The 57,671-nt window shown below is 58.6% G+C and carries 50 protein-coding genes and 2 tRNA genes (1 of these 52 running past the window's edge); 19 read left to right on the forward strand and 33 right to left on the reverse strand.

Features of this window, described 5'->3' with window-relative positions; genetic code table 11:
• Nucleotides 1–499: 499 nt before the first annotated feature.
• The 9 genes from msrQ to mrcB form a co-directional block, all read right to left on the reverse strand.
• Nucleotides 500–1,120 carry a protein-methionine-sulfoxide reductase heme-binding subunit MsrQ gene (gene msrQ, locus KZX66_RS08185; RefSeq protein ID WP_248078208.1) on the reverse strand — a complete coding sequence of 207 codons (621 nt, stop codon included), beginning with the start codon at nt 1,118–1,120 and terminating at the stop codon, nt 500–502.
• Complete coding sequence (gene msrP, locus KZX66_RS08190) at nt 1,120–2,133, reverse strand: protein-methionine-sulfoxide reductase catalytic subunit MsrP (RefSeq protein WP_248078210.1); 1,014 nt, start codon at nt 2,131–2,133, stop codon at nt 1,120–1,122. The genes msrQ and msrP overlap by 1 nt, the downstream gene beginning before the upstream one ends.
• Before the next feature lie 63 nt (nt 2,134–2,196).
• The gene (pssA, locus tag KZX66_RS08195) at nt 2,197–3,054 is read right to left on the reverse strand and encodes a CDP-diacylglycerol--serine O-phosphatidyltransferase (RefSeq protein ID WP_003176097.1); all 858 of its coding nucleotides are present in this window, start codon (nt 3,052–3,054) and stop codon (nt 2,197–2,199) included.
• A gap of 144 nt (nt 3,055–3,198) precedes the next feature.
• A complete protein-coding gene (gene ilvC / locus KZX66_RS08200) occupies nt 3,199–4,215 on the reverse strand; it encodes a ketol-acid reductoisomerase (RefSeq protein ID WP_007948647.1) in 1,017 nt (338 codons plus the stop codon).
• 47 nt (nt 4,216–4,262) lie between these two features.
• Entirely contained in the window at nt 4,263–4,754 is a 492-nt protein-coding gene (ilvN, locus tag KZX66_RS08205) for an acetolactate synthase small subunit (RefSeq protein ID WP_003176102.1), read from the reverse strand.
• Between the two features lie 2 nt (nt 4,755–4,756).
• Nucleotides 4,757–6,481, reverse strand: coding sequence for an acetolactate synthase 3 large subunit (locus KZX66_RS08210; RefSeq protein WP_248078212.1), 1,725 nt, complete (start codon nt 6,479–6,481; stop codon nt 4,757–4,759).
• Nucleotides 6,482–6,912: 431 nt separating this feature from the next.
• Nucleotides 6,913–7,242, reverse strand: a complete 330-nt coding sequence (locus tag KZX66_RS08215) for a YqcC family protein (RefSeq protein ID WP_248078213.1) — start codon at nt 7,240–7,242, stop codon at nt 6,913–6,915.
• A complete protein-coding gene (locus KZX66_RS08220) occupies nt 7,242–7,976 on the reverse strand; it encodes a tetratricopeptide repeat protein (protein ID WP_248078214.1) in 735 nt (244 codons plus the stop codon). The genes KZX66_RS08215 and KZX66_RS08220 overlap by 1 nt, the downstream gene beginning before the upstream one ends.
• 16 nt (nt 7,977–7,992) lie before the next feature.
• On the reverse strand, nt 7,993–10,317 hold the full coding sequence (gene mrcB, locus KZX66_RS08225; RefSeq protein ID WP_248078215.1) for a penicillin-binding protein 1B: 2,325 nt from the start codon (nt 10,315–10,317) through the stop codon (nt 7,993–7,995).
• 118 nt (nt 10,318–10,435) lie between these two features.
• On the opposite strand from mrcB, the gene KZX66_RS08230 reads away from it, so the two are divergent.
• The 3 genes from KZX66_RS08230 (at nt 10,436) to KZX66_RS08240 (ending at nt 12,902) form a co-directional block, all read left to right on the forward strand.
• The gene (locus KZX66_RS08230) at nt 10,436–11,992 is read left to right on the forward strand and encodes a bifunctional aminoglycoside phosphotransferase/ATP-binding protein (protein WP_248078216.1); all 1,557 of its coding nucleotides are present in this window, start codon (nt 10,436–10,438) and stop codon (nt 11,990–11,992) included.
• A gap of 92 nt (nt 11,993–12,084) precedes the next feature.
• Nucleotides 12,085–12,429, forward strand: coding sequence for a pentapeptide repeat-containing protein (locus tag KZX66_RS08235; protein WP_248078217.1), 345 nt, complete (start codon nt 12,085–12,087; stop codon nt 12,427–12,429).
• A gap of 200 nt (nt 12,430–12,629) precedes the next feature.
• Nucleotides 12,630–12,902 carry a TfoX/Sxy family protein gene (locus tag KZX66_RS08240; protein ID WP_248078218.1) on the forward strand — a complete coding sequence of 91 codons (273 nt, stop codon included), beginning with the start codon at nt 12,630–12,632 and terminating at the stop codon, nt 12,900–12,902.
• A gap of 244 nt (nt 12,903–13,146) precedes the next feature.
• Here KZX66_RS08240 and KZX66_RS08245 read toward each other — a convergent pair whose 3' ends face one another.
• From KZX66_RS08245 to KZX66_RS08255, 3 genes are read right to left on the reverse strand one after another with little or no spacing between them, the layout of a single operon-like run.
• Nucleotides 13,147–13,914 (reverse strand): heme ABC transporter ATP-binding protein, encoded by a 768-nt coding sequence (locus tag KZX66_RS08245; protein WP_248078220.1) that lies wholly within the window; start codon nt 13,912–13,914, stop codon nt 13,147–13,149.
• On the reverse strand, nt 13,914–14,951 hold the full coding sequence (locus KZX66_RS08250) for an iron ABC transporter permease (protein ID WP_248078224.1): 1,038 nt from the start codon (nt 14,949–14,951) through the stop codon (nt 13,914–13,916). The genes KZX66_RS08245 and KZX66_RS08250 overlap by 1 nt, the downstream gene beginning before the upstream one ends.
• Complete coding sequence (locus KZX66_RS08255) at nt 14,948–15,826, reverse strand: ABC transporter substrate-binding protein (RefSeq protein ID WP_248078226.1); 879 nt, start codon at nt 15,824–15,826, stop codon at nt 14,948–14,950. The genes KZX66_RS08250 and KZX66_RS08255 overlap by 4 nt, the downstream gene beginning before the upstream one ends.
• Nucleotides 15,827–15,981: 155 nt before the next feature.
• Between KZX66_RS08255 and KZX66_RS08260 the strand changes: the two genes are divergently transcribed.
• The gene (locus tag KZX66_RS08260) at nt 15,982–16,299 is read left to right on the forward strand and encodes a Rieske 2Fe-2S domain-containing protein (RefSeq protein WP_248078228.1); all 318 of its coding nucleotides are present in this window, start codon (nt 15,982–15,984) and stop codon (nt 16,297–16,299) included.
• Here KZX66_RS08260 and sfsA read toward each other — a convergent pair.
• The gene (gene sfsA / locus KZX66_RS08265) at nt 16,296–17,006 is read right to left on the reverse strand and encodes a DNA/RNA nuclease SfsA (protein WP_248078230.1); all 711 of its coding nucleotides are present in this window, start codon (nt 17,004–17,006) and stop codon (nt 16,296–16,298) included. The genes KZX66_RS08260 and sfsA overlap by 4 nt on opposite strands.
• Nucleotides 17,006–18,178, reverse strand: a complete 1,173-nt coding sequence (locus tag KZX66_RS08270) for a pyridoxal phosphate-dependent aminotransferase (RefSeq protein ID WP_248078233.1) — start codon at nt 18,176–18,178, stop codon at nt 17,006–17,008. Before KZX66_RS08270 ends, sfsA begins: the two co-directional genes overlap by 1 nt.
• Before the next feature lie 318 nt (nt 18,179–18,496).
• Between KZX66_RS08270 and dksA the strand changes: the two genes are divergently transcribed.
• From dksA to KZX66_RS08340, 14 genes are all read left to right on the forward strand, one after another.
• Nucleotides 18,497–18,940: an RNA polymerase-binding protein DksA gene (gene dksA, locus KZX66_RS08275; RefSeq protein WP_076965038.1), complete on the forward strand. Its 444-nt coding sequence runs from the start codon at nt 18,497–18,499 to the stop codon at nt 18,938–18,940.
• Nucleotides 18,941–19,023: 83 nt separating this feature from the next.
• Nucleotides 19,024–19,911 carry a tRNA glutamyl-Q(34) synthetase GluQRS gene (gluQRS, locus tag KZX66_RS08280; protein ID WP_248078235.1) on the forward strand — a complete coding sequence of 296 codons (888 nt, stop codon included), beginning with the start codon at nt 19,024–19,026 and terminating at the stop codon, nt 19,909–19,911.
• Between the two features lie 62 nt (nt 19,912–19,973).
• Complete coding sequence (locus KZX66_RS08285; protein WP_003176118.1) at nt 19,974–20,150, forward strand: hypothetical protein; 177 nt, start codon at nt 19,974–19,976, stop codon at nt 20,148–20,150.
• Entirely contained in the window at nt 20,134–23,088 is a 2,955-nt protein-coding gene (locus KZX66_RS08290) for a sensor histidine kinase (protein ID WP_248078237.1), read from the forward strand. The genes KZX66_RS08285 and KZX66_RS08290 overlap by 17 nt, the downstream gene beginning before the upstream one ends.
• A gap of 22 nt (nt 23,089–23,110) precedes the next feature.
• Nucleotides 23,111–24,550: a sigma-54 dependent transcriptional regulator gene (locus KZX66_RS08295; protein WP_248078239.1), complete on the forward strand. Its 1,440-nt coding sequence runs from the start codon at nt 23,111–23,113 to the stop codon at nt 24,548–24,550.
• Between the two features lie 695 nt (nt 24,551–25,245).
• Nucleotides 25,246–26,652 (forward strand): polynucleotide adenylyltransferase PcnB, encoded by a 1,407-nt coding sequence (locus KZX66_RS08300; protein WP_248078241.1) that lies wholly within the window; start codon nt 25,246–25,248, stop codon nt 26,650–26,652.
• Nucleotides 26,653–26,654: 2 nt separating this feature from the next.
• On the forward strand, nt 26,655–27,152 hold the full coding sequence (gene folK, locus KZX66_RS08305; protein WP_248078243.1) for a 2-amino-4-hydroxy-6-hydroxymethyldihydropteridine diphosphokinase: 498 nt from the start codon (nt 26,655–26,657) through the stop codon (nt 27,150–27,152).
• Between the two features lie 214 nt (nt 27,153–27,366).
• Nucleotides 27,367–28,167, forward strand: coding sequence for a 3-methyl-2-oxobutanoate hydroxymethyltransferase (gene panB / locus KZX66_RS08310; protein WP_248078245.1), 801 nt, complete (start codon nt 27,367–27,369; stop codon nt 28,165–28,167).
• Nucleotides 28,164–29,015: a pantoate--beta-alanine ligase gene (gene panC, locus KZX66_RS08315; protein ID WP_248078247.1), complete on the forward strand. Its 852-nt coding sequence runs from the start codon at nt 28,164–28,166 to the stop codon at nt 29,013–29,015. The genes panB and panC overlap by 4 nt, the downstream gene beginning before the upstream one ends.
• Nucleotides 29,016–29,240: 225 nt before the next feature.
• On the forward strand, nt 29,241–30,905 hold the full coding sequence (gene pgi, locus KZX66_RS08320; RefSeq protein ID WP_248078249.1) for a glucose-6-phosphate isomerase: 1,665 nt from the start codon (nt 29,241–29,243) through the stop codon (nt 30,903–30,905).
• 106 nt (nt 30,906–31,011) lie between these two features.
• Complete coding sequence (acs, locus tag KZX66_RS08325; protein ID WP_248078250.1) at nt 31,012–32,949, forward strand: acetate--CoA ligase; 1,938 nt, start codon at nt 31,012–31,014, stop codon at nt 32,947–32,949.
• A 15-nt stretch (nt 32,950–32,964) separates the two neighbouring features.
• Nucleotides 32,965–33,834, forward strand: coding sequence for an oxygenase MpaB family protein (locus tag KZX66_RS08330; protein WP_248078251.1), 870 nt, complete (start codon nt 32,965–32,967; stop codon nt 33,832–33,834).
• 55 nt (nt 33,835–33,889) lie between these two features.
• Nucleotides 33,890–34,906, forward strand: coding sequence for a class I SAM-dependent methyltransferase (locus KZX66_RS08335; RefSeq protein WP_248078252.1), 1,017 nt, complete (start codon nt 33,890–33,892; stop codon nt 34,904–34,906).
• An 87-nt stretch (nt 34,907–34,993) separates the two neighbouring features.
• The gene (locus KZX66_RS08340; protein ID WP_248078253.1) at nt 34,994–37,927 is read left to right on the forward strand and encodes a DUF748 domain-containing protein; all 2,934 of its coding nucleotides are present in this window, start codon (nt 34,994–34,996) and stop codon (nt 37,925–37,927) included.
• A gap of 148 nt (nt 37,928–38,075) precedes the next feature.
• Here KZX66_RS08340 and KZX66_RS08345 read toward each other — a convergent pair whose 3' ends face one another.
• From KZX66_RS08345 to rlmE, 16 genes are all read right to left on the reverse strand, one after another.
• Nucleotides 38,076–38,699 (reverse strand): BON domain-containing protein, encoded by a 624-nt coding sequence (locus KZX66_RS08345; RefSeq protein ID WP_248078254.1) that lies wholly within the window; start codon nt 38,697–38,699, stop codon nt 38,076–38,078.
• A gap of 295 nt (nt 38,700–38,994) precedes the next feature.
• The gene (gene pnp, locus KZX66_RS08350) at nt 38,995–41,100 is read right to left on the reverse strand and encodes a polyribonucleotide nucleotidyltransferase (protein WP_034117854.1); all 2,106 of its coding nucleotides are present in this window, start codon (nt 41,098–41,100) and stop codon (nt 38,995–38,997) included.
• Nucleotides 41,101–41,294: 194 nt separating this feature from the next.
• Nucleotides 41,295–41,564, reverse strand: coding sequence for a 30S ribosomal protein S15 (rpsO, locus tag KZX66_RS08355; RefSeq protein ID WP_003176135.1), 270 nt, complete (start codon nt 41,562–41,564; stop codon nt 41,295–41,297).
• A 115-nt stretch (nt 41,565–41,679) separates the two neighbouring features.
• On the reverse strand, nt 41,680–42,597 hold the full coding sequence (truB, locus tag KZX66_RS08360) for a tRNA pseudouridine(55) synthase TruB (RefSeq protein WP_003176136.1): 918 nt from the start codon (nt 42,595–42,597) through the stop codon (nt 41,680–41,682).
• A gap of 3 nt (nt 42,598–42,600) precedes the next feature.
• Nucleotides 42,601–42,996, reverse strand: a complete 396-nt coding sequence (rbfA, locus tag KZX66_RS08365; protein ID WP_016973761.1) for a 30S ribosome-binding factor RbfA — start codon at nt 42,994–42,996, stop codon at nt 42,601–42,603.
• A gap of 159 nt (nt 42,997–43,155) precedes the next feature.
• Entirely contained in the window at nt 43,156–45,675 is a 2,520-nt protein-coding gene (gene infB, locus KZX66_RS08370) for a translation initiation factor IF-2 (protein ID WP_248078255.1), read from the reverse strand.
• Nucleotides 45,676–45,702: 27 nt separating this feature from the next.
• Nucleotides 45,703–47,184 carry a transcription termination factor NusA gene (nusA, locus tag KZX66_RS08375; RefSeq protein ID WP_025857112.1) on the reverse strand — a complete coding sequence of 494 codons (1,482 nt, stop codon included), beginning with the start codon at nt 47,182–47,184 and terminating at the stop codon, nt 45,703–45,705.
• Between the two features lie 47 nt (nt 47,185–47,231).
• Nucleotides 47,232–47,690, reverse strand: a complete 459-nt coding sequence (gene rimP / locus KZX66_RS08380) for a ribosome maturation factor RimP (RefSeq protein WP_003235029.1) — start codon at nt 47,688–47,690, stop codon at nt 47,232–47,234.
• A 140-nt stretch (nt 47,691–47,830) separates the two neighbouring features.
• Nucleotides 47,831–47,907 (reverse strand) — tRNA-Met (locus KZX66_RS08385).
• 96 nt (nt 47,908–48,003) lie between these two features.
• Nucleotides 48,004–48,089, reverse strand: a tRNA-Leu gene (locus KZX66_RS08390).
• A 22-nt stretch (nt 48,090–48,111) separates the two neighbouring features.
• Nucleotides 48,112–48,495, reverse strand: a complete 384-nt coding sequence (secG, locus tag KZX66_RS08395; protein ID WP_248078257.1) for a preprotein translocase subunit SecG — start codon at nt 48,493–48,495, stop codon at nt 48,112–48,114.
• A 4-nt stretch (nt 48,496–48,499) separates the two neighbouring features.
• The gene (tpiA, locus tag KZX66_RS08400) at nt 48,500–49,255 is read right to left on the reverse strand and encodes a triose-phosphate isomerase (RefSeq protein WP_248078259.1); all 756 of its coding nucleotides are present in this window, start codon (nt 49,253–49,255) and stop codon (nt 48,500–48,502) included.
• 66 nt (nt 49,256–49,321) lie between these two features.
• Nucleotides 49,322–50,659 (reverse strand): phosphoglucosamine mutase, encoded by a 1,338-nt coding sequence (gene glmM, locus KZX66_RS08405; protein WP_248078262.1) that lies wholly within the window; start codon nt 50,657–50,659, stop codon nt 49,322–49,324.
• 16 nt (nt 50,660–50,675) lie between these two features.
• Nucleotides 50,676–51,527, reverse strand: coding sequence for a dihydropteroate synthase (folP, locus tag KZX66_RS08410; protein WP_248078266.1), 852 nt, complete (start codon nt 51,525–51,527; stop codon nt 50,676–50,678).
• Between the two features lie 8 nt (nt 51,528–51,535).
• Complete coding sequence (ftsH, locus tag KZX66_RS08415) at nt 51,536–53,446, reverse strand: ATP-dependent zinc metalloprotease FtsH (RefSeq protein ID WP_248078269.1); 1,911 nt, start codon at nt 53,444–53,446, stop codon at nt 51,536–51,538.
• Between the two features lie 199 nt (nt 53,447–53,645).
• Complete coding sequence (gene rlmE / locus KZX66_RS08420) at nt 53,646–54,296, reverse strand: 23S rRNA (uridine(2552)-2'-O)-methyltransferase RlmE (RefSeq protein ID WP_003235041.1); 651 nt, start codon at nt 54,294–54,296, stop codon at nt 53,646–53,648.
• Between the two features lie 105 nt (nt 54,297–54,401).
• On the opposite strand from rlmE, the gene KZX66_RS08425 reads away from it, so the two are divergent.
• The gene (locus KZX66_RS08425; RefSeq protein WP_017139256.1) at nt 54,402–54,710 is read left to right on the forward strand and encodes a YhbY family RNA-binding protein; all 309 of its coding nucleotides are present in this window, start codon (nt 54,402–54,404) and stop codon (nt 54,708–54,710) included.
• A gap of 8 nt (nt 54,711–54,718) precedes the next feature.
• Here KZX66_RS08425 and KZX66_RS08430 read toward each other — a convergent pair whose 3' ends face one another.
• The 3 genes in view from KZX66_RS08430 to carB are tightly spaced (at most 28 nt apart) and all read right to left on the reverse strand, a layout consistent with a single transcriptional unit that may run on beyond the window.
• Nucleotides 54,719–55,123, reverse strand: coding sequence for an MFS transporter (locus tag KZX66_RS08430; protein ID WP_248078274.1), 405 nt, complete (start codon nt 55,121–55,123; stop codon nt 54,719–54,721).
• A gap of 28 nt (nt 55,124–55,151) precedes the next feature.
• On the reverse strand, nt 55,152–55,628 hold the full coding sequence (gene greA, locus KZX66_RS08435) for a transcription elongation factor GreA (protein ID WP_122719987.1): 477 nt from the start codon (nt 55,626–55,628) through the stop codon (nt 55,152–55,154).
• Nucleotides 55,625–57,671, reverse strand: the 3' portion of a protein-coding gene (carB, locus tag KZX66_RS08440) for a carbamoyl-phosphate synthase large subunit (protein ID WP_248078276.1). 1,175 nt of this gene lie beyond the right edge of the window; the window shows 2,047 of its 3,222 coding nt (coding positions 1,176–3,222); the start codon falls outside the window, past its right edge; it ends in the stop codon at nt 55,625–55,627. The genes greA and carB overlap by 4 nt, the downstream gene beginning before the upstream one ends.

The raw sequence follows: 57,671 nt of genomic DNA on the forward strand, positions 1-57,671 counted from the left end.
CTCTTCAGTTCAAACATCTTTGGGTTTTTAAGAAACCCTAAACTTGGCTCAGCAATCGTTGGTTACATCTTTGATTTCTCGCGGAGTAACTTGTGATGCTGATAATCTTGTTGACTATCAGTCTGACTCCACAAGCACCCACACGAATTGCTTGATTCAGTTGTTAAAGAGCGGTTGGTTAAGAGCTTTCGTCTCAACCGAGGCGCGCATTCTACAGCAGCCTCATTTGCTGTCAAGTGATTATTTTCAGAAGCTTTCGAAGATTTCTTCAACAACTTCAACCACTTGCGCTTCAGATCTCTCTTCAGCGGGAGGCGAATTCTACAGCGTTACACGCTGCTGTCAACACCTCTTTTTCAACTTCCTTTTGGCTTCGATGAACTGAAGCACCCTACTGCCGAAAACCGCTTAACTCATTGTTTACCAAAGAGTTTTCCGTTTCGACTGCGCCGGAAGTGGGGCGAATTATAGGCTTCCAGAATCTGGCGTCAACCGCTAATTACACTTTTGTTGCAGAAGATGCTTTTCTCGCAACAATACGAGGGATTCGACGCATCACAGGCGGTATGCGCGTCACCAACAGCAGTGCACCTATAAACGCATAGATGGACCACTCCTTCAGATCAGCCCGCACGATCCACAACATATGCAGCAGACCAAGCCCAAGAATCACATACACCAAGCGATGCAATTTCTTCCAGCGAGCTCCCAACCGACGCTGGCTATAGCGATTGGACGTCACCGCCAACACCAGTAACTGCACAAACCCCAACGCCCCCACGATAATGTAAGGCCGCTTGCGCAACTCAACGCCCAACTGCGACCAATCCAGCCCCAGGACAAACACGCAGTACGCCGCCAGATGCAGCACCACATAAGCGAAGCACCATAGCCCGAGCTGCCGGCGCACAGCGATCCAGCCGGCCCACCCGCTCAGCTTTTGCAACGGCGTCATTCCCAGCGTTATCAGCAAGAGAATCAGCGTCCCCAAGCCGAGCCGATCAACCAGCACCTTGCCCGGATCCGGCCCCAGGGCAAAACTCCACGCCTCATATAGCCATAACAACGGCCACACCGCCGCGGCGATAAATACGCCAATGCGCCAGATGGGATAACGCATCAGTAGTTCTTCCGCAGATCAAGCCCGGCATATAAAGAAGCAACCTCATCCGAGTAGCCATTGAACATCTGTGTCTCACGGACATTGGGACTGAACAGACCACTGGGCAGACGCCGCTCACGTGCTTGAGTCCAACGGGGGTGATCGACCGTGGGATTCACATTTGCATAGAACCCATACTCATCGGCCGCAATGCTCTGCCAGGTGGTTTTCGGCTGTTCACTCACAAGACTGATGCGCACGATCGACTTCACGCTCTTGAAACCATACTTCCACGGCACAACCAGACGTAATGGCGCCCCGTTCTGATTCGGCAGCTCCCGCCCATACATACCCACCGCAAGAATCGCCAACGGGTTCATCGCTTCATCCAGGCGCAACCCTTCTACATACGGCCAGTCAATCAAGCCAAAACTCGAGCGCTGCCCTGGCATGCTCTTGGGATCCTGAAGGGTTTCAAACCGGATGTATTTGGCCTTGGAGGTTGGCTCAACCTGCTTGAGCAAGGCAGAGATCGGAAAGCCTATCCATGGGATAACCATCGACCACGCTTCTACACAGCGCAAACGGTAGATCCGCTCTTCCAATTGGTAGGGTTTCATGAAGTCTTCCAAGGCATAACGCCCCGGCTTTGCAACCTCACCATCAATCACCACACTCCAGGGCTCGGTCTGGAGTGATCCTGCATTTTTCGCGGGATCGCCCTTATCCGTACCGAACTCGTAGAAGTTGTTGTAGTGGGTTGCATCCTTGAACGGAGTGATCGCTTCGTCCTTGACCGTCACCGCCTGCCATTTCGTTGCCGGCAGTTTCTCGGCAAACCAATTGGGTGCCTTGCCTGGCTCGACATCAGCATAACGTGACGCCTCGTCAGCACTGGCCCAACGCGGCAGGCTACCGGCTGCAAAACCGGCAAGCGCACCGCCGAGCAAGCTGCGGCGAGAAAGGTAAAAAGATTCAGGGGTGACATCCGATTCATGGCAATCGGACGCCTTAGGAGATTTGATTAACATGGCAACTCCGCAGCATTGGAGGACTGATGCACCAATAGACTGCGGAGTATGGGGGAAATTACATTAAGGCAACGTTTTGTCCCGGCGCAGATGCAAGAGGTATTGAATCGGCCCCGATGCGGCATAGACCAGGAACGCCAAAAGCAGAATACGCGGCGGATCGCTGAAGACCACCGCGAATACCAACACCACCACAAGGATGGCAACAAAAGGTACGCGCCCCTTGAGGTCCAGCTCCTTGAAGCTGTTGTACTTAATATTACTGACCATCAACATCCCGGCTGCAGCAACCATCAAGGCGACCAGGAACGACATCTTCGACCCCTGGATCCCGTAATCACTGAACGCCCAGACGATACCCGCGACTACACCGGCAGCCGCCGGACTGGCCAGCCCGATAAAATAACGTTTATCAGCAGTACCTACCTGGGTATTAAAGCGTGCCAGGCGCAACGCGGCACCGGCAACATAGATGAAGGCAACCATCCACCCCACCTTGCCCATGTCCCCCAGCGCCCAGGCAAATGCCAGCAATGCCGGGGCGACACCGAAGGCAACCATGTCCGACAAAGAGTCGTACTCAGCACCGAACGCACTTTGGGTGTTGGTCATGCGTGCCACGCGACCATCCAGGCCGTCCAGCACCATAGCCACAAAAATGGCGATAGCCGCAAAACCGAAATACTTGCTGGCACTCGCCGCATCACCAGCCGCCAGCGCGCTCTGGGCACTCATGGAATTGATGATGGAGTAGAAGCCGGCAAACAGGTTCGCGGTGGTGAACAGGTTGGGCAGAAGATAGATACCACGATGCCGGACCTTGCGGCCTTCAGCATCATGCCCTTCTTCGACATGCTCATCGATCGGTAGCAGGCTTTCGGCGTCAGAAGCCTGGTTTGGCTCTTCGGGACGTTCGCTCATGGACTTTACCTTGCAACGGTGTGAAAAAATTCGACAAATACGTGCGGCGAGTGTTCGCCCGCAAACGATGCAGCTTTATACCAGAACCCGCTTCCCAAACGAAAAAACGCGGCCTAAGCCGCGTTTTCTCTCGATACGTACGACTTAGTTTTTGGCTTTGTCGACGATCTTGTTGGCACCGATCCACGGCATCATCGAGCGCAGTTGCTCGCCGATAATTTCGATACCGTGAGCGGCGTTGTTACGACGTTTGGCGGTCATCGAAGGGTAGCCGGTGGCACCTTCGCTGATGAACATTTTGGCGTATTCGCCGTCCTGAATACGTTTCAGGGCGTTGCGCATGGCCTGACGGGACTCGGCGTTGATCACTTCCGGGCCAGTCACGTACTCGCCGTATTCGGCGTTGTTGGAGATCGAGTAGTTCATGTTGGCGATACCGCCTTCGTACATGAGGTCAACGATCAGCTTCAGTTCGTGCAGGCATTCGAAGTAGGCCATTTCCGGCGCGTAGCCAGCTTCAACCAAGGTTTCGAAACCGGCTTTTACCAGCTCAACGGTACCGCCACACAGAACAGCCTGCTCGCCGAACAGGTCGGTTTCAGTCTCGTCCTTGAAGGTGGTTTCGATGATGCCGGTACGACCGCCGCCCACGCCGGCAGCGTAGGACAGTGCAACGTTTTTGGCGTTGCCGGATGCGTCCTGGTAGATCGCGATCAGGTCAGGGATACCGCCGCCTTTGACGAATTCGGAACGTACGGTGTGACCCGGCGCTTTTGGCGCGATCATGATCACGTCCAGGTCAGCGCGCGGCACAACCTGGTTGTAGTGAATCGCGAAGCCGTGGGAGAAGGCCAGGGTGGCACCCTTCTTGATGTTCGGCTCGATTTCGTTCTTGTACAGCGCGGACTGGAACTCGTCCGGGGTCAGGATCATGACCAGGTCGGCAGCAGCCACAGCGGAAGCAACGTCAGTCACTTTCAGGCCGTGGGCCTCAGCCTTGGCAACAGTGGCCGAGCCTTTACGCAGGCCGACAGTCACGTCAACGCCGGAATCTTTCAGGTTGCAGGCTTGCGCGTGACCTTGGGAACCGTAACCGATAATGGCGACTTTCTTGCCCTGGATGATCGACAGGTCACAGTCTTTTTCGTAATAAACTTTCATGAGGTTCCTCTATATATCCAGGCCGTAAGGCCATTCACTAATTTGGGTTAGATGCTGAGTACTTTGTCGCCACGGGCAATCCCGGTGACACCACTGCGGACGGTTTCCAGAATCGAGGCCGTCCCGATCGATTGGATGAAGCTGTCCAGCTTGTCGCTTGTACCGGTCAATTGCACGGTATAAACGCTGGCGCTCACATCGACGATCTGCCCGCGATAGATGTCGGTAGTCCGCTTGATCTCGGCACGTTGGGCACCCGTGGCCTTGACTTTAACCAGCATCAGCTCACGCTCAATGTGGGCACTTTCCGACAGATCGACCAGCTTGACCACTTCGATCAGCTTGTTGAGGTTCTTGGTGATCTGCTCGATCACCTCATCGTGACCAACGGTGGTCAACGTCAGGCGCGACAGGGTCGGGTCCTCGGTCGGAGCCACGGTCAGGCTTTCGATGTTGTAGTTGCGTTGCGAAAACAGGCCGACAACACGAGACAGAGCGCCGGGTTCGTTCTCCAGAAGCAGGGAGATAATATGCCGCATGATTAAGTACGCTCCGTCTTGTTCAACCACATGTCACGCATAGAGCCGTCTTTGATCTGCATCGGGTAAACGTGCTCGCTGGTATCCACCTGAATATCGATGAACACCAGGCGGTCCTTCATGGCAAACGCTTCTTCCATCTTCGGCTTGAGATCTTTCAGATCGGTGATGCGCATGCCAACGTGGCCATAGGCTTCAACCAACTTGATGAAATCCGGCAATGACTCCATGTAAGAGTGGGAGTGACGGCTACCGTAGCTCATGTCCTGCCACTGGCGGACCATGCCCAGCACGCCGTTGTTCAAGCAGACGATCTTTACTGGCAGACCGTACTGCAGGCACGTCGACAGTTCCTGGATGTTCATCTGGATACTGCCCTCACCGGTGACGCACGCAACGTCGTTATCCGGGAAGCTCAGCTTCACCCCCATTGCCGCAGGAAAACCAAAGCCCATCGTGCCCAGGCCACCGGAGTTGATCCAGCGGTTAGGCTTGTCGAACTTGTAGTACTGCGCGGCGAACATCTGGTGCTGCCCCACATCGGATGTGACAAAGGCATCGCCCTTGGTCACTTCGCACAGGGTCTCGATCACGGTTTGTGGCTTGATAATGCTGCCGTCGCCCTTGTCGTACGGGAACAGGCCGCGGTCACCGCGCCATTCGTCGATCTGCTTCCACCAACTGGCAACCGCTTCTTTGTTTGGCGTCTCGCCGATGTCCTTGAGCGCAGCGACCATTTCGGTCAATACGCTCTCGACAGGCCCGACAATCGGCACGTCGGCCTTGATGGTCTTGGAGATGGAGGCCGGGTCGATGTCGATGTGGATGATCTTGGCATTCGGGCAAAATTTGCTCGCACCGTTGATCACACGGTCGTCGAACCGCGCGCCTACGGCCAGGATCACGTCAGCGTGGTGCATGGTCAGGTTGGCGGTGTAGCTGCCGTGCATTCCGAGCATGCCGACGAACTGACGGTCCGAACCCGGGAACGCGCCCAGCCCCATCAAGGTATTGGTAACCGGCAGGTTAAGCATCTTGGCCAGTTCGGTCAGCGGTGCGGAGCCGCCGCCCAAAATCACGCCGCCGCCGGAGTACAGCACTGGACGCTTGGCCGCCAGAAGCATTTCTGCCGCCTTGCGGATTTGCCCCGAGTGACCGCGAACAGCCGGGCTGTAGGAACGCAGCTTGGCTTTCTTGGGGAAGACGTATTCGAATTTCTCTGCCGGGTTGGTCATGTCTTTCGGGATATCGACCACGACAGGGCCCGGACGACCGGACTGAGCGAGGTAGAACGCCTTTTTCATGACTTCCGGGATTTCCGACGCGTGCTTGATCATGAAGCTGTGTTTCACGATCGGCCGGGAAATACCGATCATATCGGTTTCCTGAAACGCATCGGTACCGACCATGGTGCTGGGCACCTGGCCAGAAATGATCACCATCGGGATGGAGTCCATATAGGCAGTCGCGATGCCGGTAATGGCATTGGTTGCGCCCGGGCCGGACGTCACCAGTACCACACCGGCTTTACCGGTGGCACGGGCGTAACCGTCAGCCATATGGGTTGCGGCCTGTTCGTGGCGAACCAGGATGTGGGTAACAGCCGGTTCCTTGAACAGTGCGTCGTAAACATGCAGCAGAGCACCACCTGGGTACCCGTAGATATAGTCGACGCCTTCGTCACGCAAAAAGCGGACGAGCATCTCACCACCAGATAAAAGCTCCACGTTGTTCACCTCTAAAACGCCAGAATACCGTCCGTTGAAAACCGACGGGTCTTAATAGGTTTACTTCCCAACAGAGCATGAGCGACGGTGGTCGCCGACTACGTCAGCACTGACTGAGCAAGTATTGGGATCGTCCCAAGTGTTGCGGGCTTTTCCCACCCAGCGCGAGGTAACGCGTTGCGGGTGTAACAGGTCGGCGCGGATGTGCGCCTCATGATCTGCTGAGCGGGCCTGCTTCTGGCAGTCCCGATACAGCGGACTTTGGATTCTTCTGTTTCACGCCGTTCAAGTCAAGCAATAATTGCGCTTTTTTCCAACTAAGCGCATGAGAACGTAGAAGAAAGGGCTTTGAGGAGGGATAAAACTCGCCTGAATGTCGTCAAGCGGTAGAAATATGCGCAAGACTGCCGGAAAACCCGACAGTCAGGCAATTAACGAGCGTCGACGATCAATTGGTCGAACTTTTTCAGCGCATTGCGCAAGCCGAGGCTCTCACGCGGCCGGTCGGCGTAGACCATCTCGGCCATCTCCAGAATCCCCGACGCATTGGGCAACGGCAGATCCTGTTCGAGGATCTGCTTCATTCGCGCCAGGAAGATCCACTGCAGCCACTGATGAAAATCCAGGGTATCCACCGAAAACGGTTCAACACTGCTGAGCGCTTCAATACTGGGAGGCACCTCGTCCCACCAGCCCTGCACGCGTAATTCACGCTCAATCAGCAACAACTGTTCGGCAATCGCCGGAAAGCGTGCATCCATCAGAGGTTGACCTTGGCTTTCTGACGAGCCTGGGCAGCGCCGGCGGCATCACCTTGTGCCGCACGCGCGTCACCGATCAATGCCCACAGGCTGGCCTGCAAGTCCGGACGACCGCCAGCCAGCGAGAGACCACGACGGGCGAACTGCTCGGCTTGCGGCGCATCGCCCTGGGCCATGCGGACCTGCGCCAGACGGTAGAGCACTTGCGGCTCGCGAGGCGCAACGCGTTGTGCGCGCTCGAGACTGGAAGACGCGCCATTCAAGTCGCCACCCGCCTGTTGCTGCTGGGCAGTGGTCAACAACGCCAGCACCGGGCCATCCAACTGCTCATCAGCCGACAGGCCACCGGTATTGGCGGACGAAGGGATGCCGCTCGGCGTGGACGGCATGTTGTAGGTGCTCTGGGTGACCGGCGCGGTCTGAATCGGTGCAGCGTCGATCGGACCCGAGGTGCTCGGCCCTGGCGTCCAAGGCTCGGCACTGATCGGCGCGGACGTGGCAGCACCGCCGCCCGGCACCATCACCACCACACCCGAATCCTGTGGCATGGCCTGAGGTTTGGCCTGCGCCGGACGGTTGGTCACGGTTTGACGGAAACCGCCATTCGCCGAGATCCGGTCATTATTGGAAACGGCAGTGCTCGAATCCACAACCGGAATCGAGCCGCGTTGCACACTGGAGCAACCGCTGAGCAAAGCCAGAACGGTAATCGCTGGAATACACCACTTGTTCACTTGAAACCCTCTTTGCTTAATTCATCCAGCCCTTGACCCAGTCCATCACCGATTCCGCGTCAGTAGGGGCACCGCCACTGCACGCCGCACCGGGTGGTGGTTCGCTGCCGCGAATATACGGCATCTGTACCGCCCCCGGACAGTTGGCATCGGAGCCCTGCCCGGTGTGAGGATCAATCCAGGCCTGCACGATGTTATCCGGCTGCGGCATGTTCAGCGGCAGCGGGTCGGCCTTGCGCATGAAACTGGTCCAGACCTGCAACGCACCGGTGGCGCCGGTAAAGGGCGTCTTGCCATTGTCGTCACGGCCCAGCCAGACCACCGCCAACACATCCTGACCGAAACCCGCGAACCAACTGTCACGCGAGTCATTACTCGTACCGGTCTTACCCGCCAACGTCAGGTTGGAAGGCAGCACTTTATAGACAGAGCTACCGGTGCCCTCACGCATCACGCGCTGCATGGCGTTCTGGATGAGGTAGATGGAACCTGCATCGAAACGTTGCTGGATCTGGAACGGGTAACGCTTGAGCGGTTCACCTTCGGCGGTCAGTACGCTGCGAATCCCGCGCATAGGTGTATTGAAGCCACCGTTGGCGAGTGTCTGGTACATGGTCGCCACTTCCATCGGCGTCATCGCGCCGGCGCCCAGCAGGATCGACGGAAACGCCGGGAACTCGCGAGTAATGCCCAGTCGCGCCAGCGTCTTGAGCACATTCGGCACGCCCACTTCGAGGCCGAGCCGCGAGGTGGAGATGTTGTAGGAGTGCGCCAGCCCTTGGTACAGGAACACCGTGCCGTGGGAGCGTCGATCGAAGTTCTGCGGTGTCCACACCTGGCCGTCGCCGCCCTTGACCGATAGCGGGTCATCCGACAGCCAACTGGTCAGGGTGTATTTACTCGGTTTTTCCAATGCCGTCAGGTACACCGCTGGCTTAACCAGCGAGCCAATCGGCCGCACGGCATCCAATGCGCGGTTGAAGCCGGCAAAACTGGCCTGGCGACTGCCGATCATGGCCTGGACTTCACCGGTTTCCGGGTTGGTCACCACCATTGCAGCTTCTACTTCGTCCGAGCCCTTACGGCCGGCCAGACGCTTGAAGGTGTCATTGACAGACGCTTCTGCTTTCATCTGCAGAATCGGGTCAAAACTGGTGAAGATCCGCAGGCCTTCCTCGGTCAAGTCTTCGTCGCGATAGTCTTCACGCAACTGGCGTTTTACTAGGTCGATAAAGCCTGGGAAGGAACTGTCCGCCAGCTTGCCGCGCGTGGTCACACCCAGTGGCATCTTCTTCGCAGCTTCGACTTGCTCGGCCGTGGCCACGCCCTGCTGCTCAAGCACGTCGAGTACCAGGTTACGGCGCTCGAGCGCACGCTCAGGATTACGACGCGGGTTGTAATAGGACGGTCCCTTGACCATGCCCACCAACAAGGCCACCTGGTGCAACTTCAATTCGGACAGCGGCTGACCGAAGAAGAACTGGCTGGCCAGACCGAAACCGTGCACCGCGCGCTGGCCATCCTGGCCGACGAATACCTCGTTGAGATACGCCTCGAGGATTTCCTGCTTGCTGTAATGCAGCTCAAGCAGCATCGCCATCATCGCTTCGGTGAGCTTACGGGTCAGGCTGCGCTCGTTGGTCAGGTAGAAGTTCTTGACCAACTGCTGGGTCAGCGTACTGCCGCCCTGGGTCATCTTGCCGCCGGAAGTATTCACCCATACCGCGCGGGCGATCGACTTCGGCGAGACGCCCCAGTGATGGTAAAAATCGCGGTCTTCAACGGCAACCAGCGTTTCCAGCAGGTATGGCGGCACCTGATCGAGCTTGATCAGAATGCGATCTTCCAGGTTTTTCGGGTAAATCCCGCCGATCATCAGAGGCTCAAGACGCACCACCGGCAGCTTCGAACCGTTGAGCGAGGACAACTCGGCCACATAGTCGCCAGAGAAGCGCACGCGCACAGGCTGTGCCTTTTCCAGGCCTTCGTAGAACTGGAAGCCGCGTGTGTTCAAGTCGACGGTATTACCGCTGACCGCGGCCGCCCCCGGCCCGTTGCTCACGGGTTCGCGGCGGTAGCCCAGGGCATCGAGCTCGGTGAGGAAGTCATCCTTGCTCAGCTTCTGGCCGGTGAACAGCTCCAGCGGGCGTGCATACACCTTCGCTGGAATGGTCCAGCGCTTGCCGGAGAATTTCTCCTGGACCACAGCGTCGAGGTACACCGCGAAGCCGGCGAGCACCACAAGGCCCACAAGGCCGAGTTTGAGCGCCCAGCCAAGCCATGGGCGCAGGCCGCGGGAAGGAGGTTTTTTACGGGAACGGGGAGATCGGGTTCGAGTCATGGCGGCGGATTATACGCACTTTATTGCTGATCAACATGAGCCGGACAGCGGTTTGCACGACCGCCCTTAGCGGCCATAATGCCCGCCATGATTTTCCCCAGACTCTGAAGGATCGCCCGTGAGCCAGTCACTGATCGCAGCCCTGCAAAACCCGGCCTTGTACCCGCATCCAGTCGAGGCGTTCCAGGTCATTGAGACCCATATTTCATGGGTCGTCCTGACCGGTCCCTATGCCTATAAACTGAAAAAACCGATGAACTTCGGCTTTTTGGACTTCACCGACCTGGAAAAGCGTGGCCATTTCTGCAACGAAGAACTGCGCCTGAACCAGCGTCTGACCAGCGACTTGTATCTGGAAGTGTTGCCGATCACCGGCACCGCTGAAGCACCGCAACTGGGCGGCGAAGGCCCGGTGATCGAATACGCATTGAAGATGCGGCAGTTCCCGCAAAGCCAACTGCTCAGCACCTTGCAAGCCAACGGCGAACTGACCAGTGCGCACATCGACGAGATGGCCAAGCAGATTGCACACTTCCACCTTGCCGCCCCCAAGGTCCCGCAAGACCACCCGGCCGGTACCCCCGACGAGGTGATGGCGCCGGTACGGCAGAACTTCGATCAGATCCGCCCATTCCTCAGCGATAAAGCCGACCTGGCCCAGCTCGAAGCCCTGCAAGCCTGGGCCGAAAGCAGCTTCGAACGTCTCAAACCGTTGCTAGCGCAGCGTAAGGTCGACGGCTTCACCCGCGAATGCCACGGTGACATCCACTTGGGTAACGCCACCCTGATCGATGGCCATGTGGTGATCTTTGACTGCATAGAATTCAACGAACCGTTTCGCTTCACCGATGTGTACGCAGACACCGCTTTCCTCGCCATGGACCTGGAAGACCGCGGCCTCAAGTCCTTGGCCCGCCGCTTTATCAGCCAGTACCTGGAACTGACGGGTGACTATCAAGGCCTTGAAGTACTGAACTTCTATAAAGCCTATCGCGCACTGGTACGCGCAAAGGTGTCGCTGTTCAGCATGCCAAGCGAAGCAAGCCCGGTGCAACGCGCCACGACCCTGCGCCAGTACCGCAACTACGCCAACCTGGCAGAGAGCTACAGCACCATTCCGTCGCGCTTCCTGGCGATTACCCACGGTGTGTCAGCCGTGGGCAAAAGCCACGTCGCAATGCGTTTGGTCGAGGCGCTGGGCGCCGTACGCCTGCGTTCGGACGTGGAACGCAAGCGCCTGTTCGGCGAGCAACAGGTGGAAAATACCCCGCAAGCCGGTATTTACGCTGCAGATGCGAGCGCCACTACCTACGCCCGCCTGAATGAAATCGCCGATACCGTATTACGCGCCGGTTTTCCGGTGGTGCTGGATGCTACCTTCCTTAAACGTGAGCAGCGCGACGCTGCCGCCAGGATTGCCGAGGCCACCGGTGCACCGTTCCTGATTCTGGATTGCAATGCGCCACAAGCGGTCATCAGCAGTTGGCTGGCGCAACGTCAGGCGGATAAAAACGATCCGTCCGACGCGACGCTGACGGTTATCGAAGAACAGCAGGCCAATCGTGACCCACTGACGGCTGAAGAGTTGTTGCTGAGCAAGCGTGTCGAGACCAATCAAAGCGGCACACTTGATGCCTTGGTCGCACAAATTCGCCAACGCCTGCCCGGCCTGTAAGAAATATTTCTTGGTCGTGTAGTCTACTTGGGCACACGACCCAGAAATAGTGGCACTATAATGGCGCCATAAATCCAACAGGAGTTGCCTTCATGAGTCAGCCCAAGCTTCTTGATACACCGCTCTACGCGCTCCTGCACAACGATGATATTCGAGGCTTCAATCAGGAACGCCCGAAAGACGGCGTCATCGACATGCGCGGTGGCGACTTCCGTGGGTTGGACTTGCGCGACCTTAACGCAACCGGCGTGGATTTCACCGATGCATACTTCCGTTCCGCCGATTTGCGCGGCCTGGATTTGCGTGGCTGTTCGCTGGAGGGTGCCAGCCTGGCACATGCACAGATCTCGGGCACCTACTTCTCACCTGAATTGACCGCCGATGAGATTCTCATGTCGGTTAATTTCGGCACCCGCCTGCGCTACCGCACCAAGTAAAACTTCTACCCAGGCCCCCTACGCGCAACGCGTAGCGGGCGCTTCACGCCTGCCAGCCGGCAAACGCCCGCGCCACTCTTAGAAGCTTTTGGCCGTTTCAGACCAAAGAATCACGCTTTTCCTACTGAGCGCTACACTCTTGTTCAGGCTTACCTGGTCACGATACCCACCGCACCATTTGGCCATCGCAAGGAGGCTTGATGAACGATGAGCTGCAAAACCTTAAGAACCTCGGGAAGACGTCGGCGCAATGGCTGCATGCGGTGGGCATCCACAGTGCGTCGGACTTGCGTCGCCTGGGAGCGGTCGACGCCTATCGAGCCGTAAGGACTCGCGGCTTCCGGGCCTCGAAAGTTTTGCTGTATGCCATCGAAGGCGCGCTGATGGATGTGCATTGGAACGACATCCCTGCCGAACGCAAGGAGGCTTTGAACCGGCAACTGGACGCGATTGGCGCGCGTCAAAAGAATTAGTGCGGCCACGAGACCCAGCGTTTACAGAAGTTTCGAACGCTCGTTTGAGAAAAAAAGAAAAGCAGGCCAAAACAGATGTTGACTCTCAAATGAGAATCGTTATGATTATCACAACTGGTCGCGAGATCAGCCGATAACTGAAAGACCATTGGTTCGGACTCTCAGATTATCTCCTCATCAGGCTAATCACGGTTATTTGACCCGGCTTTTGCCGGGTCTTTTTTTGCCTGTAAAAAAGCTCGGCTCAGCGCGCGATGATCAACGGATGACCACGCTCCGGATGCGGCTGCACTAACACATCCAGACCAAACACCGCCTTGAGCGGCTCGGGTCGCAGCACCTGTGCCGGTGTGTCCAGGGCATGCGGGCGTCCGCCGTCCAGCAACAGGATACGATCACAGTAACGCGCGGCCAGGTTCAGGTCATGCAGGATTACCAGCACCGCAGCGCCACGATCGGCAAAACTGCGGATTGCCTGCAGGGTCGTATGCTGATGCAACGGATCAAGCATCGATGTCGGCTCATCCAGCAGCAACGTCTGCCCCGCCTCGCCCGGCCATAATTGCGCCAATACACGAGCCAGGTGCACCCGTTGACGCTCCCCGCCCGACAACGCCAGGTAACTGCGACCGCTCAGGTGCCCCACATCTGCCGCATGCAGTGCCGCGCGGATAATATCCTCATCACGTACTCGACCGGTCTGATGAGGCAAACGCCCCATGCCTACCACTTCCTCGACACGGAAAGCGAAATCCAGGGTTGAGCTCTGGGGTAAGACTGCCAGGCGCTGGGCGCGTTGCGCGCCGCTCAAAGTCTTCAATTCCTGCTGGCCCAGCCAGACCTTGCCCTGGTCAGGCGACAATTCACCGCACAGCGCACTCAACAAGGTGCTTTTACCCGCACCGTTGGGGCCCAATACGCCCAGCACTTGGCCCGGCAGCAGGTCGAGGGTCACATCCGCCAACACGGTCTTGCCTACGCGACGGATGTGCAACGCTTCCACCCGCAGCATCAGGCGCGTCCCCGCAACAATAAATAGAGAAAAAAAGGCGCGCCGATAAACGCGGTAACGATACCGATCGGCAATTCCGCCGGCGCCAACGCCAAGCGCGCCACCAGATCGGCAAACAGCAGCAAACTCGCGCCCGCCAGCACCGAAGCCGGCAGCAACACCCGGTGATCCGGCCCTGCCAGCAACCGCACCAGATGCGGCACCACCAATCCGACAAAGCCGATCATGCCCGCCGCAGCCACCGCTGCGCCGACGCCCAGCGCCGTACAGAACACCAGTTCACGCTTGAGCTTTTCAACATCAATACCCAGATGACTGGCCTCGGACTCACCCAGCAACAGCGCATTCAAGGCCTTCGCTCGGCGCGGCAGCCACAGCGCCACGCCCGCACTGACCAGCAGCAACGGCCATAGTCGCGAATAGCTGGCACCGTTGAGGCTGCCCAGGTTCCAGAATGTCAGGGTACGCAAGGTGGCGTCGTCCGCCAGGTAGGTAAGCAGTCCCACCGTGGAACCGGCGAGCGCCGTCAGCGCGATACCGGCGAGCAGCATCGTCGCGACGTTGGTCTGGCCGTTGCGCCGTCCCAATCGATAGACCAGCGCGGTGACGCCCAGGCCGCCCAGAAACGCGCAGATCGACAATAGATATGGACCGACCGCGTCCGGCAGCCCGCCAAAAAACGAGCCCGCGACAATGGCCACCGCAGCCCCCAATGCCGCGCCACTGGAAACCCCCACCAGCCCCGGATCGGCCAGCGGGTTGCGAAACAGCCCCTGCATCGCCACCCCAGACAATGCCAACACGCCGCCCACCGCCAGCCCCAACAAGGTCCGTGGCAAACGAATCTGCCCCAGAATCAGCTCAGCCTGTTCCAGCCCCCGCGCCTCAATCGGCACGCCAACCAGATGCAAGGCCGCCTTGAGCGTGTCTAGCAACGGCAAGCTCACCGGCCCCAGTGCCAACGAGAGCCAGACTGCCAGGACACACAGCAGTGCCAACCCTATAAACAGCGTTTTCGGTTTAACCAGAGTAGTCATGGGGCGGCTTTAGTCTGGGAGGGGTAAAAGCCAGCGGACAGCCTGGCCAGGCCTTGCGGCAGCCGTGGTCCAAGCCCGCCCACCAGCAGGGTTGGGTCCAATTCAAACACGCGCCCATTTTTCGCAGCGGGTGTGGATGCCAGGATAGGGTTCTCCCTGAACAACGCCGCGCGCGCCGCGTCCCCCGTAAGGGCACGGTCGGCAAACACTAAAACATCCGGGCGCAACCCTGCCAGCGACTCCACGGAAAACGGCTTGTAACCACTATGGGCGGCCAGGTTTTTCCCGCCAGCCTGCTGCAACACCCAATCGCCTGCAGTGTCTTTACCGGCGATCAGCGGTTTGCCGCCAGCATGGCCGATCAGGAGCAATACGCCAGGGGCCGTTTGCGTGACCTGAGCCCTGGTTACCAGGTTTTTCTGCTGGTCAAGCGCCTGTTCATATCCGGCAAACAATTGGCTGGCTTTGGTCTCATCACCCAACAATTTGCCCAAGTGCTGAAGATTGCCCTTCAACGTCGCTAAATCCGGCTGCGCGGAAAACATCTCAACCTGCACCCCCGCACTGCGGATCTGCGCCAGCACCGGCGGTGGCCCCATCTCTTCGGTCCCCACCAGCACCTGTGGGCGCAGGCTGAGAATGCCTTCAGCCGATAATTGGCGCTGATAACCAATGCTGGGCAACGCCTTGAGCGATTCAGGATGCTGACTGGTGGTATCCACGCCGACCAACTTCGGTTCGCCGCCCAACGCCGCAACCCATTCCGAGAGCGCCCCGCCGGCACTGACCCAGCGTTGCGGCAGTTCAGAGGCTTGCGCCCCGTGGTTGACCAGTAGTCCGACAACAAGCGCAATAGCGCTGGTACTCAGGCGCATAACAGGGTTTCCTTCCAGAGGCGGGGCCTTCGGGTGCTCACGGACGTGACAGGAACCCCCTATCAGGCATCGAAACGAGCACGCAGCCAGCTAGCGGGCGAAGCCGGCATTTGATAATTGTTTGCATTTGAACGTCAAGGTACTTAAGGATTGAAATGAAGTTTCTCTGCGCCTCTCACGCCCTCGCCCCCAACAGCAGCCTTGGCTTTGATATCAACGGCTCCCGGCTCCTGGCAGTGCGACGGGACGGCATTGCCTACTTCTATATCAACCGCTGCCCCCATCGCGGCATCCCGCTGGAATGGCAACCTGACCAGTTCCTTGATGACAGCGCCAGCCTGATCCAATGCGCCACGCACGGCGCCCTGTTTCTGATCGAAAATGGCGAATGCATCGCCGGGCCGTGCGCAGGCAAAAGCCTCAAAGCCCTACGCGGTCGCGAAGACGAACAAGGCTTGTGGGTGGACATCTAATCGAGCAACACGTCGAGGCGGCGATCCACACACACCTCCTCAGGCGTCACACGCACGCCGTACGCCAACACCTCCACACCGGCCGCCTTGGCCTCGCCCAGTGCGGCAGCGTAGGCCGCATCGATTTCCACTGCCGGACGCACCGCATCAATGCCCGACAGGTTGACGCAATACAACTGCACTGCGCGCACACCGTCACGCGCCAGATGCGCCAGCTCCCGCAGATGCTTGGCGCCACGCTGCGTCACCGCATCAGGGAAAGCGGCAACCCTGCTGTCGTCAAAACCGAGGGTGACACTTTTGACTTCCACATACGCCGCGCCGGCGGGGTATTCCAGCCGAAAGTCGATGCGGCTTTTTTCCTGACCGTAAGCCACTTCGCGCTTTAACGCAGTGAAACCGTTTAGCTCGGTTATCACACCCGCGCGCAACGCCTCTTCAACCAACTGATTGGCGCGCGCCGTATTCACGCACGCCAAACGCCCCTGAGGCGTCTCGGCAATTTCCCAGGTGCCGGGCAGCTTGCGTTTGGGGTCGTTGGAACGACTGAACCAGACCTGCCCGCCTTCGACCATGCAATTGAGCATCGAGCCAGTATTGGGGCAGTGAATAGTCAGCAACTCGCCGGTAACGGACTCGATATCAGTGAGAAAGCGCTTATAACGGCGAATGAGCCGACCTTCTTCAAGGGGAGGATAAAAACGCATCAGCCTTGCCAACTCCGCAAGCCACGGGCGATACGTTCTACCGCTTCCTGTAGCCGATCAAGATTCTGCGTGTAGGCGAAACGCACATGGTGGCCGGCTTTATGGCGACCAAAATCCAGGCCAGGCGTGAAGGCGACGTGTTCCGTCTCGAGGAAATGACGACAGAACGCGAAGGCATCGCCGCCGAACGCGCTGATGTTGGCATACAGATAAAAGGCACCTTCCGGCTCTACGGCAATGCCAAAACCCAGCTCGCGCAAGGCCGGCAGCAGGAAGTCGCGACGGCGGCCAAATTCTGCGCGGCGCTCTTCCAGGATGCTTAGGGTTTGCGGGCTGAAACAGGCCAGCGCCGCATATTGGGCCATGCTGGGGGCACTGATGTAGAGGTTTTGTGCCAATTTTTCCAGCTCACCGACTGCCGCCGGCGGTGCTACCAGCCAGCCAAGGCGCCAACCGGTCATGCCGAAATACTTCGAAAAACTATTTAGGACAAACGCGTCGTCGTCGACTTCCAGCACGCTGGCCGCATCGGTGCCGTAGGTGAGGCCGTGGTAGATCTCATCCACCACCAAGTGGCCGTTACGCGCCTGGATTGCAGCGCTGAGCTGGGCCAATTCGTTCCGCGTAAGAATCGTGCCGGTAGGGTTGGCGGGCGAGGCAACCAATGCCCCCACACTGTCCTGATTCCAGTGCTTGGCCACCAGATCAGCGGTCAGTTGATAGCGCACATCCGGGCCGACCGGCACCAGTTGTGCGGCGCCCTCTACCAAACGCAGGAAATGTCGGTTGCATGGGTAGCCGGGGTCCGCCAACAACCAGTGTTTTCCCGGATCGACCAACAGGCTACTGGCCAGCAACAGAGCGCCGGAGCCACCGGGCGTGACCAAAATGCGCTCAGGATCAACGCTCAGCCCGTAGCGCTGCTGGTAGAAGCCACTGATCGCCTCACGCAACTCGGGCAGCCCACGGGCCGCGGTGTAACGCGTTTTGCCATTGGCAAGGGCCGCCTGGCCGGCTTGGATAATCGGCTCGGCGGTGGTGAAGTCCGGCTCGCCGATCTCCAGATGAATGACATCATGGCCGGCCGCCTGCAGCTCATTGGCTCGCGCCAGCAACGCCATGACATGAAAAGGTTCGATGGCGCGACTGCGCGCACTGTAGGGCTGGGCCATTAGCCTTCCTTAACGGTGAGGACAAAATCCGGATTCTACCGAACCCTGGCGGTAAAACATGTTCTATTGCCTGCCCGGCGGCCTTTGCGGTCCGGGCAAGCACGCGCAAAACGACTAAAATTGACATTCGGGCCGCGACATACCCAGTCACGACGGGCTGCGGCAGTTTGCAACCCCGGCGCGACAGGCTCGACAACCGGGAGTGGCGCACCCCGAATCTATCTGGTAAGTTCGCCCGCTTGCAGCCGCAGGGCCGGCAGGTGTCGGTGACGTTGCAATCCTGCGCAATGGATTAGAAGAGTGAGAGGCGGTCTATTCATGTCCACCCAAGCAAAGCAACAGCAGACTCAAGGCCTCGGCGGCTTCGAACCCTACGTGGAAAAAAAGGGCGAGGAGTACATGGGCGAGCCCATGCGCGAGCACTTCACCAAGATCCTGAACAAGTGGAAACAGGACTTGATGCAAGAGGTTGACCGTACCGTTGACCATATGAAGGACGAAGCCGCCAACTTCCCGGACCCGGCCGACCGTGCCAGCCAGGAAGAAGAGTTCGCCCTCGAACTGCGCGCCCGTGATCGCGAGCGCAAGCTGATCAAGAAAATCGACAAGACACTGCAACTGATCAAGGACGAAGAATACGGCTGGTGCGAGTCCTGCGGCATTGAAATTGGCATTCGCCGCCTGGAAGCTCGTCCTACCGCCGATATGTGTGTGGACTGCAAGAACCTGGCAGAAATCAAGGAAAAGCAGGTCGGCAAATAATCCTGCCGAGCTGAACGAATGGGGCGTGCGAACGCCCCATTTTTGTTTCTGGCATTCGGCGGTTTTCCAGTAGTATCCGGCCCATGACAGCCTCTACCTATATCGGGCGTTTCGCCCCTACGCCCAGCGGCCATTTGCACTTCGGCTCGCTGGTCGCCGCCCTCGCCTCCTACCTTGACGCCCGCGCCCACCACGGTCGCTGGCTGATGCGCATGGAAGACCTCGACCCTCCCCGCGAAGAGCCCGGCGCCCAGGCTGCAATCCTCCACGCCCTGGAAAGCTACGGTTTTGAATGGGACGGTGAACTGGTCCGACAAAGCGCGCGGCATGATGCCTACGCCAAAGTACTCAATGACCTGTTCAACCACGGCCTGGCGTACGCCTGCACCTGCTCACGCAAACAACTGGAACTCTACAACGGGATTTACCCCGGCCTGTGCCGAAATGCCGGTCACGACCAGCAGGACGCCGCCATCCGTTTGCGAGTGCCGGAACTGGAATACCACTTCAGCGACCGCGTACAGGGTGAATTCCGGCAACACCTTGGCCGCGACGTCGGCGATTTCGTCATCCGTCGCCGTGACGGCCTTTATGCCTATCAATTGGCGGTGGTACTCGACGATGCCTGGCAAGGTGTGACCGATATCGTGCGCGGCGCCGATCTGCTGGATTCAACCCCGCGCCAACTGTACTTGCAGGAGCTGCTGGGCTTGCGCCAACCGCGCTACCTGCATGTACCGCTGATCGTCCAACCGGACGGCAACAAACTGGGCAAGTCCTACCGTTCGCCGCCACTGGCGACAGACCAGGCCACACCGTTGCTCGTCAGAGCCCTGCGCGCCCTTGGCCAGAACCCTGGTGTTGAGCTGCTTCACGCCAGCCCACGGGAACTGCTCGATTGGGGCATCCAGCACTGGGATGCCACCCTGATCCCACGGACACTGACACTGGCCGAAGCGCAATTGAGCTGAAGGCGCTTGCAGCTTGCCAAGCATCCGTTACCATCGCCGCAGTTTTTTAATCAGAGGCCAACATGTACATCTATCGATTGGTCCTGCTGCTGGTCGTCGGGATCTACCTGTTTTCTCCCGCCATCATGGATTGGTGGATCGACGCCACGGGCGCCTGGTATCGGCCCTATCTGCTGTGGCTGATCCTGATCGTCGTGACTTTCATCCTGCAGAGCCAAAAAGATGCCGATGAGCTTTAGCCTCACCCAGATGCTGCTGATCAGCGCCGCCTACCTGGCCGCGTTGTTCGGTGTGGCCTGGATCAGTGAGCGTGGAATGATTCCGCGGGCGATCATTCGCCATCCATTGACCTACACGCTGTCCCTCGGCGTCTACGCCAGCGCCTGGGCATTTTATGGCACGGTGGGCCTGGCCTATCAGTACGGTTATGGCTTTCTCTCCAGCTACCTCGGCGTATCCGGCGCGTTTTTGCTGGCGCCGGTGTTGCTGTACCCAATCCTGAAGATCACCCGTACCTACCAGCTGTCGTCCCTGGCAGACCTGTTCGCTTTCCGTTTTCGCAGCACCTGGGCCGGCGCGCTGACAACGGTGTTCATGCTGATTGGCGTATTGCCGTTGCTGGCCCTGCAAATCCAGGCGGTAGCGGACTCCATCAGCATCCTCACCCGTGAACCCGTGCAACATGTGGTGGCCCTGGCCTTCTGCGCGTTGATCAGCCTGTTTACAATTTTCTTCGGTTCACGCCATATCGCCACCCGCGAGAAACACGAAGGCCTGGTGTTTGCGATTGCCTTTGAGTCGGTGATCAAGCTGATCGCCATTGGTGGCGTCGGTCTCTATGCCCTCTACGGCGTCTTCGATGGCCCGCAACAGTTGGAACTGTGGCTGTTGCAGAATCAGACCGCCCTCGCCGCCCTGCACACGCCGTTACAGGAAGGCCCGTGGCGTACGTTGCTGCTGGTGTTCTTCGCCTCGGCGATCGTGATGCCGCACATGTATCACATGACCTTTACCGAAAACCTCAACCCTCGCTCACTGGTCAGCGCCAGCTGGGGCCTGCCGCTGTTCCTGCTGCTGATGAGCCTGGCGGTGCCGCTGATCCTGTGGGCCGGCCTTAAGCTGGGCGCCACCACCAACCCCGAATATTTCACCCTCGGCATCGGCATTGCCGCCAATAGTCCGGCCCTGGCGCTGCTCGCCTACGTCGGCGGTTTATCGGCGGCCAGTGGGCTGATTATCGTCACAACGCTGGCGCTGTCGGGCATGGCGCTCAATCACTTGGTGCTGCCGCTGTACCAGCCGCCCGCCGAAGGCAATATCTACCGCTGGCTGAAGTGGACACGCCGTGCGCTGATCGTTGCGATCATCATGGCTGGCTACGGCTTCTACCTGCTGCTGGGCGCGGGCCAGGACCTGGCCAACCTCGGCATCGTTGCGTTCGTCGCCACCTTGCAGTTCTTGCCGGGTGTGTTGTCGGTGCTGTACTGGCCGACCGCCAATCGTCGTGGGTTTATCGCCGGTCTGCTCGCAGGGATTCTGGTCTGGGTCGTGACCATGCTGTTGCCGCTGGTCGGCAACCTGCAGGGCTTTTACATCCCACTGCTGAATATGATCTACGTGCTGGACGACACCAGTTGGCACATGGCGGCGATTGCGTCGTTGGCCGCCAACGTGCTGATGTTCACCCTGATCTCGCTGTTTACCAACGCCAGCCCTGAAGAAACCAGCGCCGCCGAGGCCTGCGCCGTGGATAACGTTCGCCGCCCGCAGCGCCGCGAATTGCACGCGGCGTCGCCCCAGGAGTTCGCCACGCAATTGGCCAAGCCACTGGGCGCCAAGGCGGCGCAAAAGGAGGTCGAACAGGCGCTGCGCGATCTGTACCTGCCGTTTGACGAGCGCCGCCCCTATGCACTGCGCCGTTTGCGGGACCGCATCGAAGCCAACTTGTCCGGCCTGATGGGCCCCAGCGTGTCCCAGGACATGGTGGAAACCTTCCTGCCCTACAAAGCCGGCGGTGAAAACTACGTCACCGAAGACATCCACTTTATCGAGAGCCGGCTGGAGGATTACCACTCACGCCTCACAGGACTTGCCGCCGAACTCGATGCCCTGCGCCGCTACCATCGCCAGACCCTGCAGGAACTGCCGATGGGCGTGTGCTCATTGGCCAAGGATCAAGAGATCCTGATGTGGAACAAGGCCATGGAAGAACTCACCGGCATCGCCGCGCAGCGGGTCGTGGGTTCGCGCTTGAACACACTGGGCGAGCCGTGGAAGGAATTGCTGCAAGGCTTTATCAATGTGCCCGACGAGCATTTGCACAAGCAGCACCTGGCTCTAGACGGCCAGACCCGCTGGCTCAACCTGCACAAAGCCGCGATCGACGAGCCCCTGGCGCCGGGTAACAGCGGCCTGGTGTTGCTGGTCGAAGACCTCACCGAAACCCAGATGCTCGAAGACAAGCTGGTGCACTCCGAACGCCTGGCTAGCATTGGTCGACTGGCGGCAGGGGTGGCCCACGAGATCGGCAACCCGATCACCGGCATCGCCTGCCTGGCGCAAAACCTGCGCGAAGAGCGCGAAGAAGATAGCGAAATCATCGAAATCAGCGGGCAAATCCTCGAGCAGACCAAACGGGTGTCGCGCATCGTGCAGTCGCTGATGAGCTTTGCCCATGCCGGCGCCCATCAGAATCAGGACGAGGCGGTGTGCCTGGCCGAAGTGGCCCAGGATGCCATTGGGCTGCTGGCCTTGAACCGGCGCAATTTCGAAGTACAGTTCTTTAATTTGTGCGACCCGGACCATTGGGTCGACGGCGACTCACAACGCCTGGCCCAGGTGTTGATCAACTTGCTGTCCAACGCCCGCGATGCAACACCGGCCGGTGGCGCAGTAAGGGTCAAGAGCGAGGCTTTCGAGCACACGGTCGATCTGATCGTGGAAGACGAAGGCAGCGGCATTCCACAGAACATCATGGACCGATTGTTCGAACCCTTCTTCACCACCAAGGACCCAGGTGAAGGTACCGGTCTGGGCCTTGCACTGGTCTATTCCATCGTTGAAGAGCATTATGGACAAATCACCATCGACAGCCCGGCTGACATTGAAAGCCAACGCGGCACCCGTATTCGGGTGACCTTGCCGCGTCATGTCGAAGCGACGTCCGCTGTGAACTGAGACCGTCGAGAGAATTGAATCAATGCCGCACATTTTGATCGTCGAAGACGAAACCATTATCCGCTCTGCCTTGCGTCGCCTGCTTGAACGTAATCAGTACCAGGTCAGCGAAGCCGGCTCGGTGCAGGAAGCACAAGAGCGTTTCAGCATTCCCACGTTCGACCTGATTGTCAGTGACCTGCGCCTGCCCGGCGCGCCCGGCACCGAGTTGATCAAGCTTGGCCAGGGCACGCCCGTGCTGATCATGACCAGCTACGCCAGCCTGCGTTCGGCGGTGGATTCAATGAAGATGGGCGCGGTGGACTACATTGCCAAGCCTTTCGACCACGATGAAATGCTTCAGGCCGTGGCCCGCATCCTGCGCGACCGGCAGTCGGCCAGCAGCGCACCGGCCGAACAGCGCCCGGCGGGCAAAGCCGCCACCGGTGCGGACAAACCGGGCACCGACAACAGCAACGGCGAGATCGGCATCATCGGCTCCTGCCCCCCGATGCAAGACCTGTACAGCAAGATCCGCAAAGTGGCACCTACCGACTCCAATGTACTGATCCAAGGCGAGTCGGGCACCGGTAAAGAATTGGTGGCACGTGCGCTGCACAACCTGTCAAAACGTGCCAAGGCGCCGATGATCTCGGTGAACTGCGCGGCAATCCCCGAATCGCTGATCGAGTCCGAACTGTTCGGGCACGAGAAAGGTGCATTTACCGGCGCCAGCGCCGGACGTGCGGGCCTGGTGGAGGCGGCGGACGGCGGCACGCTGTTCCTCGATGAAATCGGCGAGTTGCCACTGGAAGCACAAGCGCGCTTGCTGCGGGTGCTGCAGGAAGGTGAAATTCGCCGTGTGGGCTCAGTGCAATCGCAGAAGGTCGATGTGCGCCTGATCGCGGCGACTCACCGTGACCTCAAGAGCCTGGCCAAGATCGGCCAGTTCCGTGAAGACTTGTATTACCGCCTGCACGTGATCGCCCTCAAACTGCCGGCCCTGCGCGAACGTGGCGCCGACGTCAACGAGATCGCCAGCGCATTCCTGCTGCGCCAGAGTGCGCGCATCAACCGTACCGACCTGAAGTTTGCCCCGGACGCCGAACAGGCCATCCGGCATTACTCGTGGCCGGGTAACGTGCGGGAGCTGGAAAATGCGGTCGAGCGTGCGGTGATTCTGTCGGAGAGCCCGGAAATTTCCGCCGAACTGCTGGGCATCGATATCGAACTCAGTGATCTGGAGGATGACGATTTCATCGGCCTGTCCCCGCAGCAGGGCGGCGCCAGCAATACCAGCCATGAGCCAACGGAAGATTTGTCACTGGAAGACTACTTCCAGCATTTCGTCCTTGAGCATCAGGACCATATGACCGAGACCGAGCTGGCACGCAAACTCGGCGTGAGCCGCAAATGCCTCTGGGAGCGTCGCCAGCGCCTGGGCATCCCGCGTCGCAAGACCGGCGTGGCCAGCGAAAGCTGAGGGGGCGCCCCCACAGGTAACACCCATTGATGTGAAAAAACTGTTACCGCTGATTTTTTGCGTAACAAAAGCCGGGGCTTACGGTAACGAAGCCCCGGCTTTTTTTGCTCCGTCAAAAACCCGAAACCACCTCAAACCCCCGGTTTTGCTGGCCGGCGCAAAAGTTGGCACGCCCCCTGCTATATGCTTAGTACAAAAACAATAACAAGCTTTGTACAAACAATAAAAATAAGACGAATCGACTCACGCATAACAAAAACAACACGGCGGAGGCGCAGCTAACTGATTCTTTTGGAGAGGCGTTGCATTTGGGGCTTGCCCCGCAACCAGGCCGAGAACAACAAAAACTGCCCTAAGGCAGAGCCTGAACTGGTTGGATCGTAGATCAGCAACACAGCGACCAAAGCAATCCGTTTGCTCTTTACTCCCGATTGGGAGTGTCATGAAGGTAAAACTCCATGACGAGGGCGATCAACAAAAACAAGAAGCCCGAAACCAATAATAAAAATAGAGCACGCAACTACTTCTGGGGGAGCTTCGGCTCCCCTTGTAGTTTCTGTGATTTGGCATTTTAAGGCTTATGGCGCAAGGCCGAAGCTTGTTCCTACACCATCCCCTGACTAAATGCTAGAATCCCCGCCCATCATCCGGTCATTCTTCGTTATGGCCGAACATTCCTTCAAACAGTGCATCCCATGCTGAAGAAGTTGTTCCAGTCATTCCGTTCTCCCTTGCGTCGTACGCAACACAAACGCAGCACGCCTGAAGTGCTCAACAGCAGCCAACATTCGCTGCAACGCGCTCAATTCAGCCGTTATGCGGTGAATATCGTCGAACGTTTGCAGAACGCCGGCTACCAGGCTTATCTGGTGGGCGGGTGCGTACGCGACATGCTGCTCAATATCACACCCAAGGATTTCGACGTCGCCACCAGTGCCACGCCAGAGCAGGTGCGTGCCGAGTTCCGCAATGCGCGCATCATCGGCCGTCGCTTCAAGCTGGTGCATATCCACTTTGGTCGCGAAATCATCGAAGTGGCAACGTTCCGTGCCGGCCACCCGCAAAACGATGAAGAGGAGGACACTAATCAGTCTTCCCGCAACGAGAGCGGGCGCATTCTGCGTGACAACGTCTATGGCACCCTGGAAGAAGACGCGCAACGCCGCGACTTCACCATCAATGCCTTGTATTACGACCCGGTCAGCGAGCGCATCCTCGATTACGCCAACGGCGTGCACGACATCCGCAACAACCTGATCCGCCTGATCGGCGACCCAACCCAGCGCTACCAGGAAGACCCGGTACGTATGCTGCGGGCCGTGCGCTTTGCCGCCAAGCTCAACTTCGGCATCGAAAAGCACACTGCTGCGCCGATCCGCGAACTGGCGCCCATGCTGCGGGAAATTCCTTCGGCGCGCCTCTTCGAAGAAGTGCTCAAGCTGTTCCTGTCGGGCTACGCCGCCGACACCTTCGAGATGCTCGTCGACCTGCAGTTGTTCGACCCGCTGTTCCCGGCCAGCGCCGAAGCCCTGGAGCACAACCCCACCTATACCCACACGTTGATCAGCGAAGCGTTGATCAATACCGACCTGCGCATCAAGCAGAACAAACCGGTCACCCCGGCGTTCCTGTTTGCCGCCTTGTTGTGGCCGGCCCTGCCAAAACGCGTACTGCGCCTGCAAGACCGCGGCATGCCGCCGATCCCGGCCATGCAGGAAGCAGCGCACGAACTGATCGCCGAACAGTGCCAACGCATCGCGATTCCAAAGCGCTTTACCATGCCGATCCGCGAAATCTGGGACATGCAGGAGCGCCTGCCACGCCGCAGCGGCAAACGCGCCGACCTGCTGCTGGACAACCCGCGTTTCCGCGCCGGCTATGACTTCCTGCTCCTGCGTGAAAGCGCTGGCGAGCAGACCGACGGCTTGGGCGAATGGTGGACCGACTATCAGGACGCCAATGACAGCGAACGCCGCGAGATGATTCGCGAGCTGGGCAGCAAAGGTGATGGCGAAGGTAGTGGGCCGAAGAAGCGTCGTCGCAGCAGCGGCAGCAAGCGCAAACGCAGCGCCGCCGATGCCTCGGGCGCCGCAGGCGAATAAACGTGGAACGTATCTACATCGGCATGGGCAGCAACCTGGCTGCCCCGGACCAACAACTGCGCAACGCCGTCCAGGCAATGGCGCAGTTACCTGACACCCGCGTCGCCGGCGTGTCGGCGTTCTATCAAAGTGACTCCCTGCTCGCAGGCCAACCGCGCTACACCAATGCGGTTGCCGCGCTGGACAGCAACCTGGCGCCACTCGAGTTACTCGATGCGCTGCAAGCCATCGAAAACGACCAGGGCCGCGAACGCCTTGAACGCTGGGGCCCACGCACGCTCGACCTGGACATTCTGCTGTTTGGCGATCGCCTGATCGACGAGCCGCGCCTCAAGGTGCCGCACTACCAGATGCACCTGCGGGCGTTTGTACTGTATCCCCTGGCCGAACTCGCTCCCGCCACCCTGCAACTGCCTGACGGGCAACGGCTGAACGCCCTGCTCGAGGCCTGCCCGTTTGTCGGCCTGGAACGCCTCTCCCCTGCTGAATCGCATCAGTAACAGCGGTAACACCGGCCTCGTAACAATGCGGTAACACATCCAATTGACTTCCCGTGTCCTCCTCACGACTATAGGCGTCCCGCTGCCGCCAACCCGGCGCTAAAGGGCGCAATCCAGGCCTTATAAGCACTGCTCTCAAGACAGTGCGCCTGTATAAACGAAGACTCACGCGCGTTACTCGCTGTTTCCAAGCGCCTGAACGAGGACCCTTTTGATGCCAGACATTACCCTGACCACCTTGCAGAGCCTCAAGCTCAAAGGTGAAAAAATCACCATGCTGACCTGCTATGACGCCACCTTCGCCCAAGCCAGTTGCCAGGCCGGGGTTGAAGTGTTGCTGGTAGGCGACTCCCTGGGCATGGTTCTTCAAGGGAATGACAGCACCCTGCCCGTGACCACCGATGAGCTCGCCTACCACACCGCCAGCGTCAAGCGCGGTAATGACGGCGCGTTCATCATCGCCGACCTGCCGTTCATGGATTACGCCACTGTCGAGCAGACCTTCCAGAACGCCGGCAAGCTGATGCGCGCCGGCGCACACATGATCAAAGTCGAAGGCGCCGTCTGGCTTGCCGAATCGATTCGCCTGCTGGCGGAGCGCGGCGTGCCCGTATGTGCGCACATGGGCCTGACGCCACAGTCGGTGAACATCCTCGGCGGCTATAAGGTACAAGGCCGCAACGAAGCCCAGGCGCGCCAGATGCGTGCCGATGCCATCGCTCTGGAGCAAGCAGGCGTGGCAATGATCCTGCTCGAATGCGTGCCCAGCGAGCTGGCTGCCGAGATCACCCAGGCCGTTAAAGTGCCAGTGATCGGCATTGGCGCCGGCTCGGCCACCGACGGCCAGGTACTGGTGCTGCACGACATGCTCGGTCTGTCGATCACCGGCCGCGTGCCCAAGTTCGTGAAAAACTTCATGACTGGCCAGGACAGCATCCACGCCGCACTGAGCGCCTACGTCGCCGAAGTCAAAGCGGTGACCTTCCCGGGCGCCGAACACGGGTTTTCTGCATGAACACCGTAAAAACCGTACGCGAACTGCGCGCAGCCGTGGCCCACGCCCGCAAGGCCGGCAAACGCATCGGCTTCGTGCCCACCATGGGCAACCTGCACAGCGGCCATGCCACGCTGGTGAGCAAGGCGGTGCAGCAGGCCGATTTTGTGGTCGCGAGCATCTTCGTCAACCCGTTGCAATTTGGCGCTGGCGAAGACTTGGACAAATATCCGCGCACCCTCGCTGCCGATCAGGAAAAGCTCCTGCAGGCCGGCTGCAACTTGCTGTTCGCACCGACCGTGGAGGAGATGTACCCCGGCGGTATGACCGGCCAGACTCGCGTCAGCGTTCCGCAATTATCCGAAGGCCTGTGCGGCGCAAGCCGTCCGGGGCACTTCGAAGGTGTAGCCACGGTGGTGAGCAAGCTGTTCAACATGGTCCAGCCCGACATCGCGGTGTTCGGCCAGAAGGACTACCAGCAACTGGCTGTGATCCGTGCCATGGTCCGTGACTTGAACATGCCGATCCAGATCATCGGCGAGCCTACCGTGCGCGCAGAAGACGGCCTGGCGCTGTCTTCGCGCAACGGTTTCCTCAACGAAGAACAGCGTGCGATCGCGCCGGTGCTGTTCCGCAGCCTCAGCCAGATTGCCGCCGCCATCAAAAGCGGCAACCACGACTTCGCCGCACTGCGCGCCGAGCAGGTACAGCAGATCGAAGCCGCCGGTTTGCGCCTGGACTACCTGGAAGTGCGCCAGGGCGTGCACCTGCGCCCCGCTATGCCTGAGGATCAGGACATTGTGATTCTGGTGGCCGCGTTTCTAGGCACCACTCGCCTCATCGACAACCTGCACCTGACCCTCGACTGACCCCCTCCAAACACCCCGTCTGTTGCCCTGATCGCTGTGCCGGTATAAAAAAGTACCGGCCACAGCGCAGACAAAGCCAAGACATATCGACACGCTAGGTTTAATGTAATCGCCCGGCGCTATGGTTAGCGCTGTCTGGAACCCGATCCTTGCAATAAGACTGGATGTTCCGGGCTTTGAAGTGTCCTAAAGGCAGTCCCAGTAATAAAAAGGAAACCCGCAGCGATGGCGTACTACCGCACTCCTCATGACGTTACCGCTCTGCCTGCCTGGCAAGCGCTCAACCAACACCGCCAAGCCATGCAGGATTTCAGCATGCGCGAAGCGTTCAATGCCGATCCTCAGCGTTTTTCCCAATTCACCTTGAGCAGCTGCGGACTTTTCCTCGATTACTCAAAAAACCTGATCACCGGCGAAACCCGTGACTTGCTGGTGGCGCTGGCAGAGGAAGTCGGCCTCAAAGACGCGATCAATTCGCTGTACGCCGGCGAACCGGTCAACTCGTCCGAAGGCCGCCCTGCGCTGCACACCGCCCTGCGCCGCCCGGTGGGCGACAAGCTGTCGGTCAACGGCGTGAATATCATGCCGGACGTGCACAAGGTGCTGAACCAGATCACCGATCTGGTCGGCCGCATCCACGACGGCCTGTGGCGTGGCTACACCGAAAAACCGATCACCGACGTGGTGAACATTGGTATCGGTGGCTCCTTCCTCGGCCCGGAGCTGGTGTCCGAGGCTCTGTTGTCCTACGCCCATAAAGGCGTGCGCTGCCACTACCTGGCGAACATCGACGGCAGCGAGTTCCATGAGCTGACCATGAAGCTGCGCGCCGAAACCACGCTGTTTATCGTCTCGTCGAAATCCTTCAACACCCTGGAAACCCTGAAAAACGCCCAGGCAGCCCGCGCCTGGTACCTGGCCCAGGGGGGCTCGGAAGCCGAGCTGTACCGCCACTTTATCGCCGTATCGAGCAACAACGCGGCAGCTGTGGCCTTCGGCATCCGCGAAGAAAACATCTTCCCGATGTGGGACTGGGTGGGCGGTCGTTACTCGCTGTGGTCGGCCATCGGCTTGCCAATCGCCCTGGCCATCGGCATGTCCAACTTCAAGGAACTGCTGTCGGGCGCGTACACCATGGACCAGCATTTCCAGAACGCGCCGTTCGAGCAAAACATGCCTGTGCTGCTGGGCCTGCTGGGCGTGTGGTACGGCAACTTCTGGGGTGCGCAGAGCCATGCGATCCTGCCGTACGACCACTACCTGCGTAACATCACCAAGCACTTGCAACAGTTGGACATGGAGTCCAACGGCAAGAGCGTGCGTCAGGACGGTAAACCGGTGTCCACCGACACCGGTCCCGTGATCTGGGGCGGCGTCGGTTGCAACGGTCAACATGCCTACCACCAGTTACTGCACCAGGGGACCCAGCTGATTCCGGCCGACTTCATTGTGCCGATCGTCAGCTTCAACCCCGTGTCCGACCACCATCAGTGGCTGTACGCCAACTGCCTGTCCCAGAGCCAGGCACTGATGCTCGGCAAGACCCGCAGCGAAGCCGAAGCCGAACTGCGCGACAAGGGCATTTCGGAGGACGAGGTGCAGAAACTCGCCCCGCACAAAGTGATCCCGGGCAACCGTCCGAGCAACACCCTGGTGGTAGAGCGCATCAGCCCACGTCGTTTGGGCGCACTGGTGGCGATGTATGAACACAAGGTGTTCGTACAGAGCGTGATCTGGGGCATCAACGCCTTCGACCAATGGGGTGTTGAACTGGGCAAAGAGCTCGGCAAAGGCGTGTACAACCGCCTGACCGGCGCCGAAGAAACCTTGGCCGAAGACGCTTCCACACAGGGCCTGATCAACTACTTCCGCGGTCGTCACCGCGGCTGATACAGGTACTTCCAAGGCCAACGTTCGTTTGGACGTTGGCCTTGAACCCTCTCCACACAGGGTGCATCTTTACAACTTGTCGCCAAAACAAGAATAAGGATCGCTCATGTTCGATATCAGCACGTTTCCCACCGCCGATGCCGTCCGCCGGGCAGCGCAACTCAGCCAGGAGGACTACCAGCGCCTCTATCGCCAATCCATCGAACAGCCGGATACCTTTTGGGCTGAGCAGGCCAAGGGCTTTCTGGACTGGATCACACCGTGGCATACCGTCCAGCAATCAGATATCCACAGCGGCGCCGCCCAATGGTTTGCCGGTGGCCAACTGAACGTCAGCTACAACTGCATCGACCGTCACCTGGCGCAACGCGCCGATCAAACGGCCTTCATCTGGGAGGGCGATGATCCGACCAAGTCCTCCAAAATTACCTACCGCCAACTTCACCAAAACGTCAGCCGCATGGCCAACGTGCTTAAAAACCGTGGCGTAAATAAAGGCGATCGCGTGTGTATCTACATGCCAATGATCCCGGAAGCGGCCTACGCCATGTTGGCCTGCACGCGGATCGGCGCGGTGCACTCGGTGGTGTTTGGCGGTTTTTCACCGGACGCCCTGCGCGACCGCATTCTCGATGCCGACTGCCGCACCGTGATCACCGCCGATGAAGGGGTGCGTGGCGGTAAGCCGGTGGCGCTGAAACAGAATGTGGATAAAGCGCTGGCCAGTTGCCCGAATGTCAGCACCGTATTGGTCGTGCAGCGAACCGGTGCACAGGTCAATTGGCGCGAAGGCCGCGACATTAAGTATCAGGAGGCCATGGATTCAGCGAGCGACGACTGCCCGCCTGAACCGATGGACGCCGAAGACCCACTGTTTATCCTGTATACCTCCGGCAGCACCGGCAAACCCAAGGGCGTGCTGCATACCACCGGCGGCTACCTGCTGCAAGCCGCCATGACGTTCAAGTACGTGCTCGACTACCGCGACGGCGAGGTGTTCTGGTGCACTGCCGATGTGGGCTGGGTCACCGGCCATAGCTATATCGTGTATGGGCCACTGGCCAATGGCGCCACCTCGCTGATGTTCGAGGGGGTGCCGAGCTACCCCGACAGCTCGCGCTTCTGGCAGGTGATCGACAAACATCAGGTGAATATCTTCTACACCGCACCCACCGCCTTGCGCGCGTTGATGCGTGAAGGTCATGGCCCACTGGAGAGCACCTCGCGCGCCAGCCTGCGCCTGCTCGGCAGCGTGGGCGAACCGATCAACCCGGAGGCGTGGGACTGGTATTTCAACGCCGTGGGCGAGCAGCGTTGCCCGATTGTGGATACCTGGTGGCAGACCGAGACCGGCGGCATCATGCTCAGCCCACTGGTCAGTGCGCAACGAATCAAACCCGGTTGCGCCACGCAGCCGATGTTTGGCGTACAACCGGTGCTGCTCGATGAGTACGGCAAGGTCATCACCGGTGCCGGCAGCGGCGTACTGGCGATCAAAGCCAGCTGGCCGGGGCAGATCCGCAGTGTGTATGGCGACCCGCAGCGCATGATCGACACCTATTTCAAGCCCTACCCCGGCTATTACTTCACCGGCGACGGCGCGCGCCGTGACGAGGACGGCGACTACTGGATCACCGGACGTATCGACGATGTGATCAACGTGTCCGGCCACCGCATCGGCACCGCCGAGGTAGAAAACGCTTTAGTGCTGCATGACCAGGTGGCCGAAGCCGCCGTGGTGGGTTACCCCCATGACCTCAAAGGCCAGGGCATCTACGCCTTCATCACGCCGATGAATGGCGTGGAGCCCAGTGATGCGCTGAAAAAACACCTGCTGGAATTGGTCAGCAAGGAAATCGGCAGCTTTGCCAAGCCGGAACTTATCCAATGGGCCCCCGCTTTGCCGAAAACCCGCTCAGGCAAGATCATGCGACGGATATTGCGCAAGATCGCCTGCAACGAGCTGGACAGCCTCGGTGACACCTCCACCCTCGCCGACCCCAGCGTGGTGGACGGCCTTATCGACAAACGCCTGAACCGCTAGGAACGCCGAGTCGCCATGGAATTTATCCGCAGCCGTATCGAAACCCAGTTGATGAGCCTCACCGGCTTGTCACTGGGCCAACTGGACCTGGAAAACCCCAAGGGCGACCCCGGCCTGTTCGGGCCGGACTCGGTCAGTTGGCAAGTCCATGGCGACTTCAGCAGCATGCTCATCGGCGGTATCAGCGCGCTGATGCTGCAAGCCTTGCACCCGCTGGCCCTGGCCGGCGTATGGGACCATTCGAACTTTCGCCAGGACATGCTCGGGCGCTTGCGACGTACTTCGCAGTTCATTTCCGGCACCACCTTCGGCTCACGCAAAGACGCCGACTGGCTGATCGAAAAAGTGCGCACCATTCACCTGCAGGTGGTAGGCCATGCGCCGGATGGACGGCCTTATGCAGCGAGCGACCCGGACCTGCTGACCTGGGTGCATGTGGCCGAGGTGAGCAACTTTCTCGCCGCTCACCTGCGCTATCGCAACCCGAGCCTCTCGGGTCTCGACCAAGACCGCTACTACAGCGAAATCGCCTTGGTGGCGGAGCGCCTGGGTGCGCGGAATGTGCCGCGCTCACGGCAGGAAATCTCTGACTATCTGACGCGCATCCGCCCACAACTCTTGTGCGACGAGCGCAGCCGCGAAGTCCTGCGCCTGCTGCTCGATGCGCCCGCCCCCAGCACCCTGGCCAAGCCGTTCGGCGCCTTGATGATGCAGGCCGGTATCGACCTGCTGCCGGATTGGGCCAGCACCATGCTCGATCAGCACCAAAGCCCGTTGCAGCGCCAGATGATCCGAGCCGGGGTCAGGCGCAGCGCGCCGCTGTTACGCTGGGCAATGCGCAATGGTTCGGTACAACGCGCGCACCGGCGTATGGGGTTGATGTAGCCACGGCGCCATAGCTGTTAAACTTCGCGCCCTCATTTACAGCCAGGCGCGCTCCATGTCTCCCTTGAATCAGGCGCTGCGCGCCGCCCTCGATCATCGCCAAGACCTGATCAACGAGCTGCACGCCCAAGGTACCGATTGCTATCGTCTGTTCCACGGCAGCCAGGAAGGTGCCGGTGGCTTGACCATCGACCGCTACGGCCCGCAACTGCTGGTGCAAAGCTTCCATCAATGCTTGGAAACTGCGGAGCTGCTGGAGCTGCATCAACTGATCAACCAGTACATGGGGCTGGAATTGCTGTTGGTGTACAACGATCGCTCCCGGGGCAACTCGCGCATCGATCGTGATGACACGGTGTACCGCGCCGAAGCGGCAGCGCTGGCAGACCTGATCGGCCACGAATGGGGGCTCAATTACCGCGTGCGCGGCCGCCATGCCGGGCAGGATCCGTTGCTGTTTCTCGATCTGCGCAACACCCGCGGCTGGGTCAAGGCACACAGCGCCGGCAAGAGCGTACTGAACCTGTTCGCCTACACCTGCGGCGTCGGCCTGAGCGCCGCCGCCGGTGGCGCGCGCGAGGTATGCAACCTGGACTTCGCCGAGGGCAACCTGGCAGTCGGGCGCGAGAACGGCCAGCTCAACCCGCACTTGCCCACTATGGAATTCGTGCAATCGGATTACTTTCCGGCGATCCGCCAATTGGCCGGCCTGCCGATCACCCAGCGCCGCGGGCAGAAACTGCCGAGCTATCCCCGCCTGGAACAGCGCCAATATGACCTGGTGCTGCTCGACCCTCCCGCCTGGGCCAAGAGCGCATTCGGCACCGTGGACCTGCTGCGCGACTACCAGAGCCTGCTCAAGCCGGCCCTGCTCGCCACCGCCGACAATGGCGTGCTGATCTGCTGCAACAACCTGGCAAAGATCAGCATGGAAGATTGGCGCGAACAGGTGCTGCGCTGCGCGGAAAAGGCCGGACGACCGGTGCGTGACTGGCAAATCATGACGCCGGGCGCGGACTTTCCTTCCCGGGATCAGCAGCCGCCGCTTAAAACTCTGATACTCCAGTTGTAGGACACGTCCCATAGGCCCGGTTCTTCGGAACCGAAAACCCGTGCCATACTCCAAGGCACTCCTGTTTGACATAGATGGCGCCGCCCCATGCCCAAAGGATTGATTCGCGCCACTGGCGCCTTGTTGACTGCCGTTGCTCTGTACAGCTTGCTGGGCTTTTTGATTCTGCCCGGCATCGCCCTTCGCGTTGCCAACCAACAGTTGGCCAATTACGCCACAACGCCTGCACGCATCGAGCGTATCGAGCTCAACCCGTTCAGCCTGGAACTGACACTGTGGGGGCTGAAAATCGGCGAACCCGGCAAAGAACAGGTGGCGTTCGAGCGGCTGTATGCCAACCTGCAGCTCGACAGCCTGTGGACCCGCGCACTGCACCTGGCCGATGTGCAACTCGACAAGCCCAAGACCGAACTGCTGTTCGACAAGTCCGGCAAATTGAACCTGGCGCAGCTGTTCAAATTGCCACCCAGCGAACCCACCCCTGCCGACCCCGACGCCAAGCCGTTCCCTTTGCGTATCGACAGCATCAAGTTGGCGGGCGGCTATGTGCACTTCGAAGACCTGCGCCCCAGCGAACCAATCGAATTTCTCTACGACAAGCTCGATTTCGAGCTGAAAAACCTCAGCACCCTGCCTGAAGACAATGCCGACATGACCCTCGTCGCGGCCGGCCCCGACGGCGGGCAGATCGACTGGAAAGGTAACTTCAGCCTGGTGCCGATCACGTCCCAAGGCACGCTGAAAGTCACTGGCGGCAAGATGAAGGCCTGGTGGCCCTACGTGCGCGACGCATTGCCCTTGGTACTCGAAGACGGTGTGCTCAACTTCAACACCGAGTACACCTTCAGCCTGGCCAAAGAGACCGAACTGAAGCTGACCAACACGGCCGCAAGCATCGCGCCCTTTGCGCTCAAGGCACCGGATGGCAGGCCGCTGGTACGTCTTGAACGCCTGGACGTCAGCGAGACCACCGTGGACCTGGCCAAGCAGCAGGTGGTCGTCGGCAAGATACGCAGCAACAAGCTCGAAACCTGGGCCGCACGCGAAACCGATGGCCAATTGGACTGGCAGAAATTGTTCGCCAGCCAACCGAGCAAACCGGCCAAGGCACCCGAGCCGGCAAACGCCCCGGCCACGGCCGACTCGCCCAAGCCTGCACCGGCGGCCCCAAGCAAGCCTTGGCAGGTACTGCTCAAAGATGTGCAACTGCGTAACTACCAAGTACACCTGGCAGACCGCCAGGCCAAACCGGCGGTCGCCCTGGAACTGGGACCATTGAACGTCGATGTGCAAAACTTCGACAGCCTTAACGGCAGCCCCTTTACCCTCAAGGTCAACAGCGGCCTGGGTAAGCAAGGCAAGCTCCAGGCCGCCGGCGTGGTCAACCTCAACCCGGTCAGCGCCAAGTTGAAGGTCAATACCAAAGACATCGACCTGCGCGTGGCCCAGTCCTATATCAGCCCGTTTATCCGCCTGGAACTGCGCAGCGGCATGCTGGGCAGCGATCTGGACGTAAACCTGAAAAGCACCGAGCCCTTGGCATTGCAGATCACCGGCCGCGCGCAGGTTGACCAGTTGCACACCCTCGACACGCTCAAGACCCGCGACTTCCTTAAGTGGCAACGTCTGGTCATCGAAGGCCTGAATTATCAGCATGGGGACAGCCTGTCGATCGACAAGGTCAACCTGTTGCAACCCTATGCGCGCTTCATGATCAACGATGACCGCACCACCAACGTGGACGACCTGCTGATCCCGCAACCGGCCGACGGTGGCGCCAAATCGCCGGCCAAAACCACCACAAGCAAAGACAAACCGCTGGGCATTCGCATTGGGCAGGTCGCTATCAACGATGGCTCGGCCAACTTTGCCGACTTCAGCCTGACGCCCAACTTTGCCACCGCGATCCAACAGCTCAATGGCCAGATCGGAACCATTGACAGCCGCCAGGCCAAACCGGCCAGCGTCGATATCAAGGGCAAGGTGGATCGTTACGCACCGGTGACGATCAAGGGCAGCGTGAATCCGTTTGACCCAATGGCGGCATTGGATATCGCCACCAGCTTCAAACGTGTCGAACTGACCACCCTGACGCCTTACTCAGGGAAGTTCGCCGGCTTCCGTATCCGCAAGGGGCGCCTCAACCTGGACCTGCACTACGTGATCACAAAGGGCCAGCTAAAGGCCGAAAACAAAGTCGTCGTCGAGCAGTTGCAGCTGGGTGACAAGGTCGACAGCGCCGACGCCGTGGATCTGCCGATTCGCCTGGCAATCGCCCTGCTCAAGGACACCGACGGAAAGATCTCCATTGAACTGCCGGTAACCGGCGACCTCAACAACCCGCAATTCAGCGTGATGCCGATTGTTTGGCAAACCCTGCGTAACCTAGTGGTGCGTGCAGCCAGCGCGCCCTTCAAGTTTATTGGCGGGCTGGTCACCGGGGGCGGCGCGGAAGACCTGGGCAATGTGTCTTTCGCCGCCGGCTCCAGTGAACTGAATAAAGACGCCGAGGGCGCGCTGAACACGCTGGCCAAGGCGTTGAAAGAACGCCCTGCCCTGCGCCTGGAGATTGAGGGCACCGCGGCCGCCAGCAGCGACGGCCCACTCCTGGCGGCCCAACGCCTGGAGCGGGAATACCAGTACAACTACTACAAGATCCTGCAGCGGCGTGGGGACAAGGTTCCGGCCCAGGCGTCCTTGCTGGCAGTTCCTGAGAGCGAAAAAGCCCCCCTGCTCGAAGGCATCTACCGTATCCGCGTGAAACAACAGCCACCGGCAGAATGGAAGGACCTGAGTCGTGATGAGCGCAGCGCCAAGCTGCGTGAAGGTGTGATCAATTTCTGGAGCAATAGCGACGTGCTGCTGCGCCAACTCGGCCAGGACCGTGCCAGCACCATCAAGGATTATCTGGTGGACAAGGGCCAGCTGGAAGATGACCGGGTGTACTTCATCGATGCGAACCTGGGCCAGGCTGAGAAGGATGGCCGAGTGGTCACGCCGATGCACTTGGACGCCGAATAAGCGACCCAGAATAGAACAGGCCCCGACACAAGTGCCGGGGCCTGTAATGACCACATCCGTGTGGTCGGTCGCATGAACCTTAGAGGTGCATTGAGTGGATATCTAACTCACGCGCCGCCGCCGTCTAGTTCAGACGAATTATCAAACGTTACTCTGCTTTCAGGCCATCGGCCGATACAGCTTTAACGCCTTTGATCTTCTTGGTGATCGCTACAGCCGTGGCTTTTTGCGATTCGGTTACAGCAGTCGAAGACGACAGGGAGACAACACCCTTGTTGGTTTCAACTTTGATGTCGGTACCAGGAATGCCTTTCTCAGTCACCAAGTCAGCTTTTACTTTGGTAGTGATCCAAGTGTCGCTGGTGGTTTCCTTAGCGTCATGAGCTGCGCCTTTGGTTTTGTCGATGCCATCAGCTTTGGTAGCACCGCCAGCCATCAAGCCGTCAGCCGATACCGCAGTCACGCCTTTGATACGCTTGGTGATCGCTACGGCAGTTTCTTTTTGCGCGTCGGAGATAGCGACTGTCGACGATAGGGAAACCACACCTTTGTTGGTCTCAACCTTGATGTCCGAACCTGGAATGCCTTTTTCGGTCAGCAGATCAGCTTTCACTTTGGTGGTGATCCAGGTATCCGAAGTGGATTCCTTGGCCTTGGTCACTTCGCCGGCCGCCAGCGTCATAGGTGCCTGGGAGGTCTGAGCGAAGGCTGCGTTAGCCATGGCCAGGGTCAGAGCGGTAGCGGTTGCAGTAGCGAGAGCGAACTTCTTCATACGAGTAACTCCTGTTTTATTAAAAGTCTGCAGTGTGTGAACCTTGATGCTGCAGCGTTAACAGGGGTATTGCAGGCAGTGTGCCAAGTCATTGTTACGCATTAAATCCTTAAAAAACAATGAGTTATGAATTATCCAAATCCTCGGAATCGTGCAAGTTGCACGAAGACACGTGGATCTGCATGCAACTTGCGGCTTTTGCGTTTTACTAAGCGCCTGATTTCTCGAGATTTTCCCGCGCACATAAAAAAAGGACTCCGAAGAGTCCTTTTTTCAGCGTAAAGCCTGGGGGTAATTAAACGCCCGAAGCCTTGGCTGCTGCTACGTCCTTGATGGACAGCTTGATACGGCCGCGGTTGTCCACGTCCAGTACCAGCACTTCAACTTCCTGACCTTCTTTCAGAATGTCGGTCACTTTCTCAACGCGAGCATCGCTCAGCATGGAGATGTGAACCAGACCGTCTTTGCCTGGGAGGATGTTGACGAACGCGCCGAAGTCGACGATGCGCTCAACCTTACCGACGTAGATCTTGCCGATCTCGGCCTCAGCGGTGATACCCAGAACGCGCTGACGCGCTGCTTCAGCCGCTTCCTTGGTTTCGCCGAAGATCTTGATCGAACCGTCGTCTTCGATGTCGATCGACGCCTTGGTCTCTTCACAGATCGCACGAATGGTCGCGCCGCCTTTACCGATAACATCACGGATTTTGTCGGTGTCGATTTTCATCGCGATCATGGTCGGAGCATTTTCCGACAGTTCGGTGCGGGACTGACCAATGATCTGGTTCATCTGGCCGAGGATGTTCAGGCGCGCTTCCAGGGCTTGGCCCAGAGCGATTTCCATGATTTCTTCGGTGATGCCTTTGATCTTGATGTCCATCTGCAGCGCGGTAACACCTTTGGCGGTACCGGCTACCTTGAAGTCCATGTCGCCCAAGTGGTCTTCGTCACCCAGGATGTCGGTCAGGATGGCGAACTTCTCGCCTTCTTTAACCAGGCCCATGGCGATACCGGCAACCGGTGCCTTCATCGGCACACCGGCGTCCATCAGTGCCAGGGAAGCGCCACACACGGAGGCCATGGAGCTGGAGCCGTTGGATTCGGTGATTTCCGATACCACACGGATGGTGTACGGGAACACGTCAGCAGCAGGCAGCATGGCCTGAACCGAACGACGCGCCAGACGGCCGTGACCGATTTCGCGACGACCCGCGCCCCCCATACGACCACATTCGCCCACCGAGAACGGAGGGAAGTTGTAGTGCAGCATGAACGGGTCTTTTTTCTCGCCTTCCAGGGTGTCCAGCAGTTGCGCGTCACGGGCAGTACCCAGGGTCGCGACTACCAGAGCCTGAGTTTCACCACGGGTGAACAGCGCCGAACCGTGAGTCTTGGGCAGAACACCAACTTCGATGTTCAGCGGGCGCACGGTGCGCGTGTCGCGACCGTCGATACGTGGCTTGCCGTTAACGATGTTTTCGCGAACGGTGCGGTATTCGATTTCACCAAAGGCCGCCTTAACGTCGCTGGCGGAAGGCTGGCCTTCTTCGCCGGACAACTTGGCCACGACCTGGTCCTTCAACTCACCCAGGCGAGCGTAACGGTCGGCCTTGACGGTGATGGTGTAAGCGTCGGAGATGGCAGCGCCGAACTCGGAGCGGATAGCGCCCAACAGTTCGGTGGCTTCCGGGGCAGCAGCCCAGGTCCAGGTAGGTTTGGCGGCTTCGGCAGCCAGTTCTTTGACCGCGTTGATCACAACCTGGAACTCGTCGTGAGCAAACAGCACAGCGCCCAGCATCTGGTCTTCGGTCAGCTCTTTGGCTTCCGACTCAACCATCAATACGGCTTCGGACGTACCGGCAACGACCATGTCCAGGCTCGAGGCTTTCTGTTGCTCGTAAGTCGGGTTCAGCAGGTAGCCGGTGCTTTCGTGGAATGCAACGCGGGCAGCGCCGATCGGACCATCGAAAGGAATGCCGGAGATCGCCAGGGCAGCCGAGGTACCGATCATCGCAGCGATGTCCGGATCGGTCTTCTTGCTGGTGGAAACGACGGTGCAGACAACCTGCACTTCGTTCATGAAGCCTTCTGGGAACAGCGGACGGATCGGACGGTCGATCAGTCGGGAAGTCAGGGTTTCTTTCTCGGAAGGACGGCCTTCGCGCTTGAAGAAACCGCCAGGGATCTTACCGGCAGCGTAAGTCTTTTCCTGGTAGTGAACGGAAAGAGGGAAGAAGCCTTTGCTTGGATCAGCGGTCTTGGCGCCAACAACGGTCACCAGTACGGTGACGTCATCATCAACGGTAACCAGCACTGCGCCGGAGGCTTGACGGGCAATACGGCCTGTCTCGAGGGTAACGGTCGACTGACCGAACTGGAATTTTTTGATAACCGGGTTCACGGTGTCCTACCTTCTTTGTGGCTCTTGGGGAACTTGTCTTCTTGCGAAATTCTTGGGCAATGTCGGGAGTCGGCCCGACCTTCGTCCAGGGTAAAACGTATAGCCAGATAAAACTTGAGGCTGGGAGCCTACCATGCGCCAGCGGGAATCCCGATGACACACGGCAGACAACCAACCTCTAGCGCAATCGCTTATTAGCGACGCAGACCCAGGCGACCGATCAGAGCCTGATAACGACCCAGATCCTTGCCTTTCAGGTAGTCCAGCAGCTTACGACGCTGGTTTACCATGCGGATCAGACCACGACGGGAGTGGTGGTCTTTACCGTTGGCCTTGAAGTGACCTTGCAGCTTGTTGATGTTGTGGGTCAGCAGTGCAACTTGCACTTCTGGCGAACCAGTGTCACCAACAGCTTGCTGATAGTCAGCTACGATTTGTGCTTTTTCTTGAACGTCGAGAGCCATGAGGCAATCCTTCTTTCAGGAGACCACCCAAGGGGCGGTCTCAACAGGCCAGGGACAAATCCCTGTATCTAAAAATGAGTGTTGACCATGCCTGTTAACAGCCACACTCGTTCGGTCATTCTGACCGAATCAGTCGACGTGGCGCGATGCGCCCGTCTTCGCTCACTTCACCGATACCGATAAAGCGACCGTTGTGATCTTGTACTCGCACCATGCCGAACTTCGGGGCATCCGGGGCACGTACCGGCTGGCCGTTGAGCCAGTAGAACGCGCTGTGCTCCGAGAAGTGCAGCAATGGCCAATCCAGCAAACCGCTGTCCGAAGGCATCAGGAAGCGATCAACCGCTTCGTTGCCGCCTTCGGCATGTACCGCCTCCAACTCTTCCAGCGTGACCGTTTGGGCCAAGGTGAAAGGTCCGGCCTGGGTACGTCGCAATTCAGCGACGTATGCGCCACAGCCCAGTTGCTCACCGATATCTTCCACCAGGGTCCGGATATAGGTGCCTTTGCTGCAGTCCACTGCCAATCGGGCAGTGTCGCCTTCACAGGCGAGCAATTCGAGCCGGGCAATAGTAACAGAACGCGGTTCACGCTCCACCACTTCGCCCGCACGAGCCAGCTTGTAAAGAGGCTGTCCATCACGCTTGAGCGCCGAGTACATCGGCGGTATCTGACTGATTTGCCCACGAAAAGCGGGTAAAGCCGCTTCGATATCAGCGCGACCAACGGTCACGTCGCGAACCTGCAAAACATCACCTTCGGCGTCCGCCGTGGTGGTGGTTTTGCCCAGTTGCATCAGGGTTTCGTAACCCTTGTCGGAATCGAGCAGGTATTGCGAGAACTTGGTGGCCTCGCCAAAGCACAATGGCAGTACACCAGTGGCCAGGGGGTCGAGGCTGCCGGTGTGCCCGGCTTTCTCGGCATTGAGCAGCCAGCGAACCTTCTGCAACGCGGCATTGGAGGTAAAACCAATGGGTTTGTCGAGCAGAATGATGCCGCTGACGTTGCGACGGATACGTTTGACCTGAGCCACCGCTTACTCCTTGGCGTCTTCAGGTGTGGAAGGGTGCTGGCTGTCTTCAGCCACGGCGCGCTCGATCAGTGCCGACAGGTGCGCACCACGAACAACGCTTTCGTCGTAATGGAAGTGCAACTGCGGAACGCTGCGCAGTTTCATTTCACGGGCCAACTGCATGCGCAGGAAACCTGCGGCCGAGTTGAGCACCTTGATGCTTTGCGCGATTTCTTCGCTGCTGTCCTGGCCCATCACGGTGATGAAGATCTTGGCGTGACCCACGTCACGACTTACTTCAACGGCGGTGATGGTGACCAGGCCAACGCGTGGGTCTTTGACTTCGCGACGGATCAGTTGGGCCAGCTCACGCTGCATCTGATCGCCGATACGCTGGGTACGGCTGTATTCTTTTGCCATGTCTTGTTACCTGTTACTGCCACACGGTGAAACCCGTGGGGTCTGAAAGCGGCAAACGCCCGGCCTGACAAAAGCCAGACCGGGCGTTGCGTTTAGAGTCCTGACACGGCGCGGGGCATGTGCATGCCCGCGCGCTGCGCGGCTCCTGAAGTGCGCGAGTCAGAGGCTGCGAGCAACCTGGACCTTCTCGTAGACTTCGATCTTGTCGCCAGCTTTGACGTCGTTGTAGCTCTTGACGCCGATACCGCATTCCATGCCGGCACGCACTTCGGAAGCGTCATCCTTGAAGCGGCGCAGGGATTCCAGCTCGCCTTCAAAGATAACGATGTCTTCACGCAGCACACGGATTGGACGGTTACGGTGCACAACACCTTCGATAACCATGCAACCGGCGATCGCGCCGAATTTCGGCGAACGGAACACGTCACGCACCTCGGCAACACCCAGGATATTCTCCCGAACGTCGCTGCCAAGCATGCCGGTGAGGGCTTTCTTGACGTCTTCGATGATGTCGTAGATGACGTTGTAGTAACGCATGTCCAGGCCTTCCTGCTCGACGATCTTGCGAGCGCCAGCATCGGCACGCACGTTGAAACCGAACAGTACAGCGTTGGAAGCCAGTGCCAGGTTGGCGTCGGACTCGGTGATACCACCGACACCGCCACCCACGACACGCACTTGCACTTCGTCGTTACCCAGGCCGTTCAAGGCGCCGTTCAACGCTTCGAGAGAACCACGGACGTCAGATTTGAGGACGATGTTGAGCGTCTTCTTCTCTGCCTGACCCATGTTCTCAAAGATGTTTTCCAGCTTGCCGGCGTGAGCGCGAGCCAGTTTGACTTCGCGGAACTTGCCTTGACGGAACAGAGCCACTTCACGGGCTTTCTTCTCGTCTGCAACTACGCTCATCTCGTCGCCAGCGTCCGGGGTACCATCCAGGCCGAGAATCTCGACAGGGATGGAAGGACCGGCTTCCTTGATCGGCTTGCCGTTCTCGTCGAGCATGGCACGTACGCGGCCATAGTTCGAACCGACCAGCACCATGTCGCCTTGGCGCAGGGTACCGTCTTGAACCAGTACGGTTGCAACCGGACCACGACCCTTGTCGAGGCGCGATTCAACCACCACACCACGACCTGGCGCCGATGGGGTTGCCTTGAGCTCAAGTACTTCTGCTTGCAGCAGGACCGCTTCGAGCAGTTCGTCTACACCAGTACCGACTTTCGCCGAAACCGAAACGAACGGCGTATCACCGCCCCACTCTTCGGAAGTCACGCCGTGAACCGACAGCTCGCTACGAATGCGATCCAGATCGGCGCCCGGCTTGTCGATCTTGTTCACTGCAACCACCAGTGGAACACCCGCAGCCTTGGCATGCTGGACAGCTTCAATGGTCTGCGGCATTACGCCGTCGTCCGCTGCCACTACCAGGATCACAATGTCAGTCGCCTTGGCGCCACGGGCACGCATTGCGGTAAACGCGGCGTGACCCGGGGTGTCGAGGAAGGTGACCATGCCGCGCTCGGTTTCAACGTGGTAAGCACCGATGTGCTGGGTGATACCACCGGCTTCGCCAGCAGCTACCTTGGCACGACGGATGTAGTCGAGCAGCGATGTCTTACCATGGTCAACGTGACCCATTACGGTCACAACTGGCGCACGGGAGAACGTCTCACCTTCAAACTTCAGGGACTCGGCCAGGGAGTCTTCCAGGGCCGTGTCGCTGACCAGGGTCACTTTGTGGCCCAACTCTTCAGCCACGAGCTGAGCAGTTTCCTGATCAAGCACTTGGTTGATGGTCGCTGGAGTACCCAGTTTGAACATGAACTTGATGATTTCAGCAGCCTTGACCGACATCTGATTGGCGAGGTCGCCAACAGTGATGGTCTCGCCGATCTGGACATCACGCACGACAGGGCCGGTTGGGCTCTGGAAACCGTGAGCGTTGCGCTTCTTCAGCTTGGCCTTGCCGCGACCACCACGACGGAAACCATCGCTTTCTTCGTCGGTAGTACGTGGAGCAACGCGCGGCGCAGGCGCCTTCTCTTTGACCGAAGCACGATGTGGAGCGTTTTTGCGCTCGCCATCGCCGCCGCCGCCACGACGATTGTTATCGTCGGCGCGTGGCTTATCCGGACGACGCGGCTCTTCGCGCTTGCGGGCATCGGCAGCAGGTGCCGCGGCAACCGGAGCGGCCTCACGCACAGCTTCTACAGGAGCGCTAGGCGTGGCGACTGCTTCGGTGGAAGCAGGTTGCGCAGCAGCAGGCTGGCTACGCGCTTCTTCTTCGGCGCGACGCTTGGCTTCTTCTTCAGCCTTCTGACGAGCAGCATTTTCTACTGCGCGACGCTCTTCCAGATCGCGTTTGCGCTCGGCTTCGATTTCTTCCGGGCTGCGCTGCACGAAGACTTTCTTCTTGCGCACTTCAACGCTGATGCTTTTGCTACCAGCAACACGCAGGGTGCTGGTGGTTTTGCGCTGCAATGTAATCTTGCGCGGTTCTTCCACTTTCGCCTTGTGGCTGCTCTTCAAGTGAGTCAGCAAAGACTGCTTCTCACTATCGCTCACACCTTCATCGGCGGCGGTGTGCGGCAGACCTGCCTCACGCATCTGCTGCAACAGGCGCTCTACCGGTGTTTTGACCTCATCGGCCAGTTGTTTCACCGTGACTTGCGTCATGCATTTCTCTCCTCAGGCCGCGCCTAATTACTCGAACCAATGGGCTCGGGCGGCCATGATCAACTTGCCGGCACGATCATCGTCAATGCCGTCGATGTCGAGCAGATCGTCAATAGACTGCTCGGCCAGGTCTTCGCGGGTAATTACGCCGCGCACCGCCAGTTCCATCGCCAAATCCTTGTCCATACCCTCAAGCGAGAGCAGGTCTTCGGCCGGATGGGCGTCTGCCAGCTTTTCCTCAGTAGCGATGGCTTTAGTCAACAAACGATCCTTGGCCCGAGCGCGAAGCTCGTTGACGGTGTCTTCGTCAAAGCCGTCGATGTTGAGCATTTCTTCCAACGGTACGTAGGCAATCTCTTCCAGGCTGGTGAAGCCTTCATCTACCAGTACCTGTGCCAGGTCTTCATCGACTTCCAACTCTTCGATAAAGTTGCGCAGGATGTCACCGGTTTCAGCTTGCTGCTTAGCCTGGATGTCCGATTCGGTCATCACGTTCAGGGTCCAACCGGTCAGTTGGCTGGCCAGACGCACGTTCTGACCACCACGACCGATGGCCTGAGCCAGATTGTCTGCGCCAACGGCGATGTCCATTGCATGGGCATCTTCGTCAACGATAATTGCCGCCACTTCAGCTGGCGACATGGCGTTGATCACGAACTGCGCCGGGTTATCGTCCCACAGGACGATGTCCACACGCTCACCGCCCAACTCGCCCGAAACTGCCTGGACACGCGAACCGCGCATACCAATGCACGCGCCTTGCGGGTCGATGCGTTTATCTTTGGAGCGAACCGCGATCTTGGCACGCGAACCCGGGTCACGGGACGCAGCCATCACTTCGATCAGGCCTTCAGCAATTTCCGGCACTTCAATACGGAACAGTTCGATCAGCATTTCCGGCGCAGTACGCGACAGGATCAACTGAGGGCCACGGTTCTCGGTGCGGATTTCCTTGAGCAGCGCACGCAGACGCACGCCGACACGGAAGGTTTCGCGAGAGATGATGTCTTCGCGGGCCAGCAACGCCTCGGCGTTGTTACCCAGGTCCACGATCACGTTGTCGCGCGTCACTTTTTTCACGGTGCCGGAGATGATTTCACCCAGGCGTTCGCGATAGGCGTCAACGACTTGAGCGCGCTCAGCTTCGCGAACCTTCTGCACGATCACCTGTTTAGCGGTCTGTGCAGCAATACGGCCGAATTCGATCGACTCGATCTTTTCTTCGACAACATCACCGACCTTGGCGCCAGGGTGCGTTTCGGCAACCTTGCTTGGCCAGGTTTCGATGGCCGGATCATCAAGATCGGCTTCTTCGACGACCGTCCAGCGACGGAAAGTCTCATAGGCACCGGTGTGGCGGTTGATTTCCACACGCAGATCAACTTCGTCTTCAAAACGCTTTTTGGTAGCGGTGGCCAGGGCCAGCTCCAGCGCTTCAAAAATCACGTTTGCCGGTACGCCCTTTTCATTGGATACCGACTCAACAACCAGCAGTACTTCTTTGCTCATCGTACGCCTCGCCTTTCGCAAGCCATTGGATCCGCGGGATCCGCGTCTCAGTCAAAACTGGGAATAATGTTGGCCTTGTCGATCATATCGATCGGCAACAGAAATTCATGGTCTTCTACCTGCACCACGACATCCTGCTCTTCTACACCGCGCAGAAGGCCCTGAAAGTTGCGTCGCCCTTCAAAAGGCGATCGCAGCTTGATCTTCACTTGTTCACCGGCAAATTTTGCAAACTGATCAATAGTGAACAGTGGGCGTTCCATGCCTGGCGAGGAAACTTCGAGGGTGTATTCAACGGAAATCGGATCTTCAACATCCAACACACCGCTGATCTGACGGCTGACAATGGCACAATCGTCCACCAGCACGCCGCCCTCTTTATCGATATAAACGCGCAACATTGAGTGGCGACCTTGAGCCGAAAACTCAATACCCCAGCATTCATAGCCTAGGGCCACGACCACCGGGGCCAGCAAGGCCTGCAACTCTTCTAGCTTGCTCGACACCTGAACCCCCTCGTGCATGTATGTGCATGCTGTGCAAAATAAAAAAATGGGCGAAACGCCCATCCTTGAAACGCCGTCGAACAGCGGCGTTGAAAGTGTCCAGCTAACAAAAAGCCCCTTAAAAGGGGCTCCGCTAAAACTGGTTGCGGGGGCCGGATTTGAACCGACGACCTTCGGGTTATGAGCCCGACGAGCTACCAGACTGCTCCACCCCGCGACAAAGCTGGGGCGGAAGTATACGACCGATCCCTTACAGGGTCAATGTAACCTTCCACCTACAAGAAAGCCCGCAACAGCGGGCTCTCCTGATAATTGGTACCGAGAAGGGGACTCGAACCCCTACACCCTATGGGCACAACCACCTCAAGGTTGCGTGTCTACCAATTCCACCACCTCGGCAATACAGCGTTTAAAACCCTTCTTACTTCTGCTCTTGAGCTGGAGGTACGTCAGTCGCTGGAGTAGCCGACTTTTGCTCTTGAAGCACCGGGACATCATCAGAAGCCGGCTTTGCTTTTGGCACTTCCAACACTGCTGGGTTTGGCAAACCTACTTGAGTCAGCGCATGAGCTTTCTCTTTAGCAAAGTAACCTAACCCCAAGCTGGTTATGAAGAAACCGGCGGCAAGTATAGCAGTAAACTTACTAAGAAAGGTAGAGGAACCTTGGCTTCCGAACACAGTATTTGAAGCACCTGCACCGAAAGACGCACCAGCATCCGCACCTTTACCCTGTTGCAACAAAACCAGGGCAACTACGCCCAAGGCAGCCAACAGATGAAAAACGACTACGACTGTTTCCAGCATTTTTTCAGTTTCCCGCGGCGCGACAAATCGCACCGAACTCATCTGCATTCAGGGAAGCTCCACCAATGAGCCCCCCATCGATATCCGGCATGCCGAACAGTTCGACCGCATTGGCCGCCTTCACGCTGCCGCCGTATAGAAGCCGCACACCTTGTGCGACCTCAGAATTCTCTGCCGCCAACTGCGCCCGGATGGCTGCGTGCACATCCTGCGCCTGTTGCGGTGTAGCAGTCAGCCCGGTACCAATGGCCCAGACCGGCTCGTAAGCAATTACTGCCTTTGCAAACGCACCAACACCCAGCTCCTCGATGATGCTGCCCAGCTGACGCGAGACAACTTCAAGAGTTTTGCCAGACTCACGCTGCTCAAGGGTCTCCCCTATGCACAACACCGGAGTCAAACCACAAGCCTGCGCTGCCGCGAACTTGCGATTGAGTGTCCCATCACGCTCGCCCATCATCTGACGACGCTCGGAGTGCCCGACAAGCACATAGGAACAACCCGCATCAACCAACTGACTGGGAGCAATCTCACCGGTCAGCGCACCTTGCATGGCTTCCACCGCAGAATTCTGCGCGCCGACCTGGATCGACTTACCTTTCAAGCCATCAACCACTTGGGTGATATGCAAGCAAGGCGGGAAAACCGCGATATCAACACCGCCAGGCAAGGCCAGGTGACGAAGGCCATTGATCAGCTCAGCGACACTGGCGCGGGTACCGTGCATCTTCCAGTTACCAGCTACCATAGTGCGACGCATGCTGTACCTCGTCGGTCAAAGTGGGCGCAGATGTTACCCAACCACATCATCACTGGCAAGCCGAATTCAGGCGCAAACTTCAGTTACTAGTTTTGCCAGGTCTTCGGCGTGGCCGCGAACCTGCATTTCGTCGTCCCCTTCGACCATAACGCGCACCAGAGGCTCTGTGCCGGACTTGCGCAGCAATACGCGTCCACGCCCCGCCATTGCCAGGGTTACACGCTCGCACGCCTCTTTGATAGCTGGGTGCTCAATAGGGTTCTCTGCGCCGGAGAAGCGCACGTTAAGCAAGACTTGCGGGCATTTGCGCAGCGCCTGACGCGCCTGGGCCAAACTCTCCTCACGACGGCGCAACGCAAGCAGCACCTGCAACGCAGCAATGATCGCATCCCCCGTGGTGGTGTGCTGGAAGCACACAACATGCCCCGAGTTCTCACCACCTATCTGCCAGTTACGCTCAAGCAGCTCGGCAATGACATAACGGTCACCGACATTGGCACGGACAAACGGAATGCCCAGATCCGCCAGCGCCAACTCAAGCCCCAGATTGCTCATCAATGTACCGACGACACCGCCCTGCAGCTTGTTACGCTCGTGCAGGTCGCGAGCAATGATAAACAACAGGTCATCACCATCCACCACCGCACCCGTGTGATCCACCATCAATACACGGTCACCATCTCCATCAAACGCAATGCCCAGGTCGGCATGCTCAGCGAGGACAGCTGCCTGCAATTGCTCCATATGAGTGGAACCGCAGTTGTCGTTAATGTTCAGCCCATTAGGCTGAGCCGAAAGAACCGTCACGTCCGCACCCAACTCCTTGAAGACGCTCGGAGCAACCTTGTAGGTCGCGCCATGGGCGCAGTCGACAACGATCTTCAGGCCGGCGAAATTAGTGCTGGTGGGTACGCTGCTTTTGCAAAATTCGATATAGCGGCCGGACGCGTCATTAATCCGCGATACCTTGCCCAGCTTGCTGGACTCAACCACCGTCATCGGCGCATCCAACAGCTCTTCAATCATCAGCTCGATTTCGTCCGGGAGCTTGGTGCCCTGACCCGAGAAGAATTTGATGCCATTGTCATCATGGGGGTTGTGCGAAGCACTGATCACGATACCGGCTTCAGCGTGGAAGGTACGCGTCAGATAAGCGATCGCAGGCGTAGGCATTGGCCCCAGCAACATCACATCCGCACCCGCAGCGGACAGCCCGGCCTCAAGTGCGGACTCAAACATGTACCCAGAGATTCGGGTGTCCTTGCCCACCAGGATGCGGCAAGCGCCCATACTGCGGAACGCCATGCCTGCCGCCCACCCCAGTTTGAGCATGAAATCTGGAGTAATCGGAAATTCGCCGACCCGACCACGAATACCGTCGGTACCAAAGTATTTTTTAGTCATAAGTGCTCCATCATTCTTATTCGGCTGATTCTACTGCGGCAAGCATACGCACCACATCCACGGTCTCGGCAACATCATGCACACGCAAGATACGCGCTCCCTTGGTGACCGCAAGCGCGGCCAGCGCAAGACCGCCGTAAAGCCGCTCACCCACCGGACGATTCAATGCCAGACCTATCATGCTCTTGCGCGAAACGCCGACCAAGAGAGGCCGACCGAGGGCATGCAATGCCTCCATATGCTTGAACAGGCTTAAATTGTGCTGCAAGGTCTTGGCGAAACCAAACCCGGGATCGAGGATGATCTTCTCGGACGCGATGCCGACGCCAGCACATTGCGCGACTCGCTCTGAAAGAAAGCCACTCACTTCACCCACGAGATCATCGTAATGCGGATTGTCCTGCATATTGCCGGGCTCTCCCAGCATATGCATCAAACACACCGGCAAACCGGTTGCCGCCGCAGCATCAAGCGCGCCATCGCGGCGAAGGGAGCGCACATCATTGATCAGCCCCGCCCCTAGACGCGCTGTTTCGCGCATGACGGCTGGTGTGGATGTATCCACCGAAATGATCACATCCAGCTCACGCGCGATACGCTCGACGATAGGCGCGACACGCTCAAGCTCCTCCAAAGGAGAAACCACGCGAGCCCCAGGCCGAGTGGACTCGCCACCGACGTCAATCAACGTCGCGCCGGCCACAACCATGGCTTCGGCATGACGCAATGCTGCATCAAGCTGACTGAAGCGGCCGCCATCGGAAAAAGAGTCAGGGGTGACGTTAAGAATGCCCATGACATGCGTATGGGCCAAATCAAGAACCCGATTGCCGCAAGGCAACCGGGTGGAGGACAACGCAGAAGTCATTTCAAACCTTAGTGGTCAGCAGCCGGGCCGCCGATCGGGGTTTCAGGGCGCTCGTTATGAACGACTGGCGGGGTGCCAGATGTGCCCGAACCGCCTTCCCAATCGCGAGGCTCACGAGGTTCGCGGCCCGCCATGATGTCGTCAATCTGATCGGCATCAATGGTCTCGTACTTCATCAGCGCATCAGCCATCGCATCCAGCTTGTCGCGATTATCGGTGAGGATCTGCTTGGCCGTGCCGTAGCACTGGTCAATGATGCTACGTACCTCAGAGTCGATCAACTTGGCCGTCTCACCGGAGAAGCTGGCGCTTTGACCGCCACCACCACGCCCCAGGAACACTTCGCCTTCTTCCTCGGCATACATCAGCGGACCGAGCTTTTCCGACAAGCCCCACTTGGTCACCATATTCCGTGCAATCTGACTGGCACGCATGATGTCGTTGGAGGCACCCGTGGTCACTCCATCGAAGCCCAAGGTCATCTCTTCAGCGATCCGGCCGCCATACAGCGAGCAGATCTGACTGATGAGGGCACGCTTGGAAAGACTGTAACGGTCTTCTTCAGGCAGGAACATCGTGACACCCAACGCCCGACCACGAGGAATAATCGACACTTTGTAGACCGGGTCGTGCTCGGGGACAACGCGACCAACAATGGCATGGCCCGCTTCGTGATAAGCCGTGTTCTGCTTCTCTTTTTCAGACATGACCATGGATTTGCGCTCAGCGCCCATCATGATCTTGTCTTTGGCCAGCTCGAATTCTTTCATTTCAACGATGCGCTTGCCGGTACGGGCCGCAAACAACGACGCCTCGTTCACCAGGTTGGCCAAATCGGCACCGGAGAACCCTGGCGTACCGCGGGCAATCACCGCCGGGGCCACGTCGTCTCCCATTGGCACTTTACGCATGTGCACTTTGAGGATCTGCTCACGACCACGAATGTCCGGCAAACCAACCACAACCTGACGGTCGAAACGGCCTGGACGCAACAGTGCAGGATCCAACACGTCTGGACGGTTGGTCGCTGCGATCACGATGATGCCATCGTTCATCTCGAAACCGTCCATCTCCACCAGCAACTGGTTGAGGGTCTGCTCACGCTCATCATGACCACCGCCCATGCCAGCACCACGATGGCGGCCAACGGCGTCGATTTCATCGATAAAGATAATGCAGGGAGCGTGCTTTTTGGCCTGTTCGAACATGTCGCGAACACGGCTGGCGCCTACGCCGACGAACATTTCGACGAAGTCGGAACCGGAAATGGTGAAGAAAGGTACCTTGGCTTCGCCAGCAATCGCCTTGGCCAGCAGGGTTTTACCCGTACCTGGAGGGCCAACCATCAGAACACCACGAGGAATCCGGCCACCCAGACGCTGGAACTTGCCTGGATCGCGCAGGAACTCAACCAGCTCCCCGACTTCTTCCTTGGCTTCGTCGCAACCGGCAACATCAGCCAGGGTCGTCTTCACCTGATCTTCCGAGAGCAGGCGTGCCTTGCTCTTGCCGAAGCTCATCGGACCGCCCTTGCCTCCCGCCCCACCTTGCATCTGGCGCATGAAGAACATGAACACGGCGATAATCACCAGGATCGGGAAGCTGGCAACCAGCAACTGAGTCCAGATGCTCTGCTGCTCAGGCTGCTTACCCTCGATGACCACATGGTTGTCCACCAGGTCGCCGATCAGGCCATTGTCGGGAATATTCGGGCGGATGGTCTTGAAACCATCGCCATCGCTGCGCTTGCCGGTGATGACAGCACCATCGACCGTCACGCGCTCAACCTTGCCATCCTTAACTTGTTGGATAAAGTCGGAATAGTTGAGGGTCTGCGGCTCGTTAGGGCTGGAGAAGTTGTTCATCACCGTCACCAGGACAGCCGCGATGATCAACCACAGGATCAGATTCTTTGCCATATCGTTCAATTAACTACCCTCTGAAGCAAGCTCCGCTACTGGCGCGCGCTTCGCATGATATTCACCGGCCTAACTTACTACATTCCTACAACTCTGGCAGGCGCCGTCTGTAACCCTTTGTGAAACTTTGACTACACAATATTCGTAAAGCTTCATGACGAAAGCGATATAAAAAAACCTATCGCCTTCCTCGAATTCCTCAAAACCGCTCTTCGCTCGCCGCACCTTCAACGCCGCGGAAGCCCCGACACAGCAGGTATTGCTCGCGCGACCTGTCGCGCGAAGAGTCCGGCTTGCGTGTCTGTACCTTGTCGAACAGCTTGCGGATGTTCTTGTGATACTCGTCAAAACCTTCCCCTTGGAAGACCTTGACCAGAAAATCACCACCCGGACGCAATACACGGCCCGCCAGATCCAGCGCCAACTCACAAAGGAACATGGCTCGCGGCATATCAACAGCCGGTAATCCACTCATATTGGGGGCCATGTCGGAAATCACAAGGTCTACCTGCGAATTTCCCACGGCCTCCAGGATCTCGGCCAATACGGAGTCCTGAGTGAAATCGCCGTGCACAAAGGTCACATCGGGGATGCTGTCCATCTCAAGGATGTCGGATGCGATCAACCGACCTTGCCCACCAATCAGACGACTGGTCACCTGGGACCAGCCACCGGGGGCCGCGCCAAGATCAATAACGCTCATGCCAGGGCGAATCAACTTGTCCTTGTCCTGGATCTCCAGCAGCTTGTAGCTGGCCCGGGAACGGTACCCATCCTTTTGCGCCTTTTTGACGTAAGGGTCGTTGAAATGCTCTTGCAGCCACTTAAGGCTAGTTTTGGAACGGGCCACGGGCCACCTCGAAAATAAAACGGGTCGTGATTAACTGGGCGGTCCCGGACTCGCTCGGGTAAACTGGCCGCCGCTTTTTACAAGATCAGACGCAGGGGTCAGATTATGCCGCTCACTCAAGAGCAGAAGAAACAGTACAAATCCATTGGCCACCATCTGAAACCAGTTCTGATTGTGGCAGACAACGGTTTGACTGAAGGTGTGTTAGCCGAACTTGAACGCGCACTGGGCGATCACGAACTGATCAAGATCAAGGTCAACATCCTTGACCGCGAAGCGCGTTTGGCCGCCATCGCAGAACTGTGCAAGGTCGGCAAAGCGGACCTGGTTCAGGTCATCGGCAAGATGGCGCTGCTGTATCGCAAGAACTTCAGCGTCAACAAGCAACTGTCGAACGTACATCGCTTCAAGTAATACAAGGGTTACGGGCGTGCTTCGCGCGCCCCGCCACTCCATCCAGGCGCCGGCTGTATAACCAGCACCAGGCCGGAAAACCCCAGAACAAGATAGCTGAATAACTGCCAGCGCAACGCTTCCGGCAGCCAGACATGCACCACGCAAAACATTGCGCATGCATACAGCGCCATCAACAGCAGTTGGCCGCGAATATCCCGCCACAAACTCCCCAAGCCCTCAGCCTTGACCAGCACCAATGCCTGGATCGTCACGCACGCCGCCGCAAACCCCACCAGCAACGCACTCAGTAATCCATCAATCTCATCGATCAGTAACGGCGCCAGGCCAATCAGGCCGAGCGCCGGCAGAACACCAATATGCAGCAACCACAAGCCACCCACCCACAGCATCTGGGAGAGCTGCCAAAGCATGGCGCCCGCACGAAGCGGGCGCCGCCTTTCAGACGTGGCGAACTTCAACAATCTCGTACTCAATCACGCCGCCGGGGGTTTTCACCGCCACCACATCACCCTCTTCCTTGGCAATCAAGGCGCGAGCGAGCGGTGAGCCGACAGAGATCTTGCCGAGTTTGAAGTCAGCCTCGTCTTCACCAACGATGTGGTAGACCACGCTTTCGTCAGTTTCAACGTTGGCGATCTCCACAGTCGTACCGAAAATCACTTTGCCGGTCTTCGCAATGGTCGTCACATCGATCACCACCGAATTCTGCAGGCGGCCTTCGATATCACGGATCCGCGCTTCGACCATGCCCTGCTGCTCACGAGCAGCGTGGTATTCGGCGTTTTCCTTGAGGTCACCCAGCTCGCGGGCCGTACCGATGTCCTGGCTAAGCTTTGGACGTACGACCTTGGTCAGATGGGCGTGCTCCTCTTCCAGGGCTTTAAAGCCCTGGACGGTCATTGGGTATTTGGTCATGCCTTCAATCCTGCGTGTAGATCCTGCAAGCGACGCACGGTCTTTTCCGGACCGAACTTGAGCGCTTCACAGATAGCTTCGCCTGCAGCAATGGTGGTGGTGCAGTAGATCTTGTGCTGCAAGGCATTACGACGAATGGAATAGGAGTCCGCGATCGACTGGCGACCTTCAGTGGTGTTGATGATCAAGGTGACTTCGTCATTCTTGATCATATCGACCACGTGCGGACGGCCTTCCGTCACCTTGTTCACGCGACGCACTTTCAGACCAGCCGCTTCGATCAGCTTGGCAGTTCCGGCAGTGGCCACGATTTCGAAGCCCAAGTTGATCAGATCACGGGCAACGCCTGCAACCAGCGGCTTGTCATCATCACGCACGCTGATGAACGCAGTACCACCGGTCGGCAACACTTCACTGGCACCCATCTGGGCCTTGGCGAACGCCTCACCGAAGGTATCGCCCACGCCCATCACTTCACCGGTGGACTTCATCTCTGGGCCCAGGATCGGGTCCACACCAGGGAATTTGGCGAATGGGAACACCGCCTCTTTCACACTGTAGAAGTTAGGGATGATTTCTTTGGTGAAGCCGATTTCCTTCAGGGTCTTACCGGCCATCACGCGCGCGGCGATCATAGCCAGGGACACGCCGATGCACTTGGAAACGAATGGCACGGTACGCGACGCACGCGGGTTGACTTCAATGACGTAGATGTCTTCGCCTTGCAGCGCCAACTGGACGTTCATCAGGCCGACAACGCCCAGCTCCAGGGCCATTTTCTTGACCTGTTCGCGCATCTCGTCCTGGATGTGCAGTGGCAGCGAGTACGGCGGCAGCGAGCACGCTGAGTCACCGGAGTGAACACCTGCCTGTTCGATGTGCTGCATGATCGCGCCAATCACCACATCGGTACCGTCGCAAACAGCGTCAACGTCCATTTCGATCGCGCAGTTGAGGAAGTGGTCCAGCAGCACCGGGCTGTCGTTGGACACTTTCACCGCATCACGCAGGTAACGTTTGAGTTCTTCTTCTTCGTAGACGATTTCCATCGCCCGCCCGCCCAGCACGTAGGACGGGCGCACCACCAGCGGGTAGCCAATTTTGCTGGCTGCGCGGATGGCTTCGTCTTCGCTGCGCACAGTAGCATTTGGCGGCTGGCGCAGGTTCAGGCGCTCAACCATTTGCTGGAAACGCTCGCGGTCTTCTGCACGGTCGATGGCATCCGGGCTGGTGCCAATGATCGGCACGCCGGCCGCTTCGAGGGCCCGCGCCAGTTTCAGCGGCGTTTGGCCTCCGTACTGTACGATCACGCCTTTTGGCTTCTCGACACGCACGATTTCCAGCACGTCTTCCAGGGTCACAGGTTCGAAGTACAAGCGATCGGAGGTGTCGTAGTCGGTCGAAACAGTTTCCGGGTTGCAGTTGACCATGATGGTCTCGTACCCGTCTTCGCGCAGAGCGAGCGCGGCGTGTACGCAGCAATAGTCGAACTCGATACCCTGGCCGATACGGTTTGGACCGCCGCCCAGAATCATGATCTTGTCGCGACCCGACGGTGCGGCCTCGCACTCCTCCTCGTAGGTGGAATACAGGTAGGCGGTGTCGGTGGAGAACTCAGCCGCGCAGGTATCAACACGCTTATAGACCGGGAAGATGTCCAGCTTGTGACGGTGCGTGCGCAGGTTCTTCTCGGTTACACCCAACAGCTTGGCCAGGCGCTGATCGGAGAAACCTTTGCGCTTGAGGCGGAACATCATGTCACGGTCGATGCTGGCCAGACCCAGGGTCTTGACCTTCTCTTCTTCCTTGATCAGGTCTTCGATCTGCACGAGGAACCAAGGATCGATCATGTTCATGCCGAAGATGTCTTCGACGGTCATGCCGGCGCGGAAGGCATCAGCGACGTACCAGATACGTTCGGCACCCGGCACAGTCAGCTCGCGCTTGAGGATGCTCATACTTTCCGGGTTGCTCAGGTCGAGCTTCTCGTCCAGACCACACACACCGACTTCCAGGCCGCGCAGGGCTTTCTGCAGGGATTCC

Origin of the sequence: Pseudomonas sp. EYE_354 (assembly GCF_023148575.1) — a bacterium.
GTDB lineage: Bacteria > Pseudomonadota > Gammaproteobacteria > Pseudomonadales > Pseudomonadaceae > Aquipseudomonas.

Coding starts and splice junctions, on each gene's coding strand:
- msrQ (WP_248078208.1), bottom strand. CDS start 1,120: ATGCGTTATCCCATCTGGCGCATTGGCGTATTTATCGCCGCGGCGGTG.
- msrP (WP_248078210.1), bottom strand. CDS start 2,133: ATGTTAATCAAATCTCCTAAGGCGTCCGATTGCCATGAATCGGATGTC.
- pssA (WP_003176097.1), bottom strand. CDS start 3,054: ATGAGCGAACGTCCCGAAGAGCCAAACCAGGCTTCTGACGCCGAAAGC.
- ilvC (WP_007948647.1), bottom strand. CDS start 4,215: ATGAAAGTTTATTACGAAAAAGACTGTGACCTGTCGATCATCCAGGGC.
- ilvN (WP_003176102.1), bottom strand. CDS start 4,754: ATGCGGCATATTATCTCCCTGCTTCTGGAGAACGAACCCGGCGCTCTG.
- KZX66_RS08215 (WP_248078213.1), bottom strand. CDS start 7,242: ATGGATGCACGCTTTCCGGCGATTGCCGAACAGTTGTTGCTGATTGAG.
- mrcB (WP_248078215.1), bottom strand. CDS start 10,317: ATGACTCGAACCCGATCTCCCCGTTCCCGTAAAAAACCTCCTTCCCGC.
- KZX66_RS08235 (WP_248078217.1), top strand. CDS start 12,085: ATGAGTCAGCCCAAGCTTCTTGATACACCGCTCTACGCGCTCCTGCAC.
- KZX66_RS08240 (WP_248078218.1), top strand. CDS start 12,630: ATGAACGATGAGCTGCAAAACCTTAAGAACCTCGGGAAGACGTCGGCG.
- KZX66_RS08245 (WP_248078220.1), bottom strand. CDS start 13,914: ATGCTGCGGGTGGAAGCGTTGCACATCCGTCGCGTAGGCAAGACCGTG.
- KZX66_RS08250 (WP_248078224.1), bottom strand. CDS start 14,951: ATGACTACTCTGGTTAAACCGAAAACGCTGTTTATAGGGTTGGCACTG.
- KZX66_RS08255 (WP_248078226.1), bottom strand. CDS start 15,826: ATGCGCCTGAGTACCAGCGCTATTGCGCTTGTTGTCGGACTACTGGTC.
- KZX66_RS08260 (WP_248078228.1), top strand. CDS start 15,982: ATGAAGTTTCTCTGCGCCTCTCACGCCCTCGCCCCCAACAGCAGCCTT.
- sfsA (WP_248078230.1), bottom strand. CDS start 17,006: ATGCGTTTTTATCCTCCCCTTGAAGAAGGTCGGCTCATTCGCCGTTAT.
- KZX66_RS08270 (WP_248078233.1), bottom strand. CDS start 18,178: ATGGCCCAGCCCTACAGTGCGCGCAGTCGCGCCATCGAACCTTTTCAT.
- dksA (WP_076965038.1), top strand. CDS start 18,497: ATGTCCACCCAAGCAAAGCAACAGCAGACTCAAGGCCTCGGCGGCTTC.
- gluQRS (WP_248078235.1), top strand. CDS start 19,024: ATGACAGCCTCTACCTATATCGGGCGTTTCGCCCCTACGCCCAGCGGC.
- KZX66_RS08285 (WP_003176118.1), top strand. CDS start 19,974: ATGTACATCTATCGATTGGTCCTGCTGCTGGTCGTCGGGATCTACCTG.
- KZX66_RS08290 (WP_248078237.1), top strand. CDS start 20,134: ATGCCGATGAGCTTTAGCCTCACCCAGATGCTGCTGATCAGCGCCGCC.
- KZX66_RS08295 (WP_248078239.1), top strand. CDS start 23,111: ATGCCGCACATTTTGATCGTCGAAGACGAAACCATTATCCGCTCTGCC.
- KZX66_RS08300 (WP_248078241.1), top strand. CDS start 25,246: ATGCTGAAGAAGTTGTTCCAGTCATTCCGTTCTCCCTTGCGTCGTACG.
- panB (WP_248078245.1), top strand. CDS start 27,367: ATGCCAGACATTACCCTGACCACCTTGCAGAGCCTCAAGCTCAAAGGT.
- panC (WP_248078247.1), top strand. CDS start 28,164: ATGAACACCGTAAAAACCGTACGCGAACTGCGCGCAGCCGTGGCCCAC.
- pgi (WP_248078249.1), top strand. CDS start 29,241: ATGGCGTACTACCGCACTCCTCATGACGTTACCGCTCTGCCTGCCTGG.
- acs (WP_248078250.1), top strand. CDS start 31,012: ATGTTCGATATCAGCACGTTTCCCACCGCCGATGCCGTCCGCCGGGCA.
- KZX66_RS08330 (WP_248078251.1), top strand. CDS start 32,965: ATGGAATTTATCCGCAGCCGTATCGAAACCCAGTTGATGAGCCTCACC.
- KZX66_RS08335 (WP_248078252.1), top strand. CDS start 33,890: ATGTCTCCCTTGAATCAGGCGCTGCGCGCCGCCCTCGATCATCGCCAA.
- KZX66_RS08340 (WP_248078253.1), top strand. CDS start 34,994: ATGCCCAAAGGATTGATTCGCGCCACTGGCGCCTTGTTGACTGCCGTT.
- KZX66_RS08345 (WP_248078254.1), bottom strand. CDS start 38,699: ATGAAGAAGTTCGCTCTCGCTACTGCAACCGCTACCGCTCTGACCCTG.
- rpsO (WP_003176135.1), bottom strand. CDS start 41,564: ATGGCTCTCGACGTTCAAGAAAAAGCACAAATCGTAGCTGACTATCAG.
- rbfA (WP_016973761.1), bottom strand. CDS start 42,996: ATGGCAAAAGAATACAGCCGTACCCAGCGTATCGGCGATCAGATGCAG.
- infB (WP_248078255.1), bottom strand. CDS start 45,675: ATGACGCAAGTCACGGTGAAACAACTGGCCGATGAGGTCAAAACACCG.
- nusA (WP_025857112.1), bottom strand. CDS start 47,184: ATGAGCAAAGAAGTACTGCTGGTTGTTGAGTCGGTATCCAATGAAAAG.
- secG (WP_248078257.1), bottom strand. CDS start 48,495: ATGCTGGAAACAGTCGTAGTCGTTTTTCATCTGTTGGCTGCCTTGGGC.
- tpiA (WP_248078259.1), bottom strand. CDS start 49,255: ATGCGTCGCACTATGGTAGCTGGTAACTGGAAGATGCACGGTACCCGC.
- glmM (WP_248078262.1), bottom strand. CDS start 50,659: ATGACTAAAAAATACTTTGGTACCGACGGTATTCGTGGTCGGGTCGGC.
- folP (WP_248078266.1), bottom strand. CDS start 51,527: ATGACTTCTGCGTTGTCCTCCACCCGGTTGCCTTGCGGCAATCGGGTT.
- ftsH (WP_248078269.1), bottom strand. CDS start 53,446: ATGGCAAAGAATCTGATCCTGTGGTTGATCATCGCGGCTGTCCTGGTG.
- KZX66_RS08425 (WP_017139256.1), top strand. CDS start 54,402: ATGCCGCTCACTCAAGAGCAGAAGAAACAGTACAAATCCATTGGCCAC.
- KZX66_RS08430 (WP_248078274.1), bottom strand. CDS start 55,123: ATGCTTTGGCAGCTCTCCCAGATGCTGTGGGTGGGTGGCTTGTGGTTG.
- greA (WP_122719987.1), bottom strand. CDS start 55,628: ATGACCAAATACCCAATGACCGTCCAGGGCTTTAAAGCCCTGGAAGAG.